The following is a 57,671-nucleotide window of genomic DNA, read 5'->3' as shown; positions in this document are numbered from 1 at the left end:
CTTATACTTTAAACGGCGTTGCTCAAGTCTTCAAATCCCATTTTAGTATGAAACGGTAATCAATTGCTTTGTCAGTTCGCAAAAGATGGTTTGGGCGTGACCCCATAAAGAAAAGTGGCCTAACTTTGGCACTGCATATTCGGCCACTCTCCTTTATGCGGTCAGGCTGTCCACGTTACTTCGGTAACTAGCTTCCATCCTTCACGCGTTCGCAAAATCATTTGCATAAACAATCTATTTTTGCTTTCCGTACGGTATTGATTTGAAATTCAAAACTATTCTTTGCAAAAAAATAATCAAAATTTACTTTCTACTTTTTATTTATAACCTGAGCTCGATTTATACACTACAAAGGGTACTTACAAATAAACCGTATCTAAAAATGTTCCTGCAAGGATTTTTTTAGAGCCTTGCAGGTATCTTTTTGTCTGGATTAATACCTACAAGGATAAAAAATACCTTGCAGGATAACCAATGAAAACCAAATTATTAAATAATCGAACTCTCGTTTATAGCTATTAAAACATCAACTTCGTACCTTTGCCATCTTGGTAAAACCCAAAAAAGTAATAAACAAACAAAATGATTGAAGATAAAACTCCACAACGTACAAGTATAGCGCAACTAGGTGAATTTGGTTTAATTGACCATTTAACAAAAAACTTCGAAATCACACAGCCTTCTACATTAAAAGGAATTGGTGACGACGCTGCGGTTTTGGATTTCAAAGACAAAAAAGTAGTGGTTTCAACCGATTTACTAATTGAAGGAGTGCATTTTGACTTGGCCTATATGCCTCTGAAACATTTAGGATACAAAGCCGTAGCAGTAAATGTCTCCGATATTTGTGCTATGAATGCCAGGCCAACACAAATTACAGTTTCTATAGCCGTTTCCAATCGTTTCCCATTAGAAGCATTAGAAGAATTATTTGCTGGAATTACGCATGCAGCACAAGAATACAAAGTAGATGTAATTGGTGGTGACACTACCTCTTCTCAAAAAGGGTTAATCATTAGTATTACAGCAATTGGTGAAGCCGATGAATCCGAAATTGTGTATAGAAACGGTGCCAAACAAACCGATTTATTGGTTGTAACAGGTGATATAGGTGCTGCCTACATGGGATTGCAAGTGTTGGAAAGAGAGAAACAAGTTTTTCAAGTTAACCCCAATTCACAACCCGATTTGGATGCGTACACGTATTTGATAGAACGCCAACTAAAACCAGAAGCACGAAAAGACGTTCGTACTTTGTTACACGCATTAGAAATAAAACCTACTTCAATGATTGATATTTCCGATGGTTTGTCTTCGGAGATTATGCATTTGTGTAAACAATCGGGTGTAGGTTGCAATCTTTACGAAGACAAATTACCAATAGATCCACAATTCATCAATGTTTGTGAAGAATTCAATATTGATAGTACAACTGTAGCTATTAATGGAGGAGAGGATTATGAATTGCTTTTTACTATTGCAATGGAAGATTTTGAAAAAATAAAAGGAAATCCAAATTTTACTATTATTGGTCATATGACTCAAGAAAGTGAAGGAATTCATCTGATTACTCGTGCCAATACCAAAATTGCTTTGAAAGCTAGAGGCTGGGATGCTATAAGCGAATAATAATATTTAAAGAGTTTTTTAAAAGGGATTTAAACAAAAAACGACACTGAAAAGTGTCGTTTTTTGTTTGTATGGCGAGTTTAAAAAATTATGCCTCGAACTTTTGCTTCTCGAATTAAATCAATATCACTTCCTTCTTCAATTTTAAACAATTCTTTAAGATTTACTTTTCTTCTTTCTATAGCTTTCATTGAAATTGGAATGTATTGTGGGATGTCTTTTGTTTTGGTCCCTTTTGAGATATGAAAAAGAATTAGTTTGTCAAATTGGTCAATTCCCTCAATTTCATTATCATTTTGATTTGCCATTTTGATTACCGAATGACTGTAATAGATTTCATTTTTCAAAACAATATCAAAACCAAAAAGCAATTCATCAAAAGTCAAATCGTTTTTTATCACAAGTCCCGCCGGATTTATTGTGTCAATAATGTTTTTAATTTTTAGTAATTCTGTGTACATAGTGAGCAAAATAATTTTGCAATCGGGCATTAATTGCATGATTAGTTTGGCCAAATCTTCGCCAGATTGAATTCCTTTTTCTGGGTAAACGGGCATACTAATGTCTAAAAAAGCAACGTCAAAAGGAGGTGTTTCTGTATTTGTAATAATGTTATATCCTGTTTGACAATCTTTTCCTTGTGAAAAAGAATATTCATAAAATTCTGGTTTATAGCGCGTAATTGCATTTTTATAGCCGTCAATTATAAAGGGATGGTCGTCAACTATTAAAATATTTTTTTTAATTAATTTTTCCACTTTTGAATCCACTATCATTTTGTTGTTGTTTTTTGTACTATCTTAATTGGTATAACTATGATTGTTGAAGTGCCTTCTCCGTTATTGGATTTCATATCAAGGGTTCCTTCGCATTCTATTGTACGAGTTTTTATATTTTGAAGGCCTATGCCTTTTTTGGCTCTGTTGATATTAAATCCAACTCCATCATCATTTATTTTCAAAACTAAATTATCATTTTGTTTTTTGAACTCTACTTTTATTTTCGTTGCTTTTGCATATTTGTTGCAGTTTTGAAGAGATTCTTGAAGAATTCTATAAATATTAATTTTTACGGTATTGTCAATACTATCCCATTTTATAGCCGGATCTATATGAGCAATTAGCTTTGCTGGATGTGTTTTTTTCTGTTCCTCGAATAAATTGGTTACTATAGCAACGAAGTTATTAATTAATTCTGATTTTTCTCTATTCAAGTCATGTGAAATTTCACGAATATCTTGTTCTATATTTTTAAGCTCAGACAAGTAATTTTGTCTTTTTTCAACTCCAGATTCATCTATGATTTTGTTTAATCCATCCAAATTGATTCGTACACCAAACATTCTGCCAAGAACGCCGTCATGTAATTCTCTGGCAACTCTTTTTTTCTCTTTAATATTATTGATTTCTATAGTATTTTGTTGATTGATTAATAAATTATAAATTTCGGCATTTGCTTGCGCTTGTTGTTGTTTGAATTGCAACTCACGCTGTCTAACTCTTTGTAATTTAATGGTGTACAATAATATTGCCAAAATTATGAAAGCGGCAAAAATTAACAAAAGTTTCTTATTTTGACCTTCTAGATTGATATACTCAACTTTGATTTCATCGGTTTCAAATTCAATTCTTGAGAATTTTTCTCCCATTTTACGTTCTGCTTTTTGCAAACGATCATTAATAAGGATGTATTCTTTGGAATAAGCAGAAGCATTTTTGGGGTCTACCGCTTCCATTTGTTTAAGCGCTTCCATTATACTCCTTAAGCGATTGGTACTGCGAGAAAGTGTTAACGCTTGTTTGGCATATTGAACCGCCTTAAAAGTGTCTTTTTTGAAAGCAAAATATTCGGATAAGTGGGTTTTGTTGATTATGATTCCCGCTGTTAGGTGTAAACTATCCCGAATTTTTAATGCTTGATAAAATTGATTCGGAAGATTGTCGGATTCATTTAATTTAAATTTAGCATAGGCCAAGTTGTCCAACAACATAGCGTATAGTTTGGGTTTATCCACAAATAGATTTTCTTGTTGCAACCCTTTTTCAAAATAATTTTTGGCTTGATTGAAGTTCTTTAAGTTTGAATAGACATATCCTATATTATTTAATGAAGAGGCCCTGTATTGAAAAACTAATGGAATAGATTTGTCATCTAAACTAATTAAAGCTTTGTTATGGTATTCTAGTGCTCTATCATATTCTTCTCTTTCGTTATACAATATACCAAGTAAATTATAAGATTCATAAAGCAAATCATTTGCTTTATTTTCTTTAAGTACTCGTAACGCTTTAAAAACTGTTATTTCGCTATTAAAATAGTCACTTTCCTGGAATTGTAAATTAGCTTTTCCTATTAATGTTTTTCCTAGATTGTAATTGTTATTCTGTTTAATGTAAAGCTTTTCAGCTTTAAAATAACAAAAGAAAGCACTATCCGAAATAGATTTTTCTATATAATAATCTCCAAGGTAAATAAAGGCTTTTGCCATATTTACAGAGTCTTTACTGTTTTTGGAACGTACCAAGATGAGTTTTGATGTTTCAAAATAGCTTTTCCAATCGCTCATATTGTAATAACGATTGGCTACTTTAAAAAGATTCACTTTGTTAATGGAATCGTCTTTTTGATTCAATATAATTGCAAATGCCTTTTGGGTGTATTTATTTTTGTATGCAATAGGCAAATGATCGTCATTAGCCAATGTAAGATAAGTTGAAAGACTGTCATCTGAGGTTTTAGAAGTTAGTTTAGCGACTTTATTTTTAGTACAACTAAAAAAAACAACCAATATAATAAAAAGTATGTAGTACAGTTTTTTCAATAGTAGGGTTTGAGATGAATCAAAAATACTAAAACTTTTCATATAAAAAAAGGCTGTCAAATAAATGACAGCCTTTATGATGTTTTTATGAAATTATTAGTCCACTTTTTTACTTCCTCCAGAATCTTGACCGCCATTCCCATCAATTTCTGAAATTTTGTTAGCGGTATTAATCATTGAAACATTACGATTAAAATCCACTTTTTTACTTCCACCTGAGTCTTGGCCTCCATTACCATCAATTTCTGTATTAACTGTGTTGTCAACATTTGATGTTGTAGGTTTTGCGAATGAAGTTAATGCTGTTACTATTGTAAATAATCCGATTGTTAAGATAGCTTTTTTCATGATTTCGGGGCTTTATGTTGTTGTTATTTTTTACGTTTTTGATTCCGTTTGTGTTGGAATTCTTTTGTAAAACTAAACAGTAAAGCGCTATAATCAACTCAAAAAAAAGGGTTTATGGTCAATGATATTCGTTTGATAGTGAATGGATAGCAAATCAGAGCAAATGACAATTTCTTAGGTTTCTATATAATTTTCATTGGCAAATTCAGCAATTATAAAGTCAACATTGGTTTTGTAAGACTTAGAAAAAGGCAGTTTTATAGTGGTTTTCTTGATGTAACATAAGGAGTTACCGGTATGGATTCTGGAGATGTAATTGAGATTGACGATATAGCTATTGTGTATTCGAATAAAAGGGTTGGACAAAACGGTTTCAAAATGTTTTAAGGTTTTGAAGGCTGTAATCATCTCTCCGCTTTTCATGTGTATATCGGTAGAATTATTATCGGCTTGAAAATAACAAATATCATCAGAATCGATGTATCGATGATCACCATACGATTTGACGCAGAGTATAAATGATTTTTTGTTTTTCTTTATCTCAAAATTCTCTAGTGCTAGTCTTTCACGAGCATTTGGAGTTTGAACCAATAAAACTTCGTCTTCGGTATTTATTTTGTTTAATTTATGAATCAATTTTACAAAATCGATTACTAGCAAAGGTTTTAATAAATAATCAATGACTTCATATTTGATACAGTCAAAAGCGAAATCTTTATTCTTGGTCGTAATTACAATTTTGGGTAACTCTTTCAAATACATTAATAATCCATTGATTAACTGTAACGATAGATTACTGTTTTTGTCAGCAGGATCGATTTCCAAAAAAACGAGTTTGGGCATGTGTTCTAAAATTAGATTCACACCAGCTGCATAATTATCTGCATAACCAAGATAATTCAATTCTGAAAACTCACTGGCAATTGCCTTTGTTCTCAAAACACTTTCTGGATCGTCATCTATAATAATGTAGGTATAATTCATTTTGTTTGAAATCTTAATTTAATCGTATTATCCTTTTTAAAATAAATATAGTGTTCTATTTATAATGATTTTCTAATAAATATAGTTTAGATACACTTTAATAATTTTGCCATAAATCTAAATAAAAACATTCAAAGTTATGTTTTTTTACGATAAATAGTTAAAAAAACACCATCTATTGTGTTATTTGTGAAAGCCATACGTGTGTTATCTTTCTTTTTTTTCTAAAGATTATTTTTTTTTAAATAAGTAATTTGGTTTATGTAAAAAATATATTTTCTTTGTAAGAAAAATTATTGATATTATTACCAATAAGCAACACAACTTAAATTTAATGTATTATGAAAATTAAAATTCTACTTTTATTATTGTTTTCTGCCTGCTTCTCTAGCTATAGCCAAGAGAAAGAGCCCGTTTTTTTTAAAAGAAACGAATTAAAGATTAATACAGTTATGTTAATAGCTGGGGCTTTTGAAGCTACTTATGAACGATTGTTGGATGATGAATCAGGAGCAGGGATGGCTGTATTTGTAAGTTTTGATAATGATATTGATGTCAATTTTAGCGTTACACCTTTTTATCGATTTTATTTTGGAAAAAAACCTGCGGCGGGTTTCTTTGTTGAGGGTTTTGGAATGCTAAATAATTATGTAAATCAAGGATACAGCACTTATGATTTTAACACTGGCACTTATATTAATGAAGTTCCTGATAAAACGGTTACCGATTTTGCTCTTGGTTTTGGAATAGGTTCAAAATGGATAACCAAAAAAGGGTTTCTGTTTGAAATAAACGCAGGTATTGGAAGGAATTTATTTCATAATTCAAACAATAATGATGATTATGAGATTGTAGGACGTGGCGGTTTTTCCATAGGGTATCGATTTAATTAAAACAAAAAAAGGCTTCTCTAGTTTTAGAGAAGCCTTTTTTATATAAATGAATACGTGACTACATTTTCATCAGCCAGTTTTTCATTGAAACTTCATTTTCGATGATTGATTTCAAGTCGGCGATGGCTACACGGTCTTGTTTCATCGAGTCTCTATGGCGAATTGTTACCGTTTGATCTTCTATCGTTTGGTGATCTACAGTAATGCAAAATGGAGTTCCCAAAGCATCTTGTCTTCTGTAACGTCTACCAACAGCATCTTTTTCATCGTAGGCTACGTTGAAATCCCAACGTAAATCTTCAATAATTTTATGTGCAATTTCGGGTAATCCGTCTTTTTTAACCAAAGGAAATATCGCTGCTTTTGTTGGAGCAAGAACAGCTGGTAATTTTAATACTGTTCTGGTTGAACCGTCTTCTAGTGTTTCTTCTTTTAACGAAGTTGCAAAAACTGCCAAGAACATTCGGTCCAATCCTACTGAAGTTTCTACAACATAAGGAACGTAATTTTGATTCAATTCGGCATCAAAATACTGTAATTTTCTTCCCGAAAATTGTTCGTGTGCTTTTAAGTCAAAGTCAGTTCTAGAGTGAATTCCTTCCAATTCTTTAAAACCAAAAGGGAAATTGAATTCAATATCGGCTGCTGCATTGGCATAATGAGCTAGTTTTTCATGATCGTGAAAACGGTAATTTTGGCTTCCTAATCCTAGTGACAAATGCCAATTCAAACGAGTAGTTTTCCAGTGTTCGTACCATTGCATTTCTTCGCCTGGACGAACAAAAAATTGCATTTCCATTTGTTCAAACTCGCGCATACGGAAGATGAATTGTCTGGCTACGATTTCGTTTCTAAACGCTTTTCCGGTTTGAGCAATACCAAAAGGAACTTTCATTCTTCCTGATTTTTGAACATTCAAGAAGTTTACAAATATACCTTGTGCCGTTTCTGGGCGCAAATACAAATCCATTGCCGAATCTGCCGAAGCGCCTAGTTTTGTACCAAACATCAAGTTGAATTGCTTAACATCTGTCCAGTTTCTAGAACCCGTTTCTGGATCTGCAATTTCCAGTTCTTCGATTAAAGCTTTTACATCTGGAAGGTTTTCACTCATCCCTTTTGCAAGTCTTTCCAGAATTTCTCTTTCTTTGGCCAAATATTCAACTACACGAGCATTTGTAGTAACAAACTCCTCTTCATTGAATGCATCTCCGAAACGAGCTTTCGCTTTTTCGATTTCTTTTTTAGCTTTTATATTTAACTTTTCAGCATAATCTTCTACTAAAACATCAGCTCTATATCTTTTCTTAGAATCTTTGTTGTCTATCAATGGATCGTTGAAAGCATCTACGTGACCCGATGCTTTCCAAGTGGTTGGGTGCATCAATATAGCCGCGTCTAGTCCAACGATGTTGTCGTTCATTTGAACCATCGATTTCCACCAATATTCGCGTATGTTCTTTTTTAATTCTACTCCGTTTTGTGCATAATCATAGACTGCACTTAAACCATCGTATATTTCGCTTGACGGAAAAATAAATCCGTACTCTTTTGCGTGCGAAACTACATTCTTAAATAAATCTTCTTGTTTTGCCATAGTAGTGCAAAAATATAAAAAGGGAAATTAAAAAAAGAAAAAAAATGAAGTTTGAAGCCTAGGATTTTATATTTTTATGGATAAATCAATCTTTTTATGTTTAAATCCCTGATAAATTTGTTTTTCCCACCTGTTTGTGCTGGTTGTAAATCATTTATTGGCACTAATGAAAATGTTATATGTACTGTATGCCGTCATGAATTGCCTTTGACCAATCATCATTTGAATCCCGAAAACGAAGCTTTCAAAAAATTTTATGGCCGAATTCCAGTTGAATACGTTTCGGCATTATTGTATTTTCATAAAAAAGGAATGGTTCAAGAACTTATTCATAATTTGAAATACAAAGGACATGAAGAAATTGGAACTGTTTTGGGTGAATGGTATTCGGACGATTTAAAAAACGTTGACATTTTAAATACTGTAGACACAATCATTCCTGTTCCTTTGCATAAAAAGCGATTGAAAGAACGAGGGTATAATCAAGTGACCAATTTTGGTTTGGCATTCTCTGAGAATTTTAAAGTCCCTTTGAACAATACAATTCTAATTCGAAAAGTATATTCCAAAACCCAATCCAAGAAAAATCTATTGGGTAGAACCGAAGGAATTGAGTCCGTTTTTGATGTTGTTTATTCCGAAGAAGACAAAGACAAACATTTTCTGCTTATAGATGATGTTTTAACTACTGGCGCTACTCTCGAAGCTTGTTCGAAAGCTTTACTTAAAATTCCTGGAGCAAAAATTAGTATTGTTTGCATGGCAATGGCAAGTTGGTAATTTTTATTATGCTAACCCATTTTTTGAACCTGTTAGGTATTTAATTTTGTTTACTATTTTGAGAATTAAATTTCGTATTTAAATAAGAAGGTCTTGTTAAGCAAGTGAGGGATAGAAGCTAGCTACCGAAGTAGCGCGGATAGCCCGACCCCTTTGAGCAAAAGGGCTGTATAAGCGTTGTCATAAATAAGCCCTTTTGCTCAAAGGGGGCACTCCCAAGTGATTTTGAAAACTATTTTCGAGCATAGGTTTTGAAATACCCACACTCATTAATGATTTCTTTATAGTATTTGGTTTTAGAATAACTAGTTTTTAGATTTTTAAATCCTTGCCACGCAATAAAATTGGTTTTGTCATCTTGTATGTCCCAAGTGGATAAATTAAGCGAATAATATTTTTTATTGTAATAGTCGTTGCGCTCACATTTGGCTATCATGTATTGACACTTGGCTTTTTGTTCTATGTTTTTGGTTGCAAGAAAAGCTTTTTCGTAATAGGCTTTCGCCAATGAACAATTGATGATCATATCCCGAATAGGATCTCTAAAATAGTCTGGAGTTGAGCCTTCTCCTGCTATTTTACCTTCATAAAAAAGGCGGCCGTTACCAAAATGGGTAACATTGTAAAAAGCGTTTCCAAGCAATAGACAGTTGTTGTAGATATCAACGTTTTTGGTCACATTGTCCTGCATTTTTTTAATAATGGATAGAAAATCAAGCATACTGTATTTCTTTTTTTGTATGGCTTGATGGTCACAATCATGACAATCCTTGATGTTTCCTAGAAATGGATTTCCATAAAAAACAGTTTTTTCTAATCCATCAGATTGATTCATAAAAGCAATCGCTTCTGGGATTTTGTTTTCGAAAGTGGCTTTAACTCCTTGAAAATAATTGATATCGGCTAATTTTATTTCATAAATATTGGTGCCTATTTTCTCTAATTCGGTTTTGTTTTCTTTAGACAAAAAAGCTTTTATGGCTAATAAATTGGTGTTTTTATCGTAGAATTTGGTATCAGAATTAAAAATCTCGGTCATTACCGTATTTTTCTGTGTTTTATATAATGATGCTAAATAGTTTTTACTCCATTGTGATGCATTTTGATATCTGAAATTTTCGATAGGTTTTTGAGGTACTTCAAAATACAACCAAGTCAAATCGGCCAGAATGGATTTTTCATTCGAGCTATTGAGTTGGTCAATTTTACTTAGATTATTTACAAATCGCAACAAACGCAGTTGATCAATAGCCAAAGGCGTTTTTGGCATTTTGCTTTCGGCTTTGTCAAAATTTTTGTCGGCTTGATTGAAATTTCCGTTTAAAGTTTCTAGGTATCCAGCTGCTACATTCCACAAATACGGTTTTGTGGTTTTGTCTGATTGCGCAATCTTTGCAACCAACTCAATTGTAGATTTTTTGATACTGTCTTTGGTTGTTTTTTTGTTGTCAAGAACGGACTTTTCTTTGAACGATTGGTCTATTCTATTTTCTTGATTGTTGATTAACCGAGTCAATAAATAGTCAAGGTGCTGGCTTTTTGGTTGAAGTTTGTAGATTTCGGCTATGGCTTTTTCTTCGTCATTATAATAGCCTTGAACAGCCCAAAGAGCCGCTTTTTCTTCGTCTGATTTGGCTAAAGCCAAGGATTCTTTCCAGTCTTTTTGTTCTTGAGGATGAAAACAAAAGGCCGAAACAACACGCAAAGTGGGACATTTGTCAAATACTTGGCTGTATAAAAAATTGGATTTAGCATACTGTTTTTGTTTGTATTCTACACCAGCAACATAAGCGAGTGCTCTATAATACAAGGTGTTTTTTGGGACTGATTTCTGTGTTTGATTAAAAAAGGCTACGCCATTGACTTGACGGTCACTGTAAAAACTTGCTTTTACTACAAGAAACCAATACCTATTTTTCAGGAAAGGGTCTTTGGTATTATTGTATTTGTTTTCCAACGACTTTATCCAATTCAGATCGGATAAAACTTGAGGTTTTACCGTTTCATCGTAATTCCAAGAATCGTATTGTTGGGTGGAGTAGGTTTCAATAATTTGTGCTTCATTTAAAAAAAAGAAAAAATCTTTTATTTTTGCTTCACTTAATTTGAATTTTTTATTCCACTTTTCGGAAACTTTATTCGGTTTTTCTTTTTTATAATAAACAATTAAGTCAGCTACATCTGCACTGCTGGAATCGGTAAGGAAAAAGGTTAAATCTTTTTCGTTTATTTTGCCTTCAAGATAGGTGTTCCAATCTTTTATATTTTCGGCATTAAATCTGGTAAGGTGCTCTGTGTCAAAACCAATTCCATAAAAAACATCCGAAGATAAGAAAAGTGGATTGTATGATTTATCTACAAAAGTTTCTGGAGTAAAGTTAGAATCAAATGACCAACCCCAATCATCACCTCCGCCACAAGCATAAATTGTTCCATAAACGATAAGTGTAATAGCACTAAAAGTAATCAGTAACTTTTTTAAAAAGGACTGTATCATAATTTTTTAAATTAAATTCATCTAAATCATAAAAGATAATTTCTTTCGGATTTTGAGTTGTGTTCTCTTCAAGGTCATTTGCCATTTCGAGCAAATCATTTCTTGAAATCATTTCTGGTTTGACAAGGTCATTTTCTTTGTAATAAACTCCATTTTTATAATTGGATTTTAAAACTTTGAACCAGTTGTTATTTGTAAGAACAAAACTACTGTTTTTTTTTAGATTATTTATATTTATTTTATTCCTAAGACCAATTATTTTTCCATCCCGTATATGTATGCCCCAAGAATAGATGGGTAAAGCAATGTCAAGTGGCAACGGGTAATTTTTTAAACTCAACAAATACCGATTGGCAATTGCTCTGTCATAAATAGAATTAAGGGAGTCGGGTGCTATTTTCCCCATATTGTAGTACATTAAAACGCCACGATCCACATTAGGAATTTTTGTTTTCTTGAAGTATTTTATTTGATGAAGCCGAATGGTGGCTGAAAGCTTTTTGCGTGATACCTTTTTGAATTCTTCTATAAAATGCAAGTAATTGTCTTTGCTGTCTAAAGTCCAGTCACAATCAATTTGAACTTCTTGAATTGAAATAGTATTTCTCGAATTAATTTGCTGAATGAAACGGTTTGTTTTTTGAGCCAAATCCGATACATTCAAGTTCTTTGAAAGCATTACTTTGTTCTTAATGTAAACAACAGGAACAATTTGAAAAGCATTTATTTTTTCTTCAAATCGAATGGGGCTTCTAGGAAAAGGTTCTTGAGATTTTGAATTCAAGTCAATATCAAAATATCGGATGTAAATTTTCTGAACTTTATTTTGAGACAATACTTCTTTTTCTTTTGGCGAAAGTTTAAAGACAGTTTTCCAATAATAAAATGAAATCTGTGGTTTCTCCTGTTTTTGGCAAGATAAAACAAAAAATAATAAGACACCAAAAAGTAGTGTTTTTTTGAAAGACATTGAATGGTTCATATCAAAATAAAAGTTAGTCTTTTCTTTTTTTAGCACGATGATACGTCCAGTATGCAATAGCTGCGAGCATAGCAAAAGGAATAAAAGATCCAATAAGAACTCCTAATTGATAGCTTTCATTGGGGGCGTTTTTTATTTTTTCTTCGATGTTTGCATTTTGAAGCAATAGAAAGAAATGTGTCATTTTTATTTTATTAAAGCATTTTTGGTAAAATCGGACAAGACAAGTTTGCCAGAAATAGCAGCTCTATCTTTTAAAAGTTTGTCCCAATGAGCGGTTCCTTCCCAAAATACTTTTTTCATTTCGAATAGCGCTTCGGGATTGTAAAGGGCCAGTTTTTTGGAAAATGAAATAACTTCTTTATCAAGTGCCTCTTGTGTTTCTACTATTTTAGCATAGAGTCCTTTTTGATTAGCCCAAGCAGCTGATTTCCATTCGTGTGCATCCAAAGTCATTTCTGACATGGCTATTTTTCCAATTTTTCTAGAAACAACAGGTTCAATTACAAAAGGGCCAATACCAATAGCCAATTCCGACAATTTGATAGCACTTTCTGGCGTGGCCAATGCATAATCACAAGCGGCAGCAATCCCAACTCCGCCTCCTACGGCTTTTCCGTGAATACGGCCTACAATTATTTTTTTACAAGTTCGCATAGCATTAATCAAATTGGCAAATCCAGAAAAAAATCGGGTGCCCTCTTCAAGTGTGCTTACTGCCAACAGTTCATCAAAGGAAGCTCCAGCACAAAAAGCGCCCGTGCCTTCACTTTTTAATACAATTACAGAAATCTCGGGATTGTCACTTAAAAAAGTAAGTTCATTTGTCAATCTATCGAGTAATACTCTTGGAAAAGAATTACTTGCAGGATGTCCAAACTGCACCGTTGCAATTTTGTTTTCAATAGTGGTAAGTAGAGTTCCGTTTTTGTCTGGTGTAAGCATAAGGTATATTTTGATGTAAAGTTAAAAAAGTAACCGAAGCAATTTATTATTTTTTTGAATTTAAAAGAATAGTGATTTTGAAATTTGCATATTCCTATAATTAAATGTTATATTTGCGACACACTTGGGGGATTAGCTCATTTGGCTAGAGTACTTGCCTGGCAGGCAAGGGGTGACCGGTTCGAATCCGGTATTCTCCACAAAAACCCAAACTTTGTTTGGGTTTTTTTTATGCCTAGTCCTGAAAAAAAAAGGAGCAATATATTCTCAGAAATATTGAACCATTAAGAAATTAAGATTCATTAAGAACGACCTCGAATCTTAATGAATCTTAATTTCTTAATGGTTTGAAAAAAGAAAGAATGGCTATGACCTTTTTGGTAATGCCCCATATTTATAAGTTAACCCATAGAGCTTTTGTTTTCCAATCCTTCCTTCGATACAATTTACTAAAAAACTTTCCCTATTTTTGTTAGATACTTAAACTAACTTCAAAATGAAAAAAATCTTATTTCTGATGGCAGTATCTACTTCGTTGACTACTCTAGGGCAAAACCAAAAAACCACTCCATTAACGTATCCCAAAACAGCAAAGGGAGAAACAGTCGATGTCTATTTTGATACGAAAGTAAACGATCCCTACCGTTGGCTCGAAGACGATAAATCGGCCGAAACAGCTGCTTGGGTCAAAGAAGAAAACAAAGTAACCTACGATTATTTGGATCAAATCCCTTTTAGAAACGCTTTGAAATCCAGACTCGAAAAACTGTGGAATTACGAAAAAATTGGTGCTCCGTTTAAAGAAGGAAGTTTTATATATTATTACAAAAACAACGGTTTACAAAATCAATCGGTTTTGTATCGCAAAGACTCCAAAGGCAAAGAAGAAGTTTTTCTGGACCCAAATACTTTTTCAAAATTAGGAACCAGTTCTTTGGGAGGAGTAGATTTCTGTAAAGATGGATCCAAAGTTGCCTATTCTATCTCTGAAGGCGGAAGTGACTGGCGAAAAGTAGTCCTAATGGATGTCAACACTTTCAAAAAACTTGAAGACACTTTGGTCGATGTTAAGTTTAGCGGTATTGCTTGGAAAGGGAACGAAGGATTTTATTATTCCAGTTATGACAAACCAAAAGGAAGCGAGCTATCGGCCAAAACCGACCAGCACAAATTGTATTACCATAAATTGGGAACGGCTCAAAAAGACGATCAAGTTGTCTTTGGCCTAGATCAAAAACGCCGTTATGTTGGTGGGTATTTAACCGAAGACAATCGTTTTTTGGTAATTTCTGCTGCCAATTCTACTTACGGAAACGAATTGTACATTCAGGATTTGACCAAACCAAACAGTCCGATTATTACCATAGTAGACAACTTCAACAGTGACAACAACATTATTGAAAACGAAGGAGAAAAATTATTCATAGAAACCGACTTAAACGCGCCCAACAAACGTATTGTAAGTGTAGATGTGAGCAATCCAAAACCAGAAAACTGGAAAGATCTGATTCCCGAAACCGAAAATGTGTTGACTCCAACAACAGGAGCGGGATACTTCTTTGCCAATTACATGAAAGATGCCGTTTCGGTGGTTAAACAGTATGATTATTCCGGAAAATTGGTTCGCGAAATTAAATTACCAGGAATCGGTACAGCCTCAGGTTTTGGAAGCAAAAAAGAAGAAAAAATTCTGTATTATTCCTTTACCAATTATATTACGCCACCTTCGATTTATTCTTTTGAACCAAAATCGGGAAAATCGGCTGTGTATCAAAAACCAAAAGTTGATTTCAAAAGCGAAGATTACGAATCCGTACAAGTGTTTTATACATCCAAAGATGGAACCAAAATTCCAATGATTATCACGCACAAAAAAGGGTTAAAACTCAACGGCAAAAACCCAACTATTCTTTATGGATACGGAGGATTCAACATCAGTTTAACGCCTAGTTTCAGTATTGCCAATGCCGTTTGGATGGAAAACGGCGGTATTTATGCCGTGGCCAATTTACGTGGAGGCGGAGAATACGGCAAAAAATGGCACGATGCAGGAACCAAAATGCAAAAACAAAATGTATTTGATGATTTTATCGCCGCTGCCGAATACCTGATAGCTCAACAGTATACTTCATCCAATTTTCTGGCCATTCGCGGTGGATCCAACGGAGGGTTATTGGTTGGAGCCACTATGACACAACGTCCCGATTTAATGAAAGTGGCGTTGCCTGCCGTTGGCGTGATGGACATGTTGCGCTACCACACTTTTACCTCGGGAGCAGGTTGGGCTTTTGATTATGGAACCTCGGCAGATAGCAAAGAAATGTTCGAATACATCAAAGGATATTCACCAGTGGCCAACGTAAAAGCAGGGGTTCAATATCCTGCCACTATGGTTACTACGGGCGATCATGATGACAGAGTAGTTCCGGCACACAGCTTTAAATTTGCAGCCGAGTTACAGGAAAAGCAAACCGGAAACAACCCCGTTTTAATTAGAATTGATATTAACGCAGGCCACGGAGCAGGAAAATCATTGGCTGCTACCATTCAGGAAAGTTGCGACATACAAGCTTTTACTTTATTCAATATGGGATTTACAGCATTGCCAAAATAAAGAAGTTGTAGTGATAAGGAGCTTAATCCTGCTGTCCACTGTATTCCCGATTAACAAAAACTACGGCAAAAAAGCCTTGTTTTTCTGAATCGGGAGATGCCGTTTCCATCAGGGCTAGGGCAGCAGTTTTCATAAAAAACAGTAAGACTGTCCGTAACTCATATCAAGAGTCTAAATATTGAAAATATACTTTGCGTCTCTGCGCCTTTGCGTGAAATTGGGCTCGCAAAGGCGTGAAGACGCAAAAAAAGAAGTGCTAAATTTTGCGCCTTTGCGTCTTGGCGAGAAAAAGGATAACTTAGCTAGCTATCAGGAATAACAAATTTTATTAGATTGGCAATTGTTGGAGATAGTCATAAAAGATTAAACTATCCTTTTTTTAAGACGGCAAAAGTAATAATTCGGTAAAAATGCACAGCCCAAAATACATTTTTAGCAAACGTCAGCCCTCAAGCTGACGTTTTTTGTGTTTTTAGAACGGGAAAATCCTTTCCAAAAATGAAAATATGGAGCCCAAATGCAATTAAAAAAAAGAAAAAACACCCCTTTTTTACACTTATCAACAAACGAAAACGTTGGAAATGCCTTGTTATTTAGTCTCTAAATAAATTATAGTTTTATGGGGAAAAATCATGTTTTTTAAAATCTTAAATTTTTAAATTTGAGAGTATTACTAACAACCACTATTAAATGGAAATAATTGCCAAACCCAATAAATTTGAATTAGGAGAAATGCTCCTAGAAATAGGTTCCTTACTCATGGTCTCGGGAGCCAATACAGAACGTGTTAAGATAACAATATCTAGAATTGCCAGTGCTTTTGACTGTGATTCCGATTTGTTAATTACCAATCACGCTTTGATGATTACCTTAACATACAAAGACAAAATCAAAACCTTCACCAGTGTAAAATGGGTGCCCAATATGCACCTGAATTTCAATCTCATCTCGGATATCAGTACCATGAGCTGGAAAATTGTCGAAGAAAAATGGTCCGTCGAGCGCATCAACAAAGAGGTAAAAGCGTTGGATCGAAAACCATTGTATCCTAGAATAGCCGTTTTGTTTTTGGTGTCACTAGCAGGCGCTTCTTTTTGCAGAATTTTGGGAGGTGGCATAATCGAAATGGCGATGTGCTTTTTAGGAACGTTTATAGGACTGTATGTTCGTCAAGAAACAATGAAACTCAAATTCAATTTTTATTTGTGTGTCTTTTTTGCAGCCTTGGCCTCTTCTTTTACCGTTGGTCTGTATTCTTTTTTTAATCCAGAAGCTACTTATGTTCATGCTTTTTCTACTTCGGTTTTGTTTTTAATTCCAGGAGTGCCCATGATTAACTCTTTCTCTGACTTGATTGACGGAAATATAATGAACGGAACCATAAGAGGTGTAAATGTATTGGTAATTGCTTTTGCCATAGCATTGGGATTGATGTCTTCATTATTAATTTTTAATTTACACTAAAATGGATTTTACATTATTAGAAAAAGGAATATGGCTAGGATGTGCAGGAGTTGGTTTTGCTGTATTGTTTAATGTCCCACGCCGAACATTAGGAATTATATACATTATAGCAGCCCTAGGCGGATTGCTTAAGTTTTTTTTAATTTCAAAAGAAGTAGGATTGGTATTTGCAGTCTTATGCGGATCCAGCATCATTGGTTTTTTTAGTGTTTTGGCAGCACATTATAGAAAAGCGCCTCCAATGACTTTTGCATTACCAGCGTTAATCCCAATGATTCCTGGCTTATTTGCTTACAAAGCCATGGTCGGAGTAATAGAATTGACAGGAGAGAAAGATCCAGAAATCTATACCAAACTCTTTTTTGAAACCGTAAACAATGGACTCAAGGCTTTGTTCATCATATTGGCTTTGGCGGCAGGAGTTGCCATACCGTTGCTCATCAGCCGTAAAGAAACCGTGAAGCGAATTAAAGTTGATCCTGTTTTAGAAAAACAACTCGAAAACTTAGATGAAGAAATCTAAAAGCAATTTTTATATATACTAAAGCGCCAGTCGAAAGATTGGCGTTTTTTTTTGGTCTGAAAACACGTTGAAAACTATTATTTAATGAGGACAATTGTAAGCAGGTCAATTGTCCTCGTAGGATTATATTTATCGGTTATGAATCTGAAAGAAAAATTTGGTCATAAAATCAAACAACTAAGAGAGCAAAAAGAATACTCCATTGAGTATCTGGCGAATATTGCTAATATTGACAGAACCTACATTTCTGACATTGAGAAAGGAAAAAGAAATGTTTCACTACTCATAATCGAAAAACTCTCAAAAGCACTCGAAGTAAACATCCAAGAATTATTTAATTATGGCGAATAGAAAAACATTAAAGGCAATAGATATCTTTAGTGGTGCTGGGGGTATGAGTATAGGCGCATTTATGTGTGGAATAGAAGTAGCGATTGCGGTTGAATATGACAAACATGCAGTTGCAACCTTTAAAGCAAATCATCCTGAAGCTGAAGTAATACAAAAAGACATTAGAAAAGTTATTTTTGATAAAAAACATAAAAATTCATTTTTGCTTTTTGGCGGTCCACCTTGTCAAGGATTTTCAACCTCAAACACAAAAACACGTAACTCTGAAAACACTAACAATTCATTATTTCATGAATACATAAGACAAGTAAAAGAGCTAACTCCTGAATGGTTTGTTTTCGAAAATGTTGAAGGTATTAAATCCTTTGAAAATGGAACTGTTATCAATAAGTTAGAAGAAGAATTTGAAAAGTTAGGTTATAAAACCAAATGGGATGTTTTAACAGCTTCGGACTATGGGGTTCCACAAAATAGGAATAGATTTTTTATGATAGGGAACAGATTGGACATTGATTTTGTATTTCCTGACAAACATGAAAAAAGAGTAACTGTTAATGAAGCCATTGAAGATTTACCAAAATTAAATAATGGAGATTATTATGAAATCTTGGATTATAAAAACATTGAAGCTAATCCTTATGCAAAACTCATGAGAGGAACTTCTGAGAAAGCATCACAAAATTTTGTTTCAAGAAATAAAGATTATGTTCTTGAAAGATACAAACACATCAAACCTGGCCAGAACTGGAAGGCAATTCCTGAAGAATTGATGAAAAACTATAAGGACACCAAAAATTGTCATAGCGGAATTTATAAAAGACTAGATCCAAATAACCCTTCTGTTGTTATTGCTAATTATAGAAAAAACATGTTAATTCATCCTTTCGAAAACAGAGGATTGTCGGTACGGGAAGCTGCAAGAATTCAAAGTTTTCCTGATAATTTTGAATTCAAAGGAAATTTGTCTTTTCAGCAACAGCAAATAGGTAATGCAGTACCACCTTTATTAGCAAAAGCAATTTTTGAACAAATTATTAAATTAACTCCTAATGGCAAAAACAAAAAATGAAGAAAGCTTTTTAAAGTTTAACTTCGACGTAAGTGCATTTAGACTTTTAGGAAGAGAATTAATAACAGATAGAATTACTGCATTATTTGAATTAGTAAAGAACTCCTATGATTCGAATGCAGATAATGTTACAATAAAATTCTTAAACATTAATCCAACAAATGACGATTCAAAAATAATAATCTGTGATGATGGATTTGGTATGGATTTTAGCGATATCAAAAACAGATGGATGGTAATTGGAACAAGTAGTAAACGAAGAGAAAGAACAACACCCGAACCATATAATAGAATAGTTTCAGGAAAAAAAGGTATAGGTAGGTTTGCTGTTGATAAACTTGGTGCAAAATTAGTTTTGAAAACAAAGAAAAAGGGGTCTAATAAACTGTTTTGTTTGGAAACGGATTGGGTTAATTATTCAAAAATTGAAAACAGTCAGATGTCATTAAATTTTGAAGATTCTAAAGATTTTTTTACTGATATAAAAAATAGATATTGGTTAGAAGATGCAGAAATTGATACACAAGGAACTACTCTCGAAATATCTAGAATAGATGAAGAATGGCTAGAGAGAGATATAGATAGAGCATATAAAGAATTATCAAAACTTGTATCTCCAAATAATGACAGTAAGTTATTTCCATTTCATATAAAAATAAAATCTGATTACGAGAAATATAAAGACGCATCAATAAAACCACAAATAATTGATTTTGCAACTTTAAAATTTGAACTTTCCTATAATTTAGCAGATAATACTCAAGAGATATTACAGTTTAAAAAAGATCAATTGAATGTAATTAATGTTCCATTAAGAGATTGTGGACCATTAAAAGCAACTATTTATTATTTTGATAAACCAGCGAAAGATAAATATAAAAAATATTTCAATGTAGAAATAGATGGTATTAAAATTTATCGTGATGGGTTAATAACTACTCCATTTGCAGAATATGCGGACACCCAAAATGAGCAAAAAGATATTTTGGGACTTGATAAAAGACGGTATTCAGGTTTTTTTGACAGACTTGGAACAAGAGATTTACTTGGTTATATAGAATTAGCGGATGAATTAAATCCTTTTATAGTTGAGTCTACAAATAGACAGGGATTTGTAGACAATAAACAATTTTATCAACTTAAAAAATTTGTTATTGAGCAAGTACAACAAATTGAAAGTTATTTAAAAAATCAAAGGAATTCGTCAAGAGAAACAACCAAATCTGGGTTAAGCGGCGCAAGCGATAATATAAAAGATTTAAAAAGCGATATTTCAAAAATCAAAGATACTTCGAGCCCCGAAGTGAAAGAAGTTTTAACAAACATTGAAAAAAGCCTTTCCAAATTACAAGGAACTGTTAATCGAAGTATTAGTGATTTTAATAAGTCAGAAGAAGAAAAAAAGCAAATAGAAAATCTTTTGTTTAGTTTAGTTTCTTTGCAAACATTCTCAGCAATGTTTTCGCATATGACAAAGCATACTATTGGGCATATCATAACAAGCGCTGAATATTTCAGTGAAAATTTCCCAAATCCGAAACTCGAGGATAGATTTAAGAAAATTTCTAAAAAGATATATTCTGAAATGATAAAATTAAGAAGAGGTGTAGATTTTATGCTTAAATATGCTAAGTCAGATAGCGAGTTTGAAGAAATTAGCATAAAGGAATTAATAAATAATCTTTTCAGTAATATCTATGAAGATATTCTATTTAAAGAAAAGATACAGTCTGAAATAATTTTAGATAAGGATTTAATTTTAAATTATAATAGAAAAGCAATTGAGGATATTTTAGATAATTTAATTTCAAATTCCATTAAAGCATTGAAAAATCAATCCAATAAAAAAATTAAGTGTAGTGGAATTGTTAATAATAATGATTTTACTTTGATTTTCTCGGATAATGGTACAGGTATAGATGAACAAGATAAATATAGAATATTTGACATCTTCTTTACAACTACTTCTGAAGATGGTGGTGCAGGAATGGGGCTTTATATGGCGAAAACTAGAATTGAAGCAATGGGGGGAGAAATAGAAGTTATAGAAAATGAGTTTAAACCGACAGGTGCTTCTTTTAAAATTACATTACCATTTAAAAAATAATAAATATGGAGGTAACATTCGTGGTTATTGACGATACTATTTCAATTAAAGAACATCCTTTACTTTATACTTTAGAAGATAAGGGTTTTAATGTTTCGTTTTTCTTGAAGCCGGAAGAAGGTTTGGATTTCATTATGAATCATTTAGAACTAAATATGATAGTTCTTTTAGATATTCAATTCTCTGCTACAGATATTGAAAATGGACATTCTATTTTGAAAAAAATAAATGCAAAATCAGAATTAATTCCTGTAATACTTTGGAGCGGTATAAATGAAACAGAAGAATCATTCAGTGATTTTATTAATAATAATGCGTCAGGTTTTATTAGTAAAGACTCAACAATTCAAGAGTCATTAGTCGTAATTGAGAAAGCATTAGATTTTTTAAAAACAAGTCTTGATAACATAATTGAAGATTGGATAATTCAAAAACCTGAAGATAAGGATATTCCAGTTTTTTTCACTGCTAACGGATTATCCTTATCGCTAAATCAAATTTTGTATGAAATAAGGAATCAAACTGATTTAGGAAAATCTTTTTCCAAAAAACTAAATCAGCTAACAATCCACTTATTACTTCGTAAACTAGAAAAATTAAATGATTGATATTCTTTTAGCTTTTGACAACGACGACATTAACGCTGGAACATTTTTAACAGAATGTCGTGATGATATATTGAATTTTTTTAATGGTAAATTTTTTCCTTTATCTATTATTAATAGTAATGAACTAAATAGTAACCACATTAATAACAGTACTATTGATTTAAAATCATTCATTTTTGTAACTTATTGTCATGGTAATGAAACTTGCTTAGCAGAAGGTGGAGCTAATGTTTTTCTTTCAGAAACAATCAATATCACGAATTTTTCTAATACTTTTTTTTATACTGTTTCATGTAGTAGTGGACACACACTTGGACATGAGTTAATAAAAAACGGCTGTCAAAGTTTTTTTGGATATAAAAATCAATTTAATTTTTACTCAGGTTTTTCCTGTTTTCTGGAATGTGCGAATTATGGTTTATTTCTTTTTATTAAAGGCGTGTCTACTGACAGTGTTTATTCTCAAATGCTCCACCATTACGACGACCAGATCAAAAAGGTTTATAAAACGAATTCATTTATAGCTTCATTATTGTTGGACAATAGGGATGCATTAGTTAAAATTGGAAACAATATAACCATAAATGATCTAATAATTTGAATAAGCGAAAAAACCTCTGGACTCGGGAAGAATTAATACTTGCTTTTAACTTGTATCTTAAATTGCCTTTTGGGAAAATGAATAAAAGCACACCAGAAATTATTCAACTTGCAAATTTGACTGGAAGAACACCAAGTTCGATAGCCATGAGATTAGGAAATTTTGCAAGTGTTGATCCTTATCATCAAGAGAGAGGAGTTGGAGGTTTGAAAAATGGCATGAACCAAGTTCAACCTATTTGGGATGAGTTTTTTAACAACCAAGAAGAACTTGTTTTTCTCAGTGAACAAATCCTGGCTCAAAAAGAAAATACTTCCATTGAGAACAAATATCAAGACATTCTTTTTGACCTAAAAGGATTAAAAGGAGAAACTGTAATACGAGAAGTTAAAACTAGGGTTAATCAATCGGTTTTTAGGCAAATGGTTTTAATTAATTACAGTACTAGATGTGCAATAACAGGAATTGATATTCCGGAATTATTATTGGCAAGTCATATTATTCCTTGGTCAAAAAATGAAAGTGAGAGATTGAATCCTGAGAACGGCATTTGTCTTTCGGCACTTTATGATAAAGCATTTGACAAAGGATTAATTGGGATCAATCAAAACTACCAAGTGATCATATCCGCCAATTTGAAAAAGAAAAAAGAAACTTCCTTTTATCAGAGTCATTTTGCTACTGTTGAGAATCTAAAAATTACCGATCCCCTAAAATATTTGCCTAGAAAAGAATTTCTGGAATATCATTTAGACACTATCTTTGATAAGTAATTGTCTAAGTAATGGAAAAGTTTTCCAAAGAACAGAGAAGTAAAATCATGAGCGCCATTCGCTCCACCAATACCAAAGATGAGGTGCGATTGGCAAAAGTCTTGTGGCATCTCGGCTACCGGTATCGTAAGAACAACAGAAGCGTTTTTGGCAAACCGGATTTAACCTTCAAAAAACTAAAAATTGCCATATTTGTCGATAGTGAATTCTTCCACGGCAAAGATTGGGAAACCCAAAAAGACCGCATCAAAACCAATACAGAGTTTTGGCAAAAGAAAATAGAACGAAATATTCAAAGAGATGTTGAGGTAAACAATTATCTGGAAGCTCAAAACTGGAAAGTAATCCGTTTTTGGAGTCATGAAATCGAAAAAAACCTGGAGAATTGTATTGCCATAATCCAACAAGAAATTATTTTACTTCAAAAAAAAGGCTAATTACCAAAAAATAGTCACTAAATTTTTCATTTTCAGACACTTCTGTCCGTAAATCAAAAAACGGCTTTTTTCTTTCATAATGTTTTACTAAAATACCCAAATGAAGTCTAAAATTCCTTAACTTTGAGATATAGCATTAAAAATTAATAAAAAACAACATATGAAAGTACAAATCAACACAGACAAGAATATTGAAGGTAGCGAAAGATTGGAATCTTATTTTCTAGTGAAATCGAAAAAGTGTTAGCTCGTTTTGACGATAAAGTAACTCGTATCGAAGTACATTTTGGAGATGAAAATAGTGCCAAATCGGGATTTGGTGACAAGCGTTGTATTATTGAGGCTAGGCCTGCCAATATGCAACCTATAGCCGTTACGGAGCATTCGGATTCAATTGAGAAAGCATTCAATGGCGCTTTGGACAAAATCAAAAAAGTGCTCAACACTACATTCGATAAACAAAAAGCACATTAAGCAATTACCAAAACAAAACAATTATAAAGAAAGGCTGTCTCCATAAAAGACAGCCTTTCTTATTTTATACTGATGGCGTTTATTCCTCAAACAACATTGTCGCCAATCGATCGTCTCTTTGGTAGACATCGTCATAAAAATGTATTTCGCCTTTGTCATCAACCCAAGCGGTAAAATAGCCAATATATACTGGAATTTTATTTTTGAGTGTGTACCAAGATTCTTTGCCTTTGTGCATGGCGGCGTCAATCTTTTCGGGAGTCCAGTTTTTATCGTCTTTTAGGATTTCATTAGCCAGTTCCACAGGTTTGGCAACGCGTATGCAACCGTGGCTAAAGGCTCTTTTCTCTTCATTAAATAAATTTTTGGAAGGGGTGTCATGCAGGTAAATGGAATTGTTATTGGGGAATAAAAACTTCACTAGACCCAACGAATTTTTTGGACCTGGTTTTTGCCGAACTGTACCATTATTCCATTCCATATTGTGTTGCGCGAGGTAATTTTTGTTTTTGGCCATGCCGGGTTTGATTTCTTTTTTGATAATGCTGGTAGGAACATTCCAGTACGGACTAAAAACAATATAACGCATATCGGCACTGAAAATCACGGTTTTATTCATGTCTTTTCCCACGACTACATTGGATGTTAAAACCGGTTTTCCTTCCTTGAAATAGGTCAATTGATAAGAAGGGATATTAACCACGATTAATTCTCTGGCTTTGGCAACATCAACATCAATCCAGCGACAGCGTTCCATATTGACAGTTATGGTTTTAATGCGGTCTTCAATGGGAACATTTAAAGAGGTTATGATTTTTTGGTTAATAGTTTGATTTTCGCGTTGGCCATTGCGTTTTTGGTATTTTTTAATTCCAGCAGCAAGAGCGTCGTCGTAAATATTACTTTTCGAGTCGGCAGTGAGGTCTTCCAGAATAAATAAACGCTGTCTGATTTGGCCAATAGTCTGTGATGAATCGCCCAGTTTCAAAGCAGTGATACCGGAATCTAGCACTATGGGATTCCAAGAATTGTCTTTTTGGATTTTTCTGTATTTCCGAAGCACTTCTTTTAAATTGTAATACTGACCCAATATTTCTTTCTCATTTTTATCAATCAAAGAAGGATTGGCAATAATCGAATCTAAATAGTTGACATACGATTGTTTTTTTCGAGGCAAGTACCAACCCAATTCGGTTGTTTTTTTGTCGTCTATTCCTTTTAGGACTTTATTGGTGTAAAAAAAGTAAAGCGACGTAAGTAACAATTCGTCATTGACCGTTGCCTTTTGATTTTCGGTTGTATTCTGGAAAAGAGAGTCCAGCTTTTCTTTGTAGGGAATAGCCGTTTTAATTCCGTCATCTTCCATAGTATTCAATTTATTGTACAGCAAATGACTGACTTCAAGCATCCCTTTGGCGTCAAACCAAATGAATTGATAATTCCGTTTTTGATACAATTCGGTAGTTTCTTGTTTATATTTTTGAAGTTCAGGGTAATTTTTAAAAAAAACATTGACCAATGTGCTGTCAAATGGAGTTAAGCTTTTCACTTTTGCAACGGTATTGATTGTAAGCGGTAATTTTAAATTGGCATCGTCCTTTTTTTTACAAGAAAACAAAGAAAAAGAAAAGCCAAGTACAAATAGGATAAGCAACACAATTGATTTTCTCATAAGCAGTGTGAATTAGATACTTCTATAAAAGTACAAAAAAAATTGCCCTAAAGAAATGAACTCTAAGGCAACTTGTTAGATTATAAAATACGAATTGTGCTATTACAAACGGAAGGCAGCTCCTATTTGAAATACTTGACTTTTGTTACTGTCTAAACCATCAAAAGTATCCGTCAATCCTGTTACATAGCGAGCGTTGATAGAAAGATGTAAAGGAAGATTCAAAGACATACCAAATCCCCATGATGTCACAAAACTATTTACGTCCCCACTTTCAAGATTGTCCGAAATAGGAAAACCAAATTGAGGGCCTGTTTCAAAACTCAACAATTTAAGAGCATATACCTTAGCCATAATTGGTAAAGTTATGTAATCAACTTTCACGTTTTCAAATTTAGAATCAAATCCTTCTTGAGAGTATTGGATTTCAGGCTGTACAAAAAGCAAACTTTTTATTAAGGGTATTTCTTTAAAAACACCAACATACAAACCCGTTTTTACACTTGTGTCCAAACCCGTTCCATTTACATCAGAGAAATTTGCTCCTGCTCTTATCCCAAAACCTTGTGCATTTGCTGTCATACTTACTGCAACTGCAAAAACGCTAAACAGTAAAAATTTTAATGATTTCATATTTTTTTGTTTTTAGATTAAAACCCATTGTAGGGTAGATTATTCAAAAGTACTATATATTTTTAATTTTTTTATCTATTTTTTAGCACAGGACAAAAACAAAAAACATTGTTTTATTATGACTTAAATACTGTTGTAAATAATTATGATAAGTAGTCTAATCGATTTTCACGAAGTGAATATGTCTTTACAAAGTATCTTGCAGATATGCGTACCGCTTTATGTTCTCAAAAAATGAGTAATACCAAACCCAGATATAAATTAACTCAAATACTTTTCTGGTTTGAAGTTTTTCTCCCAAGGGCAATAGGGTTAAGCTTTTTTCTCGAAAAGGCGCTAAGGTCGGACGAATCATTTGCGCCTTTGCGTCTTTGCGAGAGTTTTAATTTAAAATATATGCGAGAATTTCTGACGCTTATTAATGTATAAGCTTATGCAAAAGATAAGCTTGTTGGACTAATATATATATGTAACTGGTATAAATTAGAAAATACATTAAAAACAAAAAAATTGCCTTAAAGAAATACACTTTAAGACAATTTTTTGTGTTTGAAAATGGGTATTTAGAATTTTATAGCAGCTCCTAATTGAAAAACTTGACTTTTTCCTTGATCATTGTAAGTGCCATCTTTGAATACACTATTGAAACTAGTGATAAAACGACCATTTATCGATAATCCGAAAGGCAGATTCAGCGAAGCTCCAAAGGCCCATGCTGGATTAAAAGTCTCAAAATCATCCTGAGGCGTTATAAAAGCACTATTCGGATCTGATTTATCGTTTATTTTGAAACCAAATTGTGGTCCTGTTTCAAAACTCAATAATTTCACAACATACACTTTAGCCAAAACAGGAACAGTAATATAATCAATAGTGTAATCGGATAAAGTTGTGCTAAATTTTTCGCTTGAATACTGGATCTCAGGTTGTATGAAAAACAAGTCTTTTACAACTGGAATTTCATCGTAAATACCAAGATAGTATCCTGTTTGTGATGTAGAATTATAATAATCGCCACTAATAGAGGTTAAATTTACCCCAGCTCTAATTCCTATACCCTGTGCAGATGCTAAAGTAGCGGTTAGCAATAATGCGCTAAAAAGGATTGTTTTTAATACTTTCATATTGTTGAATTTTAGTTTTTTAATAATTTTTTGTAAGTCAAAATTATTCATTTTTAAAGGGTTAATTTTATATAAAAAGCGAAATTTGTATCATAATTTAATGATTTCAACATTTGTTTTTTATATAAAAACACTTACTATTAAACAGAATGATCTTTAAAATAGTATATCTGATGTTGTTTTATTTAAATTTATCTTAATTTTAAAATATCTTTAGATATAAAATAACAGCTTATGAATTCCTTTTTTGACAAAATCAAAATGTATTTCAAAAAACCAAAACTTCAAAAAGCAGTAAGAAGAACAGGGTATTTCTGTATTGGTTTTGTCGGACTATTGCTTATTTTTTTTATTGGATTGAGAGTGTATTTCATTCAGAATAAAACGAAAATAGTAACCGAAATCAATCAAAAAATCAATGAAAACATTTCGGGTCACGTAAGTATAGGCGATGTTGGCTATAAGTTTTTGATCGGTTTTCCCAATTTTACGGTTGTGTTGAAAAAAGTAGAACTTCAGGACAGCCTATATGCTATTCATAAAAGGAGCGTGCTTGAGGCAGAAGAAATTGAAGTTCGATTGAATGTACTGAGTCTAATAAACAAAAAAATAAACATTGAAAAAGTGGTCTTAATAGACACAAAAATCGATTTGTTTAAAGACAAAAACGGCGTTTCCAATTCGAATATTTTTAAACCAAAACCAAAAAAAAAGGAGGCTAAAAGTGAAACCGAAACCGAAATTGGTGAGGTAGATTTTAAGAATGTTATCTTTATTTCTCAAAACTTGCAAAGAAATAAATTGTTCCATTTTGAAGTAAAATCTTTGAAAAGCAAAATTGATTATACCGACGATGGCTGGAAAACAGATTTGCATCTGGATGTTTTGGCCAAAAGTATGGCATTCAACACCATTAAAGGAAGTTTTATAAAAGACAAAAGAATAAAAGGAAAACTAGCAGTTCAATTTTCTAAAGAAAAAAACAAAATTGAAGTAGAAACCAAAGATCTTGGAATTGGGGAGGATGATTTTAATATCAAAGCAAGTTTTGGACTAGAAAAAGAGCATCCAATAATGAACATCAACATAAAGACTCATATTTTATGGTTGAACGCCGCTCATTTACTGGATCCGCATTTATTTAAAATTCTGAATCATTTTAATATCACCAAGCCACTCGATGCGCAATGTAGCATTATTGGTGATATGAATGCCGAAGGAGATCCCGAAATCATTGTCGATGCTCAAATAAAAGACAATGAATTGATTGCTCCAGATGGTACTGTCAAGGACTGCAGTTTTGAAGGTAGATATACAAATAATGTTAAAAACGGGTTGGGATACAATGATATCAACTCTGCAGTTATCGTTAAAAATTTCAAAGGGAACTTTGAAGGAGTTGAGATATCAATTCCAACCGCCGCAATTAATAATTTAGAAAAGCCAATTGCAACAGGAGATTTTCATTCAAAATTTGAATTAAATAAATTGGGAAATATTTTTGGCAACGACCTTATTAAATATAAAGGAGGAACGGCCAATGTTGATTTACAATTCAATGTAGATATAGTTGCATTGCGCATTTCAAAACCTCATTTCACCGGGAAAGTAGACATTAAAAATGCCAAATTATTGTATACCCCAAAGAACACTCCTTTTCAAACCAACATCCTTCTAGATTTTACAGAAAAAGCATTATTTATAAAAAACATAAAATACCAGAGAGATAAAAATATCTTCTATTTGGATGGAAGAATTGATAATTTTTTAAATCTCTATTATAATGATCCAGAAAATATGGTTGCCGAACTCAACCTTAAAAGTCCATTTATGGATGTCAAAAAATTATTAGGGGTAATTACGGGTGGTCAAAAAAAGAAGACGATCAATAAAGTGACTCAAAAAAGCGATAATGAAAAAAGAAATGCTCTTGTTCAAAAATGCCATGTAGTGTTAAATTTGAATTTGGACAAGATGGTGTATTCTCATTTAACAGCAACAAATGCCAAAATTGTAATTGTAGCCAAGAATAGAAACTTTTTTGTCAAGAAAGGTTCCATAAAAACCTGTGGAGGAATAATTAACTTTGATTCGCAATTGATTCCACAGCAAAATATTTTTGATGTAAAAACAAATGTAAATGTTGCAATGGTAGATATTCCTGAGCTTTTGACTTCTTTTAATAATTTTGGAATCAAATCGTTTGAACCCAAAAACGTCAATGGTAAATTTTCTTCAAATATAAAAATGGCTTTTAAGATCACTCCAGAAGGCGATTTTGTGGAGAATTCTGAAAGTGGACATTTAAAATACGAAGTCAAAAACGGATCGTTAATTAATTTTCAGCCTTTAATTAACATTGGTAAATATGCTTTTCCAAATAGAGATGTTAAACATGTTGTATTTAATGATTTGTCTGGAGAATTAGGTTTAAATGCAGGTAAGGTAAATATTGATTTTTTCAAAGTAAGTTCAAATATATTGAATTTTGATGTAGAAGGAATGTACTCTTTTAAGAAAGGAACAAACTTAGGTTTGACAATTTCGCTTCGAAATCCCGAAGACGATTTGAAGATTACAGACAAAAAAGAAAGAGATGCCAAACGATATAAAGGAGTCGTTTTGCGTTTGTTGGTAGTAGATGAAAAAAAAGGAGGAACAAAAATTAAACTTGGAAGTCTTCCCAAAAACAAATAAAAAATTATGAAAACATTTTTCTCGTTTTTAATATTTTTGACATTAGTTAGTTTTGGTTCTTTAGAATATAATGAATCCGACGAAAAGAAACAGGTCAATAGTACTCTTGACGCTTGGCACAAAGCTGCAGCAGATGCTAAATTTGATGTTTATTTTGGCATGATGGCTGAAGATGCCATATTTATAGGTACAGATCCAACAGAAAATTGGAACAAAACAGCCTTTCAAGCCTATTCAAAACCCTATTTTGACAAAGGAAAAGCGTGGAGTTTTAAAGCAATTGAACGTAATATTTATTTTGACGAATCGGGAAAATTGGCCTGGTTTGACGAGCTTTTGAGTACACAAATGAAAATTTGCAGAGGATCTGGAGTCTTAGTAAAAATTGGCAAAGATTGGAAAGTAAAGCATTATGTTTTGTCTATGACGATTCCAAATGATAACACCAAAGAAGTAATCAAAATCATTGCGCCAATTGAAGATGCAATAATGCTTAAAATGCAAAACAAATAACTATAGTTTGTGTTGTGAAAATTGTAATGATTCTCTAAAAAAATAAAATTCATCCATTACAATACACTACAAAATCAGTAACTATTCAGCCTAATTAAAAGTAGACACCCCCGAAAGCTTTCGGGGTTCACTAATTAGCACTAATTATATTCAATTTTAAAAATTAATTTCACGAAAATTATCATTTCTTGAAAATTTGTGTAATTATAAGGACTGTGTTTTCGTGTAAATTAGTGAAATTCGTGTCTTTTTCTTTTTTAATTTGACGTTAATTTAGAATAAGCTGAACAGTTACCAAAATCACACATTATATTCCACACAAAACATTTTTTCAATTTTAGATTCTCATTTTCTTCGTGTCTTTGCGTCTTTATGGCAATTATATTTTAATCTTTGGTTTAAAAGTAAACTAGAATAGTCACCATTCTTATATAATTCCTTAATTTTGCCGAAATAGTAATTACATCGTGGGAAGCAAAAATAAATTAAAGAGATTTAAGGAAAACGAAACATTCAACAATGTTTTTCAACCAACAAGAGAAGAAGTAGTGGGGGATTTATTTCCACTAAAAGGAAAATGGAATTCAGATTTTTTTAAAAATGAAAATCCATTGGTATTGGAGTTGGGTTGTGGCAAGGGGGAATACTCCGTTGGCTTAGCCGAAAAATATCCTAATAAAAACTTCGTAGGAATTGATATCAAAGGTGCGCGATTTTGGCGTGGCGCAAAAACTGCTGTGGAAACAGGATTGCATAACGTAGCTTTTATTCGAACACAGATCGAATTAATCAATCATATTTTTGCCGAAAACGAAGTAGATGAAATCTGGATCACTTTTCCAGATCCTCAAATTAAATACAAAAGAACAAAACATAGGATGACTAATTCTGAGTTTTTACAATTGTATAAAAAGATATTGAAAAAAGAAGGTGTTATGAATCTTAAAACCGATAGTGAGTTCATGCACGGTTATACTTTAGGGTTGTTACACGGTGAAGGACATGAAGTTTTGTATGCCAATCATAATGTGTATGTAAACGAAGGAAGTCCAGAAGAAGTTACTGCTTTTCAAACTTTTTATGAAAAACAATATTTGGAAATTAACAAAGCAATTACGTATATTCGTTTTAAAATAAAGTAGTTTTCAGTTGGTGTACTGTAACTGAATACTGTGACTTATTAATTGAATATGACTTTACTATTGCCTTTTTTTCTCGGATTTATTGCAGCTGCTATTGGAATTACACCTCCAGGTTTAATCAATATGACAGCGGCAAAGGTGAGTTTGAAAGACGGTAGAAATAAAGCTATTTTTTTTGCAATTGGCGCTACTGTAATTGTTTTTTTTCAAACATTATTAGCTTTATTATTCGCTAATTTTATCAATAGTCGTCCAGATATTATTAATAGACTTCAAGAAATTGGCTTGTTTATTTTTATAACATTGACTATTTATTTTTTTTGGAAAGCCAAGAAACCTAAATTACCTAAGTCTGAAACAAAAGTACGTAGTAAAGCCAATCGTTTTTTTCTTGGGATGCTGCTGTCCACTTTAAATCTATTTCCTATTCCCTATTATGTATTTATATCCATTACACTTTCAACATATGGCTATTTTTACTTTAATGAATCTTTTATTTATGCGTTTGTAACTGGAGTAGTAACAGGATCTTTCTTAGTGTTTTATCTTTATATCTTATTTTTTAAAAAGAAAGATGCAAAATCTTCTTTTTTAATGAATTATGGAAATTATATTATTGGAAGCATAACTGGATTGGTTTCTTTATTTACACTTTTTAAACTCCTAAAAGGATATTTTGGTTAAAACAAAATGGAAACAAAAAACGACAACTTTTTTGAGCGGGTTTACGTTATAGTCAGACAAATTCCTTATGGTAAAGTAACCTCTTATGGCGCAATTGCCATGGTGTTAGGAGCCGCGCGTTCTGCTAGAATGGTAGGTTGGGCTATGAACGCAGCACACAACTTAGAAGATGTGCCTGCGCATCGAGTAGTCAATAGAAAAGGGTTGCTTACTGGTAAGCACCATTTTGACGGCACCAATCTTATGCAACAATTACTAGAAAGCGAAGGAATTGTTGTGGTTGACAATCAAATTCAAAATTTAGAGTCTGTTTTTTGGGAGCCGCAAATGAAGGCTTAATTTGTGTTGATAAAAGGTTGCTCTTCCTTATTTTATGATGACAGAAATAGTAATGGCAATTATAAGTAGAAATAGCTATCATCATCAATAAATCCAATTCAAATCTTTTAGATTAAGCACAGAATCTGTTATCTTTGTAATCTAAAATTAGTTTAAATAAAAATAAATTGTTTTAGACAATTAAAACCTGAAATATTTTAAAATGAAAATAGATAAAAAAGATATTCTTAAAGCATTAGAAACTATAACTATTGCTGGAGAAGGTAAAAACATGGTAGAAAGCGGAGCAATTGCAAACGTAGTTACTTTTGGAGATGAAGTTATAATTGATTTGGTTTTACACACACCTGCAATGCATATCAAAAAAAGAGCCGAAGACGATATCAAGAAAGCAATACTTGAATTAGTTTCCCCTGATGCAAAAATCAAAATTAATAGTAAAGTAGAAGTTTCAGAAAATCCTAATCAAATAAAAGGAAAAGCAATACCTGGAATTAAAAATATTATTGCAGTAGCCTCCGGAAAAGGTGGAGTAGGGAAGTCTACTGTTACTGCAAATTTGGCAGTAACATTGGCAAAAATGGGGTTTTCTGTTGGAGTTTTGGATGCCGATATTTACGGGCCTTCAATGCCAATAATGTTTGATGTAGAGAGTGAGAAGCCAATATCTATAATGGTAGATGGAAAATCTAAAATGAAACCTGTTGAAAGTTATGAAGTTAAAATGCTTTCTATTGGCTTTTTTACATCGCCAAGTCAAGCTGTAATTTGGAGAGGACCAATGGCTTCTAAAGCGTTAAACCAAATGATTTTTGATGCCGATTGGGGAGATCTTGACTTTATGCTTATAGATTTGCCTCCAGGAACCGGAGACATTCACCTTTCTATTATGCAATCACTACCAGTTACTGGTGCTGTTGTGGTAAGTACTCCACAAGCTGTTGCTCTTGCAGATGCCAAAAAAGGAGTTTCCATGTTTATGTCCGAAGCAATAAATGTTCCTGTTTTGGGTATAATAGAAAATATGGCCTACTTTACACCAGAAGAATTGCCAAACAATAAATATTATATTTTTGGAAAAGAAGGCGCCAAAGATTTGGCTCAAGATTTAGGAGTAGCTTTCTTGGGAGAAGTTCCAATTGTACAGTCAATAAGAGAAGCAGGAGATTACGGTCGTCCAGCAGCTTTGCAAGTAGGTTCTGTTATTGAAAATGTTTTTGAAGAAATAACTCGTAATGTTGTTCAAGAAGTTGTAAATAGAAATGAAAATTTGGCCCCAACTGAAGCAATAAAAATTACGACAATGGCTGGATGTTCTGCCGTTAAGAAATAGGTTTCTAAAGAAGAAAAAAATATGAAAACAGAAGAATTAACAAACAATGTTCTAAAAGCACTGGATGAAATCAGGCCTTTTTTGAATTCTGACGGAGGTGATATCACACTAGTTTCTATTGAAGAAGGAAAACATGTAAAAGTGAGACTTGAGGGAGCATGTACAAGCTGTAGTGTAAATCAAATGACATTAAGAGCTGGAGTAGAAACTACCATAAAAAAATATGCTCCACAAATAGAAACTGTTGTAAATATTTTGTAAAACCCGCAAAATAAGGGTAATGCTCATAATTGGTGTTCTTTTTTTATAAGTTTTAAAAAATAGTAAGTGCTCTTTAGTAAAAAAAAGTGGTGTATAAAATGATATAAATCATATTGTTCCTTGTTAAAGTATTGATTAGTTCTTGTTAAATAGCAGTAAAATGTATTTTATAGATCATTATTATTAAAGAATTATCATTAAATCAGAGGTATGTTTTATTATTTACAAAAAACAATGCAAATAATTCACATTTTTTTTCTCTAAAAATTCAAATAAAAATTTACATTTGTAACACTAACCTACAAATTTGAATTATGAAAAAGAAGTACCTATTGATCGTTTTGTTTTTATGTTTTTATAAAAACTACGCGCAAGAGCCAATACAAGAGGCGTTTGTGTCCAAAACATTAACTACGGTTGAAGAAGAATGGCAAGAAATGAATTATGGCACAATGGTTAATGTTTTTTCAAATAGGAAAGGTCAATTAAAAATTGTTAATGCAGAATTCTTGACAGAACTTAGTGGTGGTAAAGCTAAAATGTTGGAAAATAGTGCATACAATTCTGCTGAATTAACCTATCAGACATTGACTAAAGAAAAAACGGAGAAAAATGGATTGTTAGACTTAACTTTTGAAGGGAAGTTGTTGTTTAAATGCCATGAAGGTTCATATATTGCCCCTGCAAAAATTACTTTTATAATAAATCAAGCAGATATCATTGGATTAAGAATTCTTAATATTGAAAACCGTAAGGAGTATTTATTAAGTCTAGAAATAAAAGGATAAAATTGAAGTTTTTAAAACTTCGATTAATTTAAAATTAGAAATTACATTAATGGATGTTTTAATAAAAATTAAAGATAGAGAGGGAGTAGTTCATGAACTACAAGCTCCTACTGATATGGCAATGAATATTATGGAGTTGTGTAAAGCCTATGAGCTTCCTGTAGAAGGAACTTGTGGCGGAATGGCTATGTGTGCTTCGTGTCAATGTTACGTACTTAACGATGTGGTATTACCTGAAAAGGGTGATGATGAAGAAGCAATGTTATCAGAAGCTTTTTATGTAAAATCCAATAGCCGTTTGGGATGCCAAATTCCAATAACGGAATCTCTTGAGGGTTTAGAGCTGGAATTGGCTCCAGAATATTAAACTTTTATTGCAAAGCAATTACTGCTTTTTGCAAAATTTGATCTACAAATAAGCGATATGCCTTTTCAGAAGGATGTAAGTTGTCTGAAGCCACTAAACTAAGGTCCAAAAGACCTTGTCTAGTTATTGTAGTTATATTTTCAAAGACAATATTGTTATTTGAACAATAATTTTGAGCAAAAGCATTATACTGATCTATTTCTGTAGAAATGGTTTTATTACCATTTCCAAAAGGAGTGTAAGCATAATCGGGTATGGACAAAACGATTACATTTGACTTATCTCCTTTGGCCAAAAAAATAGCTTTATTTACCAATTCAGGAAATTCTTTTTCATATACCGAAAAAGAACTTCCTTGATATTGGTTGTTTACACCAATTAATAAAGTGACTAAGTCGTTATCATTACTTGGATTTTGACTGTTTATAGCCGAAATTAAATTACCTGTTGTCCAGCCAGTTCTGGCAATAATATTCAAATTAAAACTGTTTTGATTGTTTAAATTAAAAAGCCTATTTTTTAATTGCTCTGGAAACCGGCACGTTTCACAAACACTTTGCCCAATAGTATAGCTGTCACCCAAGGCTAAATATTTGATTGGATTAGATTTTGTTTCTAAAGTAAGTACCGTAGGTTTAGGATTTGGATTTGAAGGTGCAAATGTATTTACATCACTACTGTCTGACTGACATGCTATAAAAGAGAAACAAAACAAATAGATGCTTATTTTAAAAAGTGTTTTCATTTATTTCGGTTTAAAATTAAAAGCATTATAACTATTCATATTACTCTAAATTAACATCTTATTAAAAAAACAGACACGAATTTCCCTAATTTATGCAAAAAAGAAATTCTTAATAATTGCACAAATTTTTAAGAACTGTTGATTTTTGTGAAATTAAATTTTAAAATTGAAAATCAGTAGTGCTAATTTGTGAAATTCGTGTCGCTTTTTTATTAGTCTGAATAGCTACAAGGCATTACTGTTTTGTATATTTTTTCAAACTTAAACTAGTTCGGTTTTTAAATAAATTTGCTCTTCAATGGCATCCCATAAACCAATTCTTTTTTCTAATGCTAGAATCGAAATAACTTCACATTCATGCCATTTCTTTGAATCTTCACCACAAAGCTCGGTTATCATTGTCATTGCCATTGGACCGTGTTCATCAGCATCCAATTCAATATGTCTTTCAAAATAATATAGTAACTTGCTTAAATTTTTTTCAGGAAAATTGGACTGGAAACTTTTTAAGATTTCCGTAAACATACTCGGAATCAAATCTTCTCTTCCAAAGGTAAACGCTGCTGCAATTTCATGTGGTTTTCCTTCTTCGATGACTCTAAAAGTAAAATCAAGGAATGCTTTAATATTTGGATGTAAATCACTTTTTTTGATGGCAACAAATATATTTTGTAGCGAATTAACCTCGTCTAAAAATTGTTCAATGTAAGTTGTTTTAGCACCGCAATCTTGCATTGCTTCTATATACATTTCAAAATGACTCAAACGTCTACCGTCCATGCTTAGGTCGCTTTCTTCGGCCAATACAATTTCGTTAATTAAATATCTTGTTTCTGGATTTGCTGTTGCAAACCAAGGTGTTGTAGTGCAGGTAAGTTTGTTTTGTAATGCTTTTAGCAAGGACATAAAATCCCAAACTGCATACACGTGGTTTTCTAAGAACGAATGTAAATCTTCAATTGTATTTACTTTTTGGTATAAGGTATGATTTAATAACTGTTGTTTTTGATTTTGAATTTTAGAATTGATTGTTGCAATATTCATTGGGATTGTTTTTTGTGTAAAAGTAAAAAAGCTTCTTGTTTCCAAGAAGCTTTGACTATCAATTTTATAAATACTTTAATAGTTGTTTAGTGCTATTTGAAAGCTGGAATTCCGGTAACATCCATCCCTGTAATTAACAAATGAATGTCATGAGTTCCTTCATAAGTAATTACCGATTCTAAGTTCATCATGTGACGCATTATAGAATACTCACCCGTAATTCCCATTCCGCCTAACATTTGTCGCGCTTCACGAGCAATATGAATGGCCATATCCACATTGTTTCTTTTGGCCATAGATATTTGAGCTGTTGTCGCTCTTCCTTCGTTTCTTAATACACCCAATCTCCAAGTAAGCAATTGTGCTTTGGTGATTTCAGTGATCATTTCGGCCAATTTCTTTTGTTGCAGTTGCGTTCCTGCAATAGGTTTGTCAAACTGAATTCTTTCTTTCGCATAACGCAAAGCTGTGTCGTAGCAATCCATTGCAGCACCAATAGCGCCCCATGCAATTCCATAACGTGCAGAATCCAAGCAGCCAAGCGGTGCTCCTAGTCCAGATTTATTTGGCAATAAATTTTCTTTAGGTACTTTTACATTGTCAAAAATCAATTCCCCTGTTGATGATGCACGAAGCGACCATTTATTATGCGTTTCGGGAGTTGTAAAGCCTTCCATACCACGTTCTACTATTAATCCGTGTATTCTTCCTTCTTCATTTTTTGCCCAAACAACAGCAATATCAGCGAAAGGAGCGTTTGAAATCCACATTTTGGCACCATTCAAAAGATAATGGTCTCCCATATCCTTAAAATTGGTAATCATGCTTCCGGGATCTGAACCATAGTTTGGTTCTGTCAACCCGAAACAACCCATAAACTCTCCAGTAGCTAGTTTGGGTAAATATTTCATTCGTTGTTCTTCGTTTCCGTATTTCCAAATCGGATACATAACCAACGAAGATTGAACAGATGAAGTGGAACGAACACCAGAATCACCGCGTTCTATTTCTTGCATAATCAACCCATAAGAAATCTGGTCTAATCCAGCTCCACCATATTCTTCTGGGATATAAGGGCCAAAACCACCTATTTCTCCTAGACCTTTTATAATTTGTTTTGGAAATTCGGCTCTTTGGGCATATTCTTCTATAATGGGAGAAACTTCGCGTTTTACCCAAGCACGAGCTGAGTCACGAACGAGTTTGTGTTCTTCACTTAATAAATCATCTAGATTGTAATAATCTGGGGCTTGAAATAAATCGGGTCTCATGGTATAAGTATTTAGTGATACAAATCTACGCAAAGAATTATAACAATACTAATCTAAAATGTTATAAAAAAATTGATATTTTTTTGGGATCAATTGAGCATATTAATTTATTTTTATCAAAAAGGTTCTGGGATTGTGCTTATTTTTAATCAAAAGAAAACGGTCTTTTTATGAGAATAGCTAATAAAAAACAAAATATAATCATTGGTTTGTCAAGTTTTCTTATATACGATCTACATTACTTATTTTGTTTTTTTAACACCCAATTTATTTGTTTATATTATTTGTATACATGAATATTTTCATTGCTTATTTTTTTTAAAGTAGTTACCAAGTCTTATGTTTTTGTTAGTGATAAAACTAAGCTAATTATTTTTTTTAAAATCTCTTTAATAACACGAGTATGATGTCTTGGATAGTGCGATACAATTTTGTAATATTGCTAAATAAATTAACTAATTATAATTCGCGATTTTTTCCTCAAATCAATCAAAATTACAAAAATGAAAAAGCAAATAGCACTTATTTTGTTACTAGTAGTAGGAGCAATGGGGTATTCACAAACTCTTGATTGCAGTAAATTAAAAAATATAAAAGCATACAATCCAGACTATCCAAAAAAGACTTTTGTGATTAAAGGAGCCACTCAAGAAAGTTTTGACAATGGAGTACTTCAAATGGTATGGAGCGTAAAATGGGTAACAGATTGTCAATATGAAGTAATATGCACAAAAAAAACCGTAGAAAGTCAAATTGAGGTAGGTGATAAAATAGTAGTGGATATTATGAGTATAGATGGAGATTGTTTTACTCTTAAAAGAACTTTTTATTGTAAAAATTTGCCGCAAGGAGATGTTGACCCAGAAAGTACCTTTTGTATAGCAAAATAGTTGTTGAAAGCTGTGGGTTATAGATTTTAAAAGGCAATTTTTATTTAAATCAAATAGAAATTGCTTTTTTTACATCTTCAAATAAAAGTCTTTAGTCAGCTCAGTATATTCTGGAGTATAAATATGTCTTGCGGTTTCGATAGTTAATACGTCAGTCAAAATGATTGCATTTTCATCACGGACAAATGCAATTAAACTCCTTTTGATTTCGGAGGTCGGAGTGCCTTTTACTCTGGTGATTTTTATGGGATACAATTCGTATTCATTGGCGAGAGCTATAAATTTCTCTTCTTCTTTAAACGGAATAATGACCGAAAAGATTCCGTTTTCCGAAAGTAACAAAGCAGCTGCTTCAATCAAATCCTCAAAAGGCATTGCGTCTGCAAAACGAGCTAAATCGCGTTGCTCGTTTTCGGTTTTGTAATCTTCGGTATAAAAAGGGGGATTAGAAACAATTAAATCATATTCATCTTCTGGCTCTTCTACAAATTCGTCAAGTCCGGCATGAAAGCAAAATAAACGATCGCTCCAAGGGGAGTTTTCAAAATTGTCGACTGCTTGTTCATAAGCATCATCATCAATTTCTAATGCATCAATTTGTTGTGCATTGCTTCTCTGCGAAAGCATTAAAGCTATAATACCAGTTCCAGTTCCAATATCCAGAATACTAAAAGGATTGTTTTCTATCGGAGTCCAAGCGCCTAATAAAACGCCATCGGTTCCAATTTTCATGGCGGTTTGATCTTGTTCTACTGAGAATTGTTTAAAGGAAAATTTTGACACACTTATGATATTTAAAAAAATTAAACCATTAAGAAATTAAGTTTCATTAAGTGTATTCTTAATCTCCTTAATCTCTTAATGGTTCAAAAAATAATTTTATTTGTTATAAATACATTTCTATTAAACCTTCAGGTAGATCCATGACAACCTTTTTGTTTTCCCTGTCTATTTTAACCAAGAAATGGTCAATCATTGGAATAAGAATTTCAACATCTCCTTTCAATACCTCGAAAAGAGGTTGGGCAGTAGTGTCATTTATAGATTGAATTTCTCCAACAAATCCTAGGCGTTTGTCTTCGACTTCAAATCCAATAACTTCGTGAAAGTAAAATTTATTACCTGTAAGTTTAGGCAACATTTTTAAAGGAAGATAAAGGTCATTGCCAATTATGGCATCGGCTTCTTCTTCGGTATTTAAATCTTCAAAACGAATTCGGAGGAAATCGTTTTTGTGTAAGTTACAATTTTCAATAAAAAAAGGAACCAAGTGTTTGTTGCATTCAACAAACACTGATTCCAAGTTTTCGTATAACTCAGGTTCGTCCGTGTCTAAATAGGCAAGAACTTCTCCTTTGAAACTAAATTTTTTGGCGATTTTACCCAAATAGAAACAATCTTCTTTACGCATCGTCGCCTACTAAAATTATGCTTCAGTTGTTTCGTTATTTTCTTCTGCAGCAGGAACTTCTTCAGCAACAACTTCTTCTTCAACAGCAGGAGTTGCAGCAGCAATAGCATCAGCTTCAGCTTGTGCAGCAGCAGCTAAACGTTTTGCGTTAACTTCTTGTTCTGCTTTGAAAGCTTTTGCTTTATCAGCAGCTTGAGCTTTAGTCAAACCTTCTTTTTTAGCATCTACTTTTCCAGCTTTAGCTTCCAACCAAGCAGCCAATTTTGCATCAGCTTGTTCTTGAGTTAAAGCTCCTTTACGAATACCTCCATCAAGGTGGTGTTTCAATAAAGCACCTTTGTAAGAAAGAATTGCTTTTGCAGTATCAGTTGGTTGAGCACCATTGTGCAACCATCTTACTGCACTATCAAGATTTAATTCGATAGTTGCTGGGTTAGTGTTTGGATTGTAAGTACCGATTTTTTCTAAGTATTTACCATCTCTTTTTGAGCGAGCATCTGCTGCTACAACCCAGTAAAAAGGTTTTTGTTTTTTACCGTGTCTTTGTAATCTAATTTTTACTGACATAATCTTGTGATTAAATTTTGAGGTACTCGACCTCGATTAATTAAGGGTGCAAAGATACATCTTTTATTGAAACATTTTAAAAAGTTTATTATTTTAATGACTAATAGTTTGTTAGTTGTTTTTTTTAAGTTAAATTTAAATATCGATAAGAGGTTAATGATGTTGAAATCCTGTATTTTTGTCTAACAAATGCAAGTTTATTTATGTTTTTTTTTTTCATCGGGAACTTTTTATTTTAACCAATTTAACAAAAACAAGGAGTATTTCTGGTATATAATTGGCTACAAGCCTTGGCACTACAATACTTTTGTGTGTGAATTAATTTTTCAAGAATAACTTTGAATGTTTTTGAAGACTAAATCGGACTAATAATATGATAAGACCAAAAAAGCCTCATAATGAAGCAATCAGAATTAAGACATTAAAATCATTTTCTATTCTGGATACTTTTTCAGAAAAAGAATTTGATGAAATAACCCTTTTGGCATCCATCATTTGCGAAACACCAATGTCGTTAATATCACTGATTGATGGCGACAGGCAATGGTTTAAATCAAAAGTAGGTCTAGATATTGACGAAACATCCCGGGAAATATCTTTTTGTGGGCATGCTATTTTAAATGAGGGTCATTTGTTTACTGTTGAAGATTCCCGTCTTGATGAAAGATTTTATGACAATCCATTAGTAACAGGTTCTCCTAATGTAGTTTTTTATGCAGGTGCACCATTGGTAACTTCCGATGGCTTTTCATTGGGAACTTTATGTGTTTTGGATAGTAAACCAAAAGTACTAACAATGATGCAACAAAAAGCAATGGAAGTATTATCCAATAATATTATCACCCTTTTTGAGCTCAAAAAAACAAATTTGCTTTTAGGTAAAAAAAATATAGAATTGGAAACACAGCGTGCCGAACTGGAAATGTTTGCAAACGTGGCTGCGCACGATTTAAGATCTCCTTTAAAAAATATTAGTGGTTTAGCAAAAATATTACTTGAAGAATATGGGGACAAATTGGATGAAGAAGCAAATGAAATGTTGAAATTACTAGATTCATCATCAACAATTTTAAGAGGTCTAGTTGATGGGATTTTAAATCACAGCAAAGCAGCTTCAATTATGGAAATCGAGCGAGGTGAGATTGATTTAAAAGAGTTTATTGCGGAAGTAATAAAACTTATAGACAGTAGTGGGGAATTTAACTTTAAAACGCAGTTTGTAAACCAATCCATTGTAGTAAATCAAATTGCAATGCAGCAAATTTTTATTAATTTAATGGTAAACGGCATTAAGTATAACAATAAGGAAAAAGTAGAAATTGAAATTGGTTTTACGGAAACCAAAACGCATTATCAATTCTCCGTTTCTGATAATGGAATGGGAATGGATAAAGAACATCAGTGCAAAATATTTAAAATTTTTGAGATTTTAGGAGTTGAAGATCGATTTGGTAACAAAGGAAATGGAATTGGACTTTCTACAGTTAAAAAATTGATTGAAGGCCTTGGTGGCGCTATATCAGTTGATTCTGAAATTGATAAAGGAACAAAAGTTAGTTTTTCGGTATTAAAATAATGTTTTGTTATAAAGTTAAAAAGCTCTAAATCACAAATTAAATCATAAATATGCTAATTTATAGTTGATTAGAATAAAAATAGAGTACATTTGCTCTAATTATTATAAATAAGTACTTATGAATATTTTTGTTGGAAGCCTTCCATTCAGTATTGAGGAAGCAGATTTAAGAGAGTCTTTCGAGGCTTACGGAGCAGTTGATTCAGTTAAAATTATCACAGATAAATTTACAGGAAGAAGTAAAGGATTTGGTTTTGTTGAAATGACAAATGATGATGAAGCTCAAAAAGCTATTGACGAATTGAACGGAGCTACTGTTCAAGGACGTGCAATCGTTGTAAACAAATCTGAACCAAAACCAGAAGGTGAAAGAAGAAGTTTTAACAATAACAGTCGTGGTGGAGATTCACGCGGTGGTTATGGTGGTGGAAACAGCCGTGGTGGAGACAACCGTGGAGGTGGAGACAGAGGAGGAAGATATTAATATTCTTTTCAATCATATAAAAAAAGGTGTCAATGTAAATTGACACCTTTTTTGTTGCATTCTATTTTGTAATCATTTATTATTGTAGAGACACACCGCAGTGTGTCTCTACAAATTTTTTGATTTTACAAATTTGCTACCAACCAGTCACCTACGTCACTGGTAGAATATGCTTTTACACCTTTAGCCACTAAATCTTCGGTTACAATTCCTTGCTCTAGCGATTTATTTACAACTGCTCTAATCGCTTCGGCTTCTTCTTTCAATCCAAAAGCATCTTCAAACATCATTGCTGCCGATAAAACGGTCGCTAATGGATTGGCAATATTCAATCCCGTTGCTTGTGGATAAGAACCATGAATTGGTTCATATAATGAAGTGTGTTCACCTACTGAAGCTGATGGCATTAATCCCATTGATCCTGAAATAACTGAAGCCTCATCTGTCAAAATATCTCCAAATAAGTTTTCGGTAATCAATACATCATACGAATTTGGCCATTGTACCAAACGCATCGCAACTGCATCAACGAATTCGTAGCTAACTTCAACCTCTGGATAATCTTTTTCCATAGCTTGTACGGTTTCTCTCCATAAACGAGAAGTTTCTAATACATTGGCTTTGTCCACACAACATAATTTTTTGGTACGCGTCATTGCCAATTCAAATCCTTTTTTGGCCAAACGTTGCACTTCGACTCTAGTGTACACACAATTGTCAAAAGCAGTTTCTCCGTCATCTCTTCTTCCCTTTTCTCCAAAATAAATTCCTCCCGTTAATTCTCTTAAGAAAACTAAATCAGTTCCTTCGATACGCTCTCTTTTTAATGGAGAATTATCAATCAATGATGGAAAAGTAAAAGTTGGACGCACATTGGCAAACAAGCCTAATTTTTTACGCATTAATAATAATCCTTGTTCTGGACGAACAGGTGCACTTGGATTGTTATCGTATTTTGGATGTCCGATTGCTCCAAAAAGAACCGCATCGGCAGCCATACAAATTTCGTGTGTTTCATCAGGGTAAGGAACTCCAACGGCATCAATGGCACAAGCTCCTGTCAATGCAGGTGTCCAAGTGATTTCGTGGTTGAATTTTTCGGCAATGGCATTCGAAACTTTAACAGCTTCGTTAGTTACTTCGGGTCCGATTCCGTCTCCGGCTAAAAGGGCAATGTTGAATTTCATTGTTTTTTATTTTTAAGTTTCTGAGTTTCTAAGATTCTAAGAAACTAAGATCTGATACTGCTTTAAAAATTAGCAGCTTAGAATCTTAGTAACTTAGTAGCTTTTATTAATTAATTACATTTAGCATTTTTTGTGTGGCAATGATAGCAGCAACCGTTTGATCCGAGTCTAGCCCCCTTGTTTTAAATTCTTTTCCGTTGTGAGTCCAAGTGATGATGGTTTCGCATAATGCATCCGAGCTACTGCCTGGCGGAATACGAACCGCATAATCAATCAATTTTGGTAAAATCATTTTTTTGGTTTTATAAATCTTCGAAAGCGCATTCATAAAAGCATCAAATTGACCGTCACCTTGCGCATGCTCTTCAATAATTTCACCATCAATTTTTAAACAAAGCGTGGTCGAAGGACGCAATCCTTTGGAGTGAACCAATACGTAGGATTCGACCACTATTTTTTCTTCATACGACTGACTGTCCAATACATCCGAAATGATGTATGGTAAATCTTCTTTGGTCACAGTTTCTTTTTTATCACCCAATTCGATGATTCTTTGGGTTACCAACTTTAAATCTTCGGGATTTAGTTTTAAGCCTAATTCTTGTAGATTTTTTTCAATATTGGCTTTACCCGATGTTTTTCCTAATGCATATTTTCGTTTTCTTCCAAAACGTTCTGGAAGCAAATCATTAAAATACAAATTGTTTTTATTGTCACCATCAGCATGAATTCCTGCGGTTTGTGTGAAAACATTATCACCTACAATAGGTTTGTTGGCGGGAATTCTGTAACCGGTAAAGGTTTCTACCAATTTACTTACTGAGTACAAAGACGATTCTTTGATGTTGATTTTTACCTCAGGCATAAAATCATTAATCACAGCAACGGTACTTTCGAGTGGTGCGTTTCCAGCGCGTTCTCCCATTCCGTTTACAGTAACGTGTAATCCGCTTATGCCTGCTTTTACAGCTTCCATCACATTGGCAACACTCAAATCGTAGTCATTATGGGCGTGAAAATCAAAATGAATTCCAGGATATTTTGCGGTGATTTTAGATATAAATTCAAAAGTGTCAGATGGAATAAGAACGCCCAAAGTATCGGGTAGTAATATTCTTTTAACGGGTTGTGTTACCAAAAAATCCAAATATTGAAAAACATATTCAGGTGAATTGCGCATACCGTTACTCCAATCTTCGAGATAGACATTGGTTGCAATTCCGTTTTCATTGGCCAAAGCAATGGATTGTGCGATTTCGGAAAAATGCTGTTCTGGAGTTTTTTTTAATTGGTGGGTTAAATGATTTAGAGAACCTTTGGTCAATAAATTTTGTACTTTGGCTCCTGCTTTTTTCATCCATTCGATAGAAATTCCGCCATCGACAAAAGCCAGGACTTCGATTCTGTCAGTATATCCTTTTTCTTCAGCCCAGGACATAATTCCTTTTACGCCTTGAAATTCGCCTTCGCTCACGCGAGCGGAAGCCACTTCGATGCGGTCAATATTTAATTCTTCCAGCAATAATTGTGCAATGGTTAATTTTTCTGCAGCAGAAAAGGATACTCCCGAGGTTTGTTCCCCGTCGCGAAGTGTTGTATCCATTATTTCAATCTTTCTTTTTTCTATGTTTGACATTACTATTTGCTTTTGGCTAGAATATTCTAATCGTTTTTGTATCCAATTTTTACTCGTGGTTTTTCATCTTCTGCTTTCGCATTTAGCTCGTCTAAATAGGAAAACACCAATTCAATATTCTTATCGTTATTTTCGAGTTTCTTCTGAATTTGCACTATGTTAATCTTCATCTCACTAGTGTCTAAAAGCATTTGCTTTACTTTTGTGAAAGTACGCATGATTTGAATATTAGTTTGAATGGCTTTGTCGCTTTTAAGGACACTAGAAAGCATCATTACTCCATGTTCCGTGAAGGCAAAAGGAAGCTTTCTAGTTCCACCCCAACTTGATGTCACAATTTGTGATATCAAGTTGTCAAATTCAACTTTTGAAACCTCAAACATAAAGTCATCAGGAAATCGTCCAATGTTACGTTTAACGGCTTGATTTAAAACTCTTGTTTCTACTCCATAAAGTGCAGCCAAGTCTCTGTCGAGCATTACTTTTTGGTATCGAATAATGAAAATCTTATCCGTGATTGTTTCTTCTGGAATTATCAAATTACTACTCATCTTTTAATTTCAAATAAACTCAATGTTATTCCTTCATAATGTTTGGGTAAACCATCATAATCGGGTGTAATAATTCCAAGGAAATTAAAACCGCACTTTTGATAATATTCAATTAAAGACTCATTATCGCCCCAAGTATCCATTCTCAAAAAATCTAAACCCTTTTCTTTGGCAAATAGCAATCCCCAATCGATTATTCTTTCTACAAAATGCTGTCCTCTAAATTTAGGATGTGTAACAATTCGATGAAAATAAACGGCTTTGTCGCTGTTTTTCTCTTTCCAAATGCTTTTATCCTCGAATGTTATCGCAAAAACACAAGCAATTTCGTTATCAATTAAAACTTTCCATTGGCGATTTTCCGCAATTTCTTTTTCTACTAGTGCTCTGTCAAAACCTTGCCATTGTTTATTGAATTTGGTTTTTTGATAAGCAATCGCCATATCATAAAATTCAAAAACGATGTCTATATCTTCAATCGTGCTGGGTTTGAAATCCATTTTTACAAATTTTATATTTTTCCTCGCACTTCATTTAATTTCATTGTCATAGAAATTGCTTCTGTTTCTATCCAATGGTTGTATTCTTCTATGGCTTTCAATCGCAAGTCATTGTCCAAATAACCTTCTTCTACCATTTGAAGCGAACCCGCTACTTTTGACCAAATTCCTATTTTCGATTTATAATCTTGTCTCTCCTCATTATATAACTCATCCGAATTGATTTTTTCAATCGAATGGAAACCTGCTTCTTCTAATAGATGAGGTAAATCTTCGGCAATTTTATTGTTCATTCCAGCATCTTGTCTCCATTTTAAGAACGTATTGTAAAAGGCCTGCATACTTTCGGGTGGCGATGGATTCCAATCTAGATTTGTATGGTCATAGTCTAAAATTGAAATTTGTCCGTTTGGTTTCAAAAGCGATTTCATTTTCAACAAAGCCTCTTTTGGATTGCTCAACCATTGTAATACTCTAGCGGAAACTATCAAGTCAAATTTTTCTTCTGCATTGAAATCAAATAAATCAACATGAATTAATTCTAAATTGAGAACGTTTTGATAGGATTCTTTTCCGCTTAAAATAAAAATTTCGGTATTGTCGATTCCTGTAACCTTTCCGTTTACTCCAACTATATTTGCAATGTCTTTTGAAATCGATCCTGTCCCACAACCTACGTCTAACACTTTCATGCCAGGTTTTAAAATAGAGGTTAGATTTTTGTAGTCATTTGTAAGGCTTCTGTCGTCAAATATTTTTGTCGCTTGATCGTCTCTTTGTATGTGTTTGTTCTCTTTCATGTGATTTATTTTATTCCTCCAAATACAGAGAAGCTACTATTTTTATGCAAAACATCAACAGTCGAAAAACCTACTTTTTTTAACACTTCCAATTGGTAAATAACAGAACGTGGACTATCTTCTTTGGCGATATAAGCAAACACATTTTCTTGATACGCTTTGCCACCCACACCCTCTAAATAATCTGCATAACGTTTCCACATCAATTGGTCAATGGCTGGATGGTCGTGTTTTATTAAATCGGAGATCCAAAAACAACCTCCCTTTTTCAGGCTTTTATATATTTTGGCGAAAACCGTTTCCCATTCTTCATCAGATCTTAAATGATGCATCGCTGCTCCTGTTACCACAATATCAAAAGTATCGTCAGTTAATTCCATATTCAAAAAATCAGTTTGAATAGCAGTGATTTTTCCTTCTGAAACTTCGGAGATTCTTTCTTTTGCTTTATCCAACATCGGTTGGCTTAAAACAATTAGAGTAAAATCCAAATTCGGAATTAACCCTAACAACTTCAAAGAGTAATTTCCAGCACCACAACCCAAATCCAAAACTTGTTTGGCCTCTGGACAAATAGCTGTTGCCGCTTGAGTCAATAACTCTAAACTCAAAGTCGCATCAATTGTACTGATTTGACCTGTTTCTAAATTAGAAAAACGTTCCACTTCATTGTCAAAACGATCTTGTATTTCGGATAAAGTAGATTTCATTTATTTATAATTTAAAATTATTTTTTGTTCTCCAAAACCATTTCATAATGCTCCACAATCGGGAACGGGTTATAATAATGATGCAACAATTTCTTCCATTCTAAATACGCTTCAGATTCTCTAAAGCCAACAGTATGATCTTCCAGTTTCTCCCAATTGACTAGCAACAGGTATTTGTTTTCTTGCTCTAAACATTTTCTCAAACTATGGTTTACATAGCCCGGAATCGACTGTATGAATTGGCTTCCAATTGCAAAGTCTTTTTCAAATTGAAGACCTGAGCCTTCATTTACTTGCAGAATAGCCACTTCTAAAATCATATCTATTTTTATTTATAAACCCGACAGATTTAAAAAAATGTGTCGGGTCTCTTAACTAAAACTAATTGTATTTATTTTTAGTAAGGCAGTTTGTCTGCAAATCCCGTGATTTCTTCTTTAATATTTTGCAAGTAGTCAATATCATCAAAGCCGTTAATCATATTGTCTTTTTTGTATCCAGAAATATCAAAAGACTCTTTTTGACCTGTTACTTTAAGCGTAATGGTTTGCTCTGGCAAATTGATTTCCAATTCTGTTTTTGGATCGGCTTCGATTGCTTTGAAAATAGTTTCAGCAAATTCTGGACTTACTTGAACTGGCAAAACACCAATATTCAAGCAATTTCCTTTGAAGATATCGGCAAAGAAACTAGAAACAACTGCACGGAATCCATAATCGTAAACCGCCCAAGCCGCGTGCTCTCTTGAAGAACCCGAACCAAAGTTTTTTCCGCCTACTAATATTTGACCGCTATATGTTGCGTCGTTCAAAACGAAATCTGCTTTTGGAGTATCATCTCCATTGTATCTCCAGTCTCTAAAAAGGTTGTCTCCAAAAGCTTCACGTTTTGTAGCTTTCAAGAAACGAGCTGGAATGATTTGATCGGTATCCACATTTTCTATTGGTAGTGGCACTGCACTACTCGTAAGGATGGTAAATTTATCGTATGCCATTGTAAGTATAGATTTTAGATTTTAGATTTCAGATTTTAGATCTCCTGTGTGGAAAACGACATCTTTTAAATCTTAAAACTTTTATTTTTTTATTTTTATTTTTTAAAATTGTCATTGCCATTGCCATTGAAATTGCCTTTGCCAATTTTTTACATCAACTCTCTTGGATCTGTCAATTTTCCGGTAACCGCAGCAGCAGCTGCCATAATTGGACTTGCCAATAATGTTCTAGAACCAGGACCTTGACGACCTTCAAAGTTTCTGTTTGAGGTACTTACCGCATATTTTCCGGCAGGAACTTTATCATCGTTCATGGCCAAACAAGCCGAACAACCAGGCTGACGCAATACAAAACCAGCTTCAGTAAGAATATCTAGAAGACCTTCCTCTTTAATCTGTGCTTCTACAACGTGAGAACCTGGAACTAACCAAGCGGTAACATTGTCTGCTTTTTTTCTGCCTTTAACAATTTCTGTAAAAGCTCTGAAATCTTCAATACGGCCATTCGTACAACTTCCCAAGAAAACAAAATCAATTGGTTTGCCAATCATTACGTCATTTTCATGGAAGCCCATATAAGCTAATGATTTTTTGTATGTTTCTTCACCTCCTTCTACTTGGTTGGCAGATGGAATAGTTGCCGAGATACCAATTCCCATTCCTGGATTAGTACCATAAGTAATCATTGGTTCAATATCAGCTGCGTCGATGTTCAATTCAGCATCAAAAACAGCATCAGCATCCGTTTTCAAAGTTTTCCAATACTCCACTGCTTTTGTCCAAGCTTCTCCTTTTGGAGCGTACAAACGTCCTTCCAAGAAATCAAATGTTTTTTGGTCAGGGGCAATCATACCGCCACGAGCTCCCATTTCGATACTCAAGTTACAAACGGTCATACGACCTTCCATGGACATTTCTTCAAAAACATTTCCGGCATATTCAGCAAAATAGCCTGTTCCACCCGAAGTTGTCAATTTTGAAATAATATATAATGCCACGTCTTTTGGTCCCACACCTTTACTCAAAGTTCCGTTTACGTTGATACGCATTTTCTTTGGTTTGGGTTGCATAATGCATTGCGTAGCCATAACCATTTCTACTTCCGAAGTTCCAATACCAAAAGCAATAGCTCCAAAAGCACCGTGAGTAGAAGTGTGAGAATCACCACAAACGATAGTTGCACCAGGCAAAGTAATTCCGTTTTCAGGCCCTACCACGTGAACGATACCATTTTTTTGATGTCCCAATCCCCAGTGCGAAATTCCATATTCGGCAGCATTGTCTTCCAAAGCTTTCAATTGATTGGCAGACAAAGCATCAGCAACAGGCAAGTGTTGGTTTATAGTTGGTGTATTGTGATCGGCAGTTGCAAAAGTACGTTCAGGATACAAAACTTTAATTCCTCTTTCTTTTAAGCCAAGAAAAGCAACTGGACTAGTTACTTCGTGAATAAAATGACGGTCAATAAAAAACACATCTGGTCCATCTGCTATTTTACGCACCACGTGCGAATCCCATACTTTGTCGAATAATGTAGTACTCATTTTAACTATTTTTTAGTGTATTTCTCTTTTATAATTCCGATAGTTTTCTATCAATTATATCATTGGCAACAAATTTAAAAAAGAAAAGAGAGGCGTCAATTTCGAAAAGCACTTATATACGATACCCAAAAACAGTTTACAGTACAATAGTACTTTAGATCATTGTTTTTGGTCAAAAAATACGCTTTCTTAATTTGACTTTGAATTTCTTTTCAAAGAAGATTTGATACGGTTGGTTCTGTTTTTAATAATTTGCAAATTTATTACAAATAAAACGTTTAAATTGGTAATTAGATTAAAAATTCACAACAAAAATTTAAAAAATAGTGATTATTGTTATATTTTGTATCACAAATATTTGCTGATAATGAATTAAAAATCTAGTTTTTAGTACCCTAAATAACCTCCTATTCGAGTTTTTTGGGTATCTTTTTTTTAACAAAATACTACGACATCCAAAAAAGAGAAGAGATCGAAATTTAATAGTAAAGTAGGTTTTTGAAAAGGAAAGAAAAAATTAAAAATCAGTTGGGCGTGACCCAGTTGAGCAAAGGGGCTTAACTAAGACACCGCCTACAAAGCCCCTTCACTCAATTGCGTCGGGCTGTTGCCGCTACTTCGGTAGCTTAGCCCATCCCTCACGCGATCGCAAGAACAATTGGGGTGTTCAAGAAATGTTTTTTTTACGAATGAGATTTAAAACTTACAGATAAGCACCTCTTTTTTGTTAATAACTTAAGGCTTTCAATCCCCATAAAAAACCTAAATTTGAATTTCATCCATTTTGCATTTGTTGACTTTTATTGTGCATTAAATCAATATTTTACGAATGTGTAAAATTGGAATTTGGAATTTTTTAATTTGTTTTTTATAAAAGTATGTACTTAATATTCGATACCGAAACCACAGGATTACCCAAGAAATGGGGTGCACCCATTTCTGACACAGACAACTGGCCAAGATGTATACAAATCGCATGGCAGTTGCACGATGATATGGGGAAACTCATCGAGCATCAGGATTATTTGGTAAAACCTGAAGGATTCAATATTCCGTATGATGCCGAGCGTATTCACGGAATCTCAACCGATTTGGCCGAAGCCGAAGGAATTTCATTGGGCGAAGTTTTAGAGAAATTCAATTTCGCTTTGGGCAAAGCCAAATTTATTGTGGGTCAAAATCTAGGTTTTGATATCAATATTATGGGATGCGAATTCTATAGAATGGGAGTTGAAAGCCCAATGGGTTCGATGCCAATTCTGGATACTTGTACTGAGGTTACTGCTTCATTATTGAGATTGCCCGGAGGACGTGGAGGGAAATTCAAGTTGCCTACGTTAACCGAATTACACTCTTTTCTTTTTAATAAGCCTTTTGCGGAAGCACACAATGCCACCGCCGATGTTGAGGCAACTACGCGTTGTTTCTTGGAATTAATTCGTCGTGATATTTTCACCAAAGAAGAACTCGATGTTGAAATTGGTTATTTCAAGGATTTCAAAAGTAAAAATCCGCATGAAATTGAGCTAATTGGTTTAAAACACATCAACCTAAAAGAAGCTTCGGATAAAATCCGACTGCAATTTGGAGAGAAACAAGCCGTTTCAGTTTCCAAAGAAGAACTGAATGAGAATAAAAAAGTATTAATAGATGCGCCTTTTGTGCATTTACACAACCATACGCAGTTTTCGGTTTTGCAATCCACCATTAGTATTGCAGCATTAGTAAAAGCAGCAGCTCAACAAAAAATGCCTGCTGTAGCAATGACGGATCATGCCAATTTGATGGGGGCTTTCCATTTTGTTCGTGATATTTTATACCACAATAAAGCAGCCGAATCCAAAAATAAGGCAGCCATAGAAAACGGTGAGGAACCAACCGAAGTTCCGATGAAACCAATTGTGGGTTGCGAATTTTTTGTCTGCGAAGACCATAAAAACAAGTCGGTAAAAGACAATGGATACCAAATAGTGCTTTTGGCGAAGACCAAAAAAGGCTATCATAATTTAGCCAAAATGTCTTCTATCGCTTATACAGAAGGGTTTTACTATGTGCCCAGAATAGATAGAAAAGTCATACAGGAATACAAAGAGGATATTATTGTTTTGTCTGGTAATCTTTATGGAGAAATTCCAAACAAAGTTTTAAATCTTGGAGAAAACCAAGCTGAGGAAGCTTTGCTTTGGTGGAAAAATGAATTCCAAGATGATTTGTATATCGAGCTGATGCGCCACAATCAAGAGGACGAAAATCGTGTGAATACATCCATGATTTCTTTGGCTAGAAAGCATGACGTAAAATTGATTGCGACCAATAATATTTTTTATATCGATAAAGAAAATGCCAACGCACACGATATTTTGCTTTGTGTGCGCGATGGTGAAAAACAAACTACGCCAATAGGTCGTGGTCGTGGCTACCGTTATGGTCTGCCCAATCAGGAATATTATTTCAAGTCGGGAGAGGAGATGAAACACCTATTTGCCGATTTACCCGAAGCGATTTCTAATATTTCGGAGATTGTAGACAAGATTGAAATTTTTGATTTGGCCAGAGAAGTATTGCTTCCAAAATTTGAAATTCCACTAGAGTTTAACGACCCTGAAGATGAAAAAGATGGTGGTGTACGAGGAGAAAATGCCTATTTGAGACATCTTACTTTTGAAGGGGCCAATCGAAGGTATCCAGAAATCACGGAAGAAATTCAGGAACGATTGGATTTTGAGTTATTGACTATTAAGAATTCGGGATATCCAGGTTATTTCCTGATTGTACAGGATTTAATTGCCGAGGCCAGAAGCATGGGTGTTTCGGTAGGACCGGGAAGGGGTTCTGCAGCGGGATCGGTGGTGGCCTATTGTTTGAAGATTACCAATATCGACCCATTGATGTACAATCTGCTTTTTGAGCGTTTCCTAAATCCCGATCGTGTGTCACTACCCGATATTGATATCGATTTTGATGACGAAGGCCGAAGCAGCGTAATGGATTATGTGATTCGGAAATACGGATCGAAGCAAGTGGCGCAGATTATTACCTATGGTAAAATGGCAACCAAATCGGCGATTCGTGATACGGCTCGTGTACTGGATTTACCACTTTTTGAAGCTGATAAAATTGCCAAATTAATTCCAGGTATGATGCCGTCCAAATGGAATCTGGCCCGTTTCTTGAATGAGAAAGAAGATGTCATCCGGAAAGCGGTTCGACCGGAAGAATATGATAAGATTAAGGAATTAATTGAAATTGCCAATGAAGGAGATTTAGGTGGAGAAACGATTCAACAGGCGAAAATCTTAGAGGGAAATTTACGAAACACGGGGATTCACGCCTGTGGGGTGATTATCACGCCAAGTGATATTACCAATTTTGTTCCTGTGGCCACCGCGAAAGATTCGGATTTGTTTGTCACGCAATTTGACAACTCGGTCGTAGAAAGTGCGGGTTTGCTTAAGATGGACTTCTTGGGTTTGAAAACCCTTACCCTGATCAAAGACACTGTTAAATTAGTAAAATACAGGAGCAATATCGATCTTGATCCAGATACTTTTCCTATTGACGATGTAAAAACATACGAGCTTTTTCAGCGAGGAGAAACGGTTGGAATTTTTCAGTATGAGAGCGCTGGAATGCAAAAATACATGAAGGAATTGAAACCTACGGTTTTTCCCGATTTGATTGCCATGAATGCCTTGTACCGACCAGGACCGATTGCCTATATTCCGAGTTTTGTAAAGAGGAAAAATGGAGAAGAGGAAATCATTTATGACCTAGAAGCTTGTGAAGAATTACTAAAAGATACCTACGGAATTACCGTTTATCAAGAACAGGTAATGCTTTTGTCCCAAAAACTGGCGGATTTCTCTAAGGGTGATGCCGATGTTTTGCGTAAAGCGATGGGGAAAAAGCAGAAGGATGTATTGGATAAAATGAAACCTAAGTTTGTGAATCAAGCTGTTGCCAAAGGGCATGCAGCAGACAAATTAGAAAAAATATGGAAAGACTGGGAAGCATTTGCCGAATACGCCTTTAATAAATCGCACTCGACTTGCTATGCTTGGGTTGCGTACCAAACGGCTTATTTGAAAGCCAATTATCCTGCCGAATATATGGCTGCGGTTTTGTCCAATAATATGAGTGACATCAAGCAGGTTTCTTTCTTTATGGAAGAATGTAAACGCATGGGATTACAGGTTCTTGGGCCAGATGTCAATGAATCATTTTACAAATTTACTGTAAATGATGATTATGCGGTACGTTTTGGAATGGGCGCCATAAAAGGAGTCGGTTCTGGAGCTGTGGCAACCATTGTAGAGAATAGAAAAGACGGAAAATACAAGTCGATTTTTGACTTGACCAAGCGTATTGATTTGCGCGCAGCAAATAAAAAAGCACTCGAAAATTTAATTCTAGCCGGTGGATTTGATTCGTTTGAAGGAACCACCAGAGCGCAATATTTTCATGATGATGGTGACGGAATTACATTCTATGAAAAATCCATTAAATACGGCTCTAAGTTTCAGGAGAATGAAAATTCATCACAGGTGAGTTTGTTTGGCGAAAGCAGTGATGTGCAAATTGCAGAGCCAATTGTGCCTCCATGTGAAGACTGGAGTACCATGGAAAAATTGGCCAAAGAGAAAGAGGTGGTCGGGATTTATATTTCGGGACATCCGTTGGATGATTACAAATTTGAGATGAAATATTTTTGCAATGCCAAATTAGAAGTCTTGAAAAATATGGAATTATACGTAGGAAAGAGTCTGGCTTTTGGCGGAATTATTACAAATGTACAACACCGTGTGGCCAAGAACGGAAAAGGCTGGGGGACTTTTATGCTCGAAGGCTATGATGAAAGTTACGAATTCAAAATATTTGGGGAGGAGTATTTAAAGTTCAGGCATTTCTTTATACAGAATAATTTTACTTTTATGAAAGTGATGATAAAAGAAGGTTGGGTGAATCAGGATACGGGCAAAAAAACGGATCCTAGGATGCAATTTGTATTGGTGCAATATTTGCAGGATGTGTTGAGTACTTTTGCCAAAAAGCTAATTCTTTTGTTGAATATAAAAGATTTGGAAACGGATTTTATCCATCAATTGAATCGACTTTTTCAAGAAAATAAAGGAGACAACACGGTGACTTTTGAGATAATGGAATTGGAAAAGATAAAAAAAATCGTTGAGGCAACCTCTGATTTTGAAGATAGTGAGGAAGAATCTTTTGTGGAAGAAAATGATGAAGGTGTTGAGGTGACAGAAACAAAAACAGTTACAGAAGTCGAAGAAATAAAAGTGGTAACCAAATTGTCAATGCCGAGTAGAAAACTCAAAGTTCAAATCTCGAATGAATTGCTGTTTGAATTAGAGAAAATGCAGATTAATTTCAAGTTGAATTAGTTGTTTCACTACAAAAAACAGAGGCTTTAAAAATTTGCAAATTAGTACGCTCTAGTGTTTGATTTTTTTTTATATATAAGAATATTCTCTTTTTATAACGAATTGGCTATTTTTGTTTTTAACTTATAAATTTAATTATATGTTTTTTTATTGCTTTTTATATGATAATTTCGTAATTATTTAAATGTAACAAGCTTTTTTTTCGCTAATATTTAATGTTTTGATGTACTTTAAAGAAATTACAATTAATTTTGCACGAATTAAAATTTCAAAGATGAAAGCAAAATTATTTTTAGTTACACTATTGGT

At 33.6% G+C, this 57,671-nt stretch carries 56 protein-coding genes and 1 tRNA gene (2 of these 57 cut by a window edge); 30 read left to right on the top strand and 27 right to left on the bottom strand.

Going from position 1 to position 57,671, the window contains the following annotated elements:
- Together AC8GF4_RS15540 and thiL are read left to right on the top strand one after the other, a co-directional pair.
- Positions 1-59, top strand: partial view of a T9SS type B sorting domain-containing protein gene (locus AC8GF4_RS15540; protein WP_506595885.1) — the 3' end only. The gene continues 4,000 nt to the left of window position 1, outside the view; the window shows 59 of its 4,059 coding nt (coding positions 4,001-4,059); its start codon lies off the left edge, out of view; its stop codon occupies positions 57-59.
- A 523-nt stretch (positions 60-582) separates the two neighbouring features.
- Positions 583-1,629: a thiamine-phosphate kinase gene (thiL, locus tag AC8GF4_RS15535; protein ID WP_506595883.1), complete on the top strand. Its 1,047-nt coding sequence runs from the start codon at positions 583-585 to the stop codon at positions 1,627-1,629.
- 80 nt (positions 1,630-1,709) lie between these two features.
- Here thiL and AC8GF4_RS15530 read toward each other — a convergent pair whose 3' ends face one another.
- The 4 genes from AC8GF4_RS15530 to AC8GF4_RS15515 form a co-directional block, all read right to left on the bottom strand.
- A complete protein-coding gene (locus tag AC8GF4_RS15530; protein WP_506595881.1) occupies positions 1,710-2,405 on the bottom strand; it encodes a response regulator in 696 nt (231 codons plus the stop codon).
- Complete coding sequence (locus AC8GF4_RS15525) at positions 2,402-4,450, bottom strand: tetratricopeptide repeat-containing sensor histidine kinase (protein WP_506595880.1); 2,049 nt, start codon at positions 4,448-4,450, stop codon at positions 2,402-2,404. Before AC8GF4_RS15525 ends, AC8GF4_RS15530 begins: the two co-directional genes overlap by 4 nt.
- 96 nt (positions 4,451-4,546) lie before the next feature.
- Positions 4,547-4,798, bottom strand: coding sequence for a hypothetical protein (locus AC8GF4_RS15520; RefSeq protein WP_506595878.1), 252 nt, complete (start codon positions 4,796-4,798; stop codon positions 4,547-4,549).
- A 174-nt stretch (positions 4,799-4,972) separates the two neighbouring features.
- On the bottom strand, positions 4,973-5,782 hold the full coding sequence (locus tag AC8GF4_RS15515) for a LytR/AlgR family response regulator transcription factor (RefSeq protein WP_506595877.1): 810 nt from the start codon (positions 5,780-5,782) through the stop codon (positions 4,973-4,975).
- A 341-nt stretch (positions 5,783-6,123) separates the two neighbouring features.
- Between AC8GF4_RS15515 and AC8GF4_RS15510 the strand changes: the two genes are divergently transcribed.
- A complete protein-coding gene (locus AC8GF4_RS15510) occupies positions 6,124-6,675 on the top strand; it encodes a DUF3575 domain-containing protein (protein ID WP_506595875.1) in 552 nt (183 codons plus the stop codon).
- Positions 6,676-6,733: 58 nt separating this feature from the next.
- On the opposite strand, the gene AC8GF4_RS15505 is transcribed toward AC8GF4_RS15510, so the two are convergent.
- On the bottom strand, positions 6,734-8,272 hold the full coding sequence (locus AC8GF4_RS15505; RefSeq protein WP_506595873.1) for a glycine--tRNA ligase: 1,539 nt from the start codon (positions 8,270-8,272) through the stop codon (positions 6,734-6,736).
- 96 nt (positions 8,273-8,368) lie between these two features.
- On the opposite strand from AC8GF4_RS15505, the gene AC8GF4_RS15500 reads away from it, so the two are divergent.
- Positions 8,369-9,052 (top strand): ComF family protein, encoded by a 684-nt coding sequence (locus AC8GF4_RS15500; protein WP_506595871.1) that lies wholly within the window; start codon positions 8,369-8,371, stop codon positions 9,050-9,052.
- A 232-nt stretch (positions 9,053-9,284) separates the two neighbouring features.
- Here the strand turns inward: AC8GF4_RS15500 and AC8GF4_RS15495 are convergent, their stop codons facing one another.
- The 4 genes from AC8GF4_RS15495 to AC8GF4_RS15480 are packed head-to-tail and all read right to left on the bottom strand — an operon-like array spanning position 9,285 to position 13,476.
- Complete coding sequence (locus tag AC8GF4_RS15495; RefSeq protein ID WP_506595869.1) at positions 9,285-11,549, bottom strand: hypothetical protein; 2,265 nt, start codon at positions 11,547-11,549, stop codon at positions 9,285-9,287.
- Positions 11,509-12,531 (bottom strand): hypothetical protein, encoded by a 1,023-nt coding sequence (locus AC8GF4_RS15490; RefSeq protein ID WP_506595867.1) that lies wholly within the window; start codon positions 12,529-12,531, stop codon positions 11,509-11,511. Before AC8GF4_RS15490 ends, AC8GF4_RS15495 begins: the two co-directional genes overlap by 41 nt.
- Positions 12,532-12,544: 13 nt before the next feature.
- Positions 12,545-12,715, bottom strand: a complete 171-nt coding sequence (locus AC8GF4_RS15485; RefSeq protein ID WP_506595866.1) for a hypothetical protein — start codon at positions 12,713-12,715, stop codon at positions 12,545-12,547.
- A 2-nt stretch (positions 12,716-12,717) separates the two neighbouring features.
- The gene (locus AC8GF4_RS15480; RefSeq protein ID WP_506595864.1) at positions 12,718-13,476 is read right to left on the bottom strand and encodes an enoyl-CoA hydratase/isomerase family protein; all 759 of its coding nucleotides are present in this window, start codon (positions 13,474-13,476) and stop codon (positions 12,718-12,720) included.
- Between the two features lie 126 nt (positions 13,477-13,602).
- On the opposite strand from AC8GF4_RS15480, the gene AC8GF4_RS15475 reads away from it, so the two are divergent.
- The 12 genes from AC8GF4_RS15475 (at position 13,603) to AC8GF4_RS15420 (ending at position 24,497) form a co-directional block, all read left to right on the top strand.
- A tRNA-Ala gene (locus AC8GF4_RS15475) sits at positions 13,603-13,676 on the top strand.
- Positions 13,677-13,993: 317 nt separating this feature from the next.
- Complete coding sequence (locus AC8GF4_RS15470; RefSeq protein WP_506596064.1) at positions 13,994-16,090, top strand: prolyl oligopeptidase family serine peptidase; 2,097 nt, start codon at positions 13,994-13,996, stop codon at positions 16,088-16,090.
- A 690-nt stretch (positions 16,091-16,780) separates the two neighbouring features.
- A complete protein-coding gene (locus tag AC8GF4_RS15465) occupies positions 16,781-17,554 on the top strand; it encodes a threonine/serine exporter family protein (protein WP_506595862.1) in 774 nt (257 codons plus the stop codon).
- A gap of 1 nt (position 17,555) precedes the next feature.
- Positions 17,556-18,077, top strand: a complete 522-nt coding sequence (locus tag AC8GF4_RS15460) for a threonine/serine exporter family protein (RefSeq protein WP_506595860.1) — start codon at positions 17,556-17,558, stop codon at positions 18,075-18,077.
- An 84-nt stretch (positions 18,078-18,161) separates the two neighbouring features.
- Positions 18,162-18,428, top strand: coding sequence for a helix-turn-helix domain-containing protein (locus AC8GF4_RS15455; RefSeq protein WP_506595858.1), 267 nt, complete (start codon positions 18,162-18,164; stop codon positions 18,426-18,428).
- The gene (locus tag AC8GF4_RS15450) at positions 18,418-19,497 is read left to right on the top strand and encodes a DNA cytosine methyltransferase (protein ID WP_506595857.1); all 1,080 of its coding nucleotides are present in this window, start codon (positions 18,418-18,420) and stop codon (positions 19,495-19,497) included. The genes AC8GF4_RS15455 and AC8GF4_RS15450 overlap by 11 nt, the downstream gene beginning before the upstream one ends.
- A complete protein-coding gene (locus tag AC8GF4_RS15445) occupies positions 19,478-21,604 on the top strand; it encodes a sensor histidine kinase (RefSeq protein WP_506595855.1) in 2,127 nt (708 codons plus the stop codon). The genes AC8GF4_RS15450 and AC8GF4_RS15445 overlap by 20 nt, the downstream gene beginning before the upstream one ends.
- Positions 21,605-21,609: 5 nt before the next feature.
- Positions 21,610-22,212 carry a response regulator gene (locus AC8GF4_RS15440; RefSeq protein ID WP_506595853.1) on the top strand — a complete coding sequence of 201 codons (603 nt, stop codon included), beginning with the start codon at positions 21,610-21,612 and terminating at the stop codon, positions 22,210-22,212.
- Entirely contained in the window at positions 22,205-22,813 is a 609-nt protein-coding gene (locus AC8GF4_RS15435; protein WP_506595852.1) for a hypothetical protein, read from the top strand. Before AC8GF4_RS15440 ends, AC8GF4_RS15435 begins: the two co-directional genes overlap by 8 nt.
- Before the next feature lie 77 nt (positions 22,814-22,890).
- On the top strand, positions 22,891-23,586 hold the full coding sequence (locus AC8GF4_RS15430) for an HNH endonuclease (RefSeq protein ID WP_506595851.1): 696 nt from the start codon (positions 22,891-22,893) through the stop codon (positions 23,584-23,586).
- An 11-nt stretch (positions 23,587-23,597) separates the two neighbouring features.
- Positions 23,598-24,023 (top strand): very short patch repair endonuclease, encoded by a 426-nt coding sequence (locus tag AC8GF4_RS15425; RefSeq protein ID WP_506595849.1) that lies wholly within the window; start codon positions 23,598-23,600, stop codon positions 24,021-24,023.
- 240 nt (positions 24,024-24,263) lie between these two features.
- Complete coding sequence (locus tag AC8GF4_RS15420) at positions 24,264-24,497, top strand: HPF/RaiA family ribosome-associated protein (RefSeq protein WP_506595847.1); 234 nt, start codon at positions 24,264-24,266, stop codon at positions 24,495-24,497.
- A 79-nt stretch (positions 24,498-24,576) separates the two neighbouring features.
- Here AC8GF4_RS15420 and AC8GF4_RS15415 read toward each other — a convergent pair whose 3' ends face one another.
- From AC8GF4_RS15415 to AC8GF4_RS15405, 3 genes are all read right to left on the bottom strand, one after another.
- Entirely contained in the window at positions 24,577-26,169 is a 1,593-nt protein-coding gene (locus AC8GF4_RS15415) for a L,D-transpeptidase family protein (RefSeq protein WP_506595846.1), read from the bottom strand.
- 102 nt (positions 26,170-26,271) lie between these two features.
- Positions 26,272-26,802: a porin family protein gene (locus AC8GF4_RS15410; RefSeq protein WP_506595844.1), complete on the bottom strand. Its 531-nt coding sequence runs from the start codon at positions 26,800-26,802 to the stop codon at positions 26,272-26,274.
- A 563-nt stretch (positions 26,803-27,365) separates the two neighbouring features.
- Complete coding sequence (locus tag AC8GF4_RS15405; RefSeq protein WP_506595842.1) at positions 27,366-27,926, bottom strand: porin family protein; 561 nt, start codon at positions 27,924-27,926, stop codon at positions 27,366-27,368.
- Between the two features lie 234 nt (positions 27,927-28,160).
- Here AC8GF4_RS15405 and AC8GF4_RS15400 point away from each other — a divergent pair, with 234 nt between their 5' ends.
- The 9 genes from AC8GF4_RS15400 to AC8GF4_RS15360 all read left to right on the top strand — a co-directional run bounded on the left by AC8GF4_RS15400 (position 28,161) and on the right by AC8GF4_RS15360 (position 36,050).
- Positions 28,161-30,623, top strand: coding sequence for an AsmA family protein (locus AC8GF4_RS15400; RefSeq protein WP_506595840.1), 2,463 nt, complete (start codon positions 28,161-28,163; stop codon positions 30,621-30,623).
- Positions 30,624-30,629: 6 nt separating this feature from the next.
- Positions 30,630-31,136: a nuclear transport factor 2 family protein gene (locus AC8GF4_RS15395; RefSeq protein WP_506595838.1), complete on the top strand. Its 507-nt coding sequence runs from the start codon at positions 30,630-30,632 to the stop codon at positions 31,134-31,136.
- Between the two features lie 467 nt (positions 31,137-31,603).
- Positions 31,604-32,278: a tRNA (guanosine(46)-N7)-methyltransferase TrmB gene (gene trmB / locus AC8GF4_RS15390; protein WP_506595836.1), complete on the top strand. Its 675-nt coding sequence runs from the start codon at positions 31,604-31,606 to the stop codon at positions 32,276-32,278.
- A gap of 48 nt (positions 32,279-32,326) precedes the next feature.
- Positions 32,327-32,962 carry a LysE family transporter gene (locus AC8GF4_RS15385; protein ID WP_506595834.1) on the top strand — a complete coding sequence of 212 codons (636 nt, stop codon included), beginning with the start codon at positions 32,327-32,329 and terminating at the stop codon, positions 32,960-32,962.
- Positions 32,963-32,968: 6 nt separating this feature from the next.
- Positions 32,969-33,301: an MGMT family protein gene (locus tag AC8GF4_RS15380; RefSeq protein WP_506595833.1), complete on the top strand. Its 333-nt coding sequence runs from the start codon at positions 32,969-32,971 to the stop codon at positions 33,299-33,301.
- 202 nt (positions 33,302-33,503) lie between these two features.
- Positions 33,504-34,634 carry an Mrp/NBP35 family ATP-binding protein gene (locus AC8GF4_RS15375; RefSeq protein WP_506595831.1) on the top strand — a complete coding sequence of 377 codons (1,131 nt, stop codon included), beginning with the start codon at positions 33,504-33,506 and terminating at the stop codon, positions 34,632-34,634.
- 21 nt (positions 34,635-34,655) lie between these two features.
- Positions 34,656-34,895 carry a NifU family protein gene (locus AC8GF4_RS15370; protein ID WP_506595830.1) on the top strand — a complete coding sequence of 80 codons (240 nt, stop codon included), beginning with the start codon at positions 34,656-34,658 and terminating at the stop codon, positions 34,893-34,895.
- A 314-nt stretch (positions 34,896-35,209) separates the two neighbouring features.
- Positions 35,210-35,683, top strand: coding sequence for a hypothetical protein (locus AC8GF4_RS15365; RefSeq protein ID WP_506595828.1), 474 nt, complete (start codon positions 35,210-35,212; stop codon positions 35,681-35,683).
- A gap of 49 nt (positions 35,684-35,732) precedes the next feature.
- Positions 35,733-36,050 carry a 2Fe-2S iron-sulfur cluster-binding protein gene (locus AC8GF4_RS15360; protein ID WP_506595826.1) on the top strand — a complete coding sequence of 106 codons (318 nt, stop codon included), beginning with the start codon at positions 35,733-35,735 and terminating at the stop codon, positions 36,048-36,050.
- Positions 36,051-36,054: 4 nt separating this feature from the next.
- Here AC8GF4_RS15360 and AC8GF4_RS15355 read toward each other — a convergent pair whose 3' ends face one another.
- The 3 genes from AC8GF4_RS15355 to AC8GF4_RS15345 form a co-directional block, all read right to left on the bottom strand.
- On the bottom strand, positions 36,055-36,795 hold the full coding sequence (locus AC8GF4_RS15355; RefSeq protein ID WP_506595824.1) for an SGNH/GDSL hydrolase family protein: 741 nt from the start codon (positions 36,793-36,795) through the stop codon (positions 36,055-36,057).
- 261 nt (positions 36,796-37,056) lie between these two features.
- Positions 37,057-37,839 carry a DUF3050 domain-containing protein gene (locus AC8GF4_RS15350; RefSeq protein WP_506595822.1) on the bottom strand — a complete coding sequence of 261 codons (783 nt, stop codon included), beginning with the start codon at positions 37,837-37,839 and terminating at the stop codon, positions 37,057-37,059.
- A gap of 92 nt (positions 37,840-37,931) precedes the next feature.
- Entirely contained in the window at positions 37,932-39,110 is a 1,179-nt protein-coding gene (locus AC8GF4_RS15345) for an acyl-CoA dehydrogenase family protein (RefSeq protein WP_506595820.1), read from the bottom strand.
- A gap of 503 nt (positions 39,111-39,613) precedes the next feature.
- Here AC8GF4_RS15345 and AC8GF4_RS15340 point away from each other — a divergent pair.
- Positions 39,614-40,000, top strand: coding sequence for a hypothetical protein (locus tag AC8GF4_RS15340; protein WP_506595818.1), 387 nt, complete (start codon positions 39,614-39,616; stop codon positions 39,998-40,000).
- Positions 40,001-40,069: 69 nt separating this feature from the next.
- Here AC8GF4_RS15340 and AC8GF4_RS15335 read toward each other — a convergent pair whose 3' ends face one another.
- From AC8GF4_RS15335 to AC8GF4_RS15325, 3 genes are all read right to left on the bottom strand, one after another.
- Positions 40,070-40,732: a tRNA1(Val) (adenine(37)-N6)-methyltransferase gene (locus AC8GF4_RS15335; RefSeq protein WP_506596062.1), complete on the bottom strand. Its 663-nt coding sequence runs from the start codon at positions 40,730-40,732 to the stop codon at positions 40,070-40,072.
- Positions 40,733-40,886: 154 nt separating this feature from the next.
- Positions 40,887-41,411: a ribosome maturation factor RimM gene (gene rimM, locus AC8GF4_RS15330; RefSeq protein WP_506595816.1), complete on the bottom strand. Its 525-nt coding sequence runs from the start codon at positions 41,409-41,411 to the stop codon at positions 40,887-40,889.
- A 15-nt stretch (positions 41,412-41,426) separates the two neighbouring features.
- Positions 41,427-41,978 carry a 30S ribosomal protein S16 gene (locus AC8GF4_RS15325; protein ID WP_506595814.1) on the bottom strand — a complete coding sequence of 184 codons (552 nt, stop codon included), beginning with the start codon at positions 41,976-41,978 and terminating at the stop codon, positions 41,427-41,429.
- Between the two features lie 373 nt (positions 41,979-42,351).
- Between AC8GF4_RS15325 and AC8GF4_RS15320 the strand changes: the two genes are divergently transcribed.
- On the top strand, positions 42,352-43,554 hold the full coding sequence (locus AC8GF4_RS15320) for a sensor histidine kinase (protein WP_506595813.1): 1,203 nt from the start codon (positions 42,352-42,354) through the stop codon (positions 43,552-43,554).
- 118 nt (positions 43,555-43,672) lie between these two features.
- Positions 43,673-44,038 carry an RNA-binding regulator gene (rbp, locus tag AC8GF4_RS15315; protein WP_116759447.1) on the top strand — a complete coding sequence of 122 codons (366 nt, stop codon included), beginning with the start codon at positions 43,673-43,675 and terminating at the stop codon, positions 44,036-44,038.
- 125 nt (positions 44,039-44,163) lie between these two features.
- Here the strand turns inward: rbp and leuB are convergent, their stop codons facing one another.
- From leuB to leuC, 9 genes are all read right to left on the bottom strand, one after another.
- Positions 44,164-45,225 carry a 3-isopropylmalate dehydrogenase gene (leuB, locus tag AC8GF4_RS15310; RefSeq protein ID WP_506595811.1) on the bottom strand — a complete coding sequence of 354 codons (1,062 nt, stop codon included), beginning with the start codon at positions 45,223-45,225 and terminating at the stop codon, positions 44,164-44,166.
- Positions 45,226-45,331: 106 nt separating this feature from the next.
- A complete protein-coding gene (locus AC8GF4_RS15305) occupies positions 45,332-46,852 on the bottom strand; it encodes a hydroxymethylglutaryl-CoA lyase-like TIM-barrel protein (protein WP_506596061.1) in 1,521 nt (506 codons plus the stop codon).
- A 35-nt stretch (positions 46,853-46,887) separates the two neighbouring features.
- Positions 46,888-47,412, bottom strand: coding sequence for an ORF6N domain-containing protein (locus AC8GF4_RS15300; protein ID WP_506595810.1), 525 nt, complete (start codon positions 47,410-47,412; stop codon positions 46,888-46,890).
- Entirely contained in the window at positions 47,409-47,912 is a 504-nt protein-coding gene (locus tag AC8GF4_RS15295; protein WP_506595808.1) for a GNAT family N-acetyltransferase, read from the bottom strand. Before AC8GF4_RS15295 ends, AC8GF4_RS15300 begins: the two co-directional genes overlap by 4 nt.
- A gap of 11 nt (positions 47,913-47,923) precedes the next feature.
- The gene (locus AC8GF4_RS15290; protein ID WP_506595806.1) at positions 47,924-48,712 is read right to left on the bottom strand and encodes a methyltransferase domain-containing protein; all 789 of its coding nucleotides are present in this window, start codon (positions 48,710-48,712) and stop codon (positions 47,924-47,926) included.
- 5 nt (positions 48,713-48,717) lie between these two features.
- A complete protein-coding gene (locus AC8GF4_RS15285; RefSeq protein WP_506595804.1) occupies positions 48,718-49,422 on the bottom strand; it encodes a class I SAM-dependent methyltransferase in 705 nt (234 codons plus the stop codon).
- Positions 49,423-49,439: 17 nt separating this feature from the next.
- On the bottom strand, positions 49,440-49,742 hold the full coding sequence (locus tag AC8GF4_RS15280; protein WP_506595802.1) for an antibiotic biosynthesis monooxygenase family protein: 303 nt from the start codon (positions 49,740-49,742) through the stop codon (positions 49,440-49,442).
- Between the two features lie 77 nt (positions 49,743-49,819).
- Positions 49,820-50,416 (bottom strand): 3-isopropylmalate dehydratase small subunit, encoded by a 597-nt coding sequence (leuD, locus tag AC8GF4_RS15275; RefSeq protein WP_269224114.1) that lies wholly within the window; start codon positions 50,414-50,416, stop codon positions 49,820-49,822.
- Between the two features lie 149 nt (positions 50,417-50,565).
- The gene (gene leuC / locus AC8GF4_RS15270) at positions 50,566-51,960 is read right to left on the bottom strand and encodes a 3-isopropylmalate dehydratase large subunit (RefSeq protein ID WP_506595800.1); all 1,395 of its coding nucleotides are present in this window, start codon (positions 51,958-51,960) and stop codon (positions 50,566-50,568) included.
- Between the two features lie 878 nt (positions 51,961-52,838).
- On the opposite strand from leuC, the gene dnaE reads away from it, so the two are divergent.
- Together dnaE and AC8GF4_RS15260 are read left to right on the top strand one after the other, a co-directional pair.
- The gene (gene dnaE / locus AC8GF4_RS15265) at positions 52,839-57,362 is read left to right on the top strand and encodes a DNA polymerase III subunit alpha (RefSeq protein WP_506595798.1); all 4,524 of its coding nucleotides are present in this window, start codon (positions 52,839-52,841) and stop codon (positions 57,360-57,362) included.
- Positions 57,363-57,636: 274 nt separating this feature from the next.
- A protein-coding gene (locus AC8GF4_RS15260; protein ID WP_506595797.1) for an outer membrane beta-barrel protein crosses the window boundary here: on the top strand, positions 57,637-57,671 show its 5' end (the start). 925 nt of this gene lie beyond the right edge of the window; 35 of the gene's 960 nt are visible here — the first part of the coding sequence; its start codon is at positions 57,637-57,639; the stop codon falls past the right edge of the window.

It is taken from the genome of Flavobacterium rarum (SeqCode) (assembly GCF_965234445.1).
GTDB classification, from domain to species: domain Bacteria; phylum Bacteroidota; class Bacteroidia; order Flavobacteriales; family Flavobacteriaceae; genus Flavobacterium; species Flavobacterium rarum.
This window is presented reverse-complemented; position numbering and strand designations above follow the sequence as displayed.

Bases quoted from the DNA above. Each gene is read 5' to 3' on its own strand.
- thiL (WP_506595883.1), top strand. From the start codon at position 583: ATGATTGAAGATAAAACTCCACAACGTACAAGTATAGCGCAACTAGGT.
- AC8GF4_RS15530 (WP_506595881.1), bottom strand. From the start codon at position 2,405: ATGATAGTGGATTCAAAAGTGGAAAAATTAATTAAAAAAAATATTTTA.
- AC8GF4_RS15520 (WP_506595878.1), bottom strand. From the start codon at position 4,798: ATGAAAAAAGCTATCTTAACAATCGGATTATTTACAATAGTAACAGCA.
- AC8GF4_RS15515 (WP_506595877.1), bottom strand. From the start codon at position 5,782: ATGAATTATACCTACATTATTATAGATGACGATCCAGAAAGTGTTTTG.
- AC8GF4_RS15510 (WP_506595875.1), top strand. From the start codon at position 6,124: ATGAAAATTAAAATTCTACTTTTATTATTGTTTTCTGCCTGCTTCTCT.
- AC8GF4_RS15505 (WP_506595873.1), bottom strand. From the start codon at position 8,272: ATGGCAAAACAAGAAGATTTATTTAAGAATGTAGTTTCGCACGCAAAA.
- AC8GF4_RS15500 (WP_506595871.1), top strand. From the start codon at position 8,369: ATGTTTAAATCCCTGATAAATTTGTTTTTCCCACCTGTTTGTGCTGGT.
- AC8GF4_RS15495 (WP_506595869.1), bottom strand. From the start codon at position 11,549: ATGATACAGTCCTTTTTAAAAAAGTTACTGATTACTTTTAGTGCTATT.
- AC8GF4_RS15490 (WP_506595867.1), bottom strand. From the start codon at position 12,531: ATGAACCATTCAATGTCTTTCAAAAAAACACTACTTTTTGGTGTCTTA.
- AC8GF4_RS15485 (WP_506595866.1), bottom strand. From the start codon at position 12,715: ATGACACATTTCTTTCTATTGCTTCAAAATGCAAACATCGAAGAAAAA.
- AC8GF4_RS15480 (WP_506595864.1), bottom strand. From the start codon at position 13,476: ATGCTTACACCAGACAAAAACGGAACTCTACTTACCACTATTGAAAAC.
- AC8GF4_RS15470 (WP_506596064.1), top strand. From the start codon at position 13,994: ATGGCAGTATCTACTTCGTTGACTACTCTAGGGCAAAACCAAAAAACC.
- AC8GF4_RS15465 (WP_506595862.1), top strand. From the start codon at position 16,781: ATGGAAATAATTGCCAAACCCAATAAATTTGAATTAGGAGAAATGCTC.
- AC8GF4_RS15460 (WP_506595860.1), top strand. From the start codon at position 17,556: ATGGATTTTACATTATTAGAAAAAGGAATATGGCTAGGATGTGCAGGA.
- AC8GF4_RS15455 (WP_506595858.1), top strand. From the start codon at position 18,162: ATGAGGACAATTGTAAGCAGGTCAATTGTCCTCGTAGGATTATATTTA.
- AC8GF4_RS15450 (WP_506595857.1), top strand. From the start codon at position 18,418: ATGGCGAATAGAAAAACATTAAAGGCAATAGATATCTTTAGTGGTGCT.
- AC8GF4_RS15445 (WP_506595855.1), top strand. From the start codon at position 19,478: ATGGCAAAAACAAAAAATGAAGAAAGCTTTTTAAAGTTTAACTTCGAC.
- AC8GF4_RS15440 (WP_506595853.1), top strand. From the start codon at position 21,610: ATGGAGGTAACATTCGTGGTTATTGACGATACTATTTCAATTAAAGAA.
- AC8GF4_RS15435 (WP_506595852.1), top strand. From the start codon at position 22,205: ATGATTGATATTCTTTTAGCTTTTGACAACGACGACATTAACGCTGGA.
- AC8GF4_RS15430 (WP_506595851.1), top strand. From the start codon at position 22,891: ATGAATAAAAGCACACCAGAAATTATTCAACTTGCAAATTTGACTGGA.
- AC8GF4_RS15425 (WP_506595849.1), top strand. From the start codon at position 23,598: ATGGAAAAGTTTTCCAAAGAACAGAGAAGTAAAATCATGAGCGCCATT.
- AC8GF4_RS15415 (WP_506595846.1), bottom strand. From the start codon at position 26,169: ATGAGAAAATCAATTGTGTTGCTTATCCTATTTGTACTTGGCTTTTCT.
- AC8GF4_RS15410 (WP_506595844.1), bottom strand. From the start codon at position 26,802: ATGAAATCATTAAAATTTTTACTGTTTAGCGTTTTTGCAGTTGCAGTA.
- AC8GF4_RS15405 (WP_506595842.1), bottom strand. From the start codon at position 27,926: ATGAAAGTATTAAAAACAATCCTTTTTAGCGCATTATTGCTAACCGCT.
- AC8GF4_RS15400 (WP_506595840.1), top strand. From the start codon at position 28,161: ATGAATTCCTTTTTTGACAAAATCAAAATGTATTTCAAAAAACCAAAA.
- AC8GF4_RS15395 (WP_506595838.1), top strand. From the start codon at position 30,630: ATGAAAACATTTTTCTCGTTTTTAATATTTTTGACATTAGTTAGTTTT.
- AC8GF4_RS15385 (WP_506595834.1), top strand. From the start codon at position 32,327: ATGACTTTACTATTGCCTTTTTTTCTCGGATTTATTGCAGCTGCTATT.
- AC8GF4_RS15380 (WP_506595833.1), top strand. From the start codon at position 32,969: ATGGAAACAAAAAACGACAACTTTTTTGAGCGGGTTTACGTTATAGTC.
- AC8GF4_RS15375 (WP_506595831.1), top strand. From the start codon at position 33,504: ATGAAAATAGATAAAAAAGATATTCTTAAAGCATTAGAAACTATAACT.
- AC8GF4_RS15370 (WP_506595830.1), top strand. From the start codon at position 34,656: ATGAAAACAGAAGAATTAACAAACAATGTTCTAAAAGCACTGGATGAA.
- AC8GF4_RS15365 (WP_506595828.1), top strand. From the start codon at position 35,210: ATGAAAAAGAAGTACCTATTGATCGTTTTGTTTTTATGTTTTTATAAA.
- AC8GF4_RS15360 (WP_506595826.1), top strand. From the start codon at position 35,733: ATGGATGTTTTAATAAAAATTAAAGATAGAGAGGGAGTAGTTCATGAA.
- AC8GF4_RS15355 (WP_506595824.1), bottom strand. From the start codon at position 36,795: ATGAAAACACTTTTTAAAATAAGCATCTATTTGTTTTGTTTCTCTTTT.
- AC8GF4_RS15350 (WP_506595822.1), bottom strand. From the start codon at position 37,839: ATGAATATTGCAACAATCAATTCTAAAATTCAAAATCAAAAACAACAG.
- AC8GF4_RS15345 (WP_506595820.1), bottom strand. From the start codon at position 39,110: ATGAGACCCGATTTATTTCAAGCCCCAGATTATTACAATCTAGATGAT.
- AC8GF4_RS15340 (WP_506595818.1), top strand. From the start codon at position 39,614: ATGAAAAAGCAAATAGCACTTATTTTGTTACTAGTAGTAGGAGCAATG.
- AC8GF4_RS15335 (WP_506596062.1), bottom strand. From the start codon at position 40,732: ATGAAAATTGGAACCGATGGCGTTTTATTAGGCGCTTGGACTCCGATA.
- rimM (WP_506595816.1), bottom strand. From the start codon at position 41,411: ATGCGTAAAGAAGATTGTTTCTATTTGGGTAAAATCGCCAAAAAATTT.
- AC8GF4_RS15325 (WP_506595814.1), bottom strand. From the start codon at position 41,978: ATGTCAGTAAAAATTAGATTACAAAGACACGGTAAAAAACAAAAACCT.
- AC8GF4_RS15320 (WP_506595813.1), top strand. From the start codon at position 42,352: ATGATAAGACCAAAAAAGCCTCATAATGAAGCAATCAGAATTAAGACA.
- rbp (WP_116759447.1), top strand. From the start codon at position 43,673: ATGAATATTTTTGTTGGAAGCCTTCCATTCAGTATTGAGGAAGCAGAT.
- leuB (WP_506595811.1), bottom strand. From the start codon at position 45,225: ATGAAATTCAACATTGCCCTTTTAGCCGGAGACGGAATCGGACCCGAA.
- AC8GF4_RS15300 (WP_506595810.1), bottom strand. From the start codon at position 47,412: ATGAGTAGTAATTTGATAATTCCAGAAGAAACAATCACGGATAAGATT.
- AC8GF4_RS15295 (WP_506595808.1), bottom strand. From the start codon at position 47,912: ATGGATTTCAAACCCAGCACGATTGAAGATATAGACATCGTTTTTGAA.
- AC8GF4_RS15290 (WP_506595806.1), bottom strand. From the start codon at position 48,712: ATGAAAGAGAACAAACACATACAAAGAGACGATCAAGCGACAAAAATA.
- AC8GF4_RS15285 (WP_506595804.1), bottom strand. From the start codon at position 49,422: ATGAAATCTACTTTATCCGAAATACAAGATCGTTTTGACAATGAAGTG.
- AC8GF4_RS15280 (WP_506595802.1), bottom strand. From the start codon at position 49,742: ATGATTTTAGAAGTGGCTATTCTGCAAGTAAATGAAGGCTCAGGTCTT.
- leuD (WP_269224114.1), bottom strand. From the start codon at position 50,416: ATGGCATACGATAAATTTACCATCCTTACGAGTAGTGCAGTGCCACTA.
- leuC (WP_506595800.1), bottom strand. From the start codon at position 51,960: ATGAGTACTACATTATTCGACAAAGTATGGGATTCGCACGTGGTGCGT.
- dnaE (WP_506595798.1), top strand. From the start codon at position 52,839: ATGTACTTAATATTCGATACCGAAACCACAGGATTACCCAAGAAATGG.